Genomic DNA, 57,671 nt, shown 5'->3' on the forward strand with positions numbered 1-57,671 from the left:
ACCTGACTCCATTCCGAACTCAGAAGTGAAACGTATTAGCGCCGATGGTAGTGTGGGGTTTCCCCATGTGAGAGTAGGACACTGCCAGGTCCCAATTCCGAAAAGCCCTTGTCTAACGACAAGGGCTTTTCTTGTGTATGTTCAAAAGTATGAACAAAGTAGCCAACAACTGAGCGTACTGTGCGTCTTCCTTGCGCAAAAGTCACGATATTGCGTATGATGACTTTGCGCAGCATCACTTAATTGCTTTTAAATGCAAAAGTGCTTGTTCATTTATTGCTTTAAGCTTTGGGTTCTTTGCATCGCTTGTCCATAGCAATAACCTGTTAAAAAAGCTTTGGGTATTGTGAAGCGCGGCCAACCCTTCATTGTTACCATAAGCATCCTGCCACGTAGCTGTAGGCGGCTTAGCTGCATCAGTAAGCCATAATTTCCAATACTCTGACGTAAGCGACTCTCTAAGCATGAGATATACAGTAGCTCGCACTAATCTGTCGGGTTCACCGTAATGATAAAAATGTGTTGATGATGGATTAATAGCTTGCTGTATCGCAGTAGACAGTGCTTGAAGAGAATCAGTATCTATAGCATTGTTGAGTGATAGTTGAAGTACTAAATCAGCGGCGTGTGCTATTTGATGAATATACCCAACGCGCTCATCAAATCCAGTGTAATTCTCTACATCGGTTAACGCTTTAATGGCTATGCTGACTAATTTTTCTCGCTCTACTTTACTAAAGAAAGGCGTGACTCTATCAACGCGTGCAACCTCAGCGAGTGCCAAGATGAGAAATGATGTGTGATACGCTTCTTTATTAGGTTTACTCAGTTCGTCTAGTAGTGTCTCGTAACCCCCCCTGACATCTTGTGCTGATAATTCACCACTTCGTAACGTGTTACTGATCTCTGTAAAGGCTATACCATCCCTTACTTTTGGTAGCTCAGAAGCTAAACAACTAATTTTTTCATTTAATGTTAGCTTTTGAATGGCGTTATCTTTATCGAGAAAATCTTTAGTAATCGGACACGCCGCATATACCCCTTGAGAAAGGTAAATACCAGTAGCCATTGCGAGTATTGTCAATTTCATAATGTTGCGCTTTTAAGATTCTCAGTATATCTACACTACGTAATTTAAAAGCAGACTGCTAGCGCGTATCGGCTCAAAAGGGATTAAATGCGTCTATTGTGAGCGCCATATGTCTTCATTATCTATTTTTTGTATCCGCTTGTTTTCTTCAATCACGTCTTGCGTACTGGCAATATGGTATTGCTGCTTTATCTCCTCGATAAGCGTTTTATGTGTACTCAAAAAGGTGTTGAACTCTTCGATTAGCGCTGGATGTTTTAAAGATGACAAGCAAAACGCTACAGAATTGTGAGGCAAGGTCAAATCAGCGGTAAAAGGACCTAGTTGCGCAAACCGTTCTTCGTAGCGCTTTGCTACGTTGTATTCAACGTCCATTGCGTCAACAGTATCTGACTGAAGATATCGAAGTCCTTGATACACGTTTTCTACTTCGTTTACATTTACTTGTTTAGTGGCGATCAAATCCGTCCATTTAGCAGGTGTAAAGCCTTGTGGTATAGCGAGGCGTTTAATGTGCGACAGTGGACGATTTATATTCTCTGTTTTAACAAGCGTAACGGCAAAACTATCTATCAACGCATTCGAATAAATTTTTCCCATAACGCTGTCAATATGTTTGTTCCAGCGCTGGTTGTCTGGAAAAACAAAATCAAGATTACCTTTGTTTAATTCAATTTGAAGTCTGTTGACGGGCATAACTACATACTCAAAAGTATGTCCGCTTTCCTTAGCAAATGCTTCTAGGATCGCCCAGCCAACTCCCTTATCGTGTGTAGAGGGGAAGTTGTAATAGGGGAGATATGCAATGTCTTGTGTACCTACAACAAAGTTATCTGCATGAGTTGTAGGAGGAGTAATTAAAAGAATTACAAGGAGAAATAAGCCAACAGTGAATCGATTGCTATTTCCAAACCTCGTCATGGTTTAACCCTTGTTCCTTTAATAGCTGTTTTGATAATTCAGAGTACGGTGTAATGCCGTATTTGCGTTTTATACTATCAATTAATTCAGGGTTTGAGGCAATAAATGCATTGAGTTCTTGTATGACTGCGCTTTGTGAAAGCGTAGATAGTGAAAATGGAATTTCATTATGTGGCAATGTTAAATCAAGGGTAAAAGCATTTGTCGGATAGGCATTGATGCTGGCGTACTGTGTAACAAAGTATTCTAAGTCTAATGCATCCACACGTCCTTGGTAGAGTAAAGCAAATCCTTGTTTTAAATCTTTTACCCATGTGATTTTAGTTTGTTCATTGTCGATGCGTTGCTGCCAGTTAACAGGTGTAAAGCCCAGCGGCATCGCTAAATGTTTTACCCCATCAATGCCTTTCCCTGCATTGTTAGTAGAAACAATGGTACCTGTTAATGCATAAGTTAGCGGTAGGGAAAAATATTTCTGCTTAGAAGATGTAATGCTGTTGTACCAGCCTTGATTATCGGGATAAACAAAGTCTACATTTCCTTTTAGGAGCTCCATTTGAAGACGGCGAATAGGCATACTGAGATAGATAAACTCGTGCCCTGAAGCTTCAGAAAAAGCTTCCAATATTGCCCATCCTACGCCTTTATCAATTTCCGAGCTAAAGTCGTAGTGAGGAAAGTAGTCCAAATTTTGAGCGCCAACAATAAATTTATCTGCAAGTGCATTCGTGCCTAGCGTGTAACAAAATAGCAGTGTGATAAATCGCTTCAAGAAATTTGTCAAAATACTCCTCAATGCCCCTACTGATTGTTGCGTCCGTTTATTCTTACAAGGTATGCCAGCTCTGTAACGGTGTAAACACTAATGAAAGTCTCGAGAAGGCAAAGTAATGTTTTCAAGCCAAGGTGTTCTATCTATTAGCTTTCCAGCGATAACGTGAATAACACCTTCTTTAGAGCACTCTATTATACCATTCACTTGAAGTAATTTGGCTTTCAAAAACGTTTGCTGTTGTGCTCGCGCAGTCGCTTGCCACACTACAACATTAATGTTGCCCCTATCATCTTCTAACGTAAGAAAAGTAACGCCAGCTGCGGTTCCTGGCGCCTGTCTGCCGGTTACGGCACCTAATACTTTTACCACCGACTTGTTTTTCTTGTGGGTAAGCGTGTCTGACCAACTGATATCGTGCAGTTTGTGCTTTTGCTTAAGCAGTGCAATAGGGTGACTATTTACTGAAAGTCCGGTAGCGGCGTAGTCCTCTAGCAAGTTTTCAGCTTCCGAGGGCGGTGCAGTAAGTGTGCTTGATGCTTCTTGATCATCAAAAAGGGGCAGGCTGGTTTGCGTATCCATCATTCGCCAACGTGTTTGGTAGCGATCGCCTGATAATGTGCGTAGTGCATCAGCACTGGCAAGTGCTTCTAATTCGTTGCGTTTTAGGCCAAGTTGTTGAACTTGATTAATACTATTATAGCCCTTGGCTGGACGTAACTTTACCAGTTCTTGCGCGGCTTCTTCGCTTAACCCTTTTATAAGGGTTAATCCTAGTTGAAGTTGTTTTTCTTGCCCTTTGATAACCAAAGTGTGTTCAACATCTGACTGGTTTACACAAGGTGCAAATACAGTAATGCCGTGCCGTTTAGCGTCCTGAACAAGTTGTGAGGGCGAGTAAAAGCCCATGGGCCAGCTGTTAAGTAATGCCACGTAAAACTCCACAGGAAAATAGAACTTTAACCAGCACGATACATAGGCTAATACGGCAAACGAGGCTGAATGAGACTCGGGAAAGCCATACCCTGCAAACCCTTTAATTTGTTCAAACAAATTATGTGCAAAGGTGCTTTCATAACCGCGATCTGTCATGCCCTTAATCAGCTTTTCTTTGAATTCAAAAATGCGGCCATCTTTTTTCCAACTGGCCATGGCACGACGCAGTTGATCAGCTTCACCCCCACTAAAACCTGCAGCGACCATGGCAAGTTGAATAACTTGCTCTTGAAATATGGGAACGCCCATAGTGCGAGAAAGCACGCCTTCTACCGCTTTAGATGGGTAGGTGATCACTTCATTGCCATGACGCCGAATAAGATAAGGATGCACCATATCACCTTGAATAGGTCCCGGACGAACAATGGCGATTTGCACCACCAAGTCATAGTAACGTCGTGGTTTTAAGCGGGGAAGCATAGACATCTGCGCGCGAGATTCAATTTGAAACACGCCAACAGTGTCGGCCCTGCAAATCATGTCGAACACTTGTTTGTCATCACCAAGTTTAGTGATAAATGGAATACTCACATCACGCGGATACTGCTTATTAATAAGCTGAAAAGCACGGCGAATTGCGCTTAGCATGCCGAGTGCGAGTACATCGACTTTGAGTAACCCCAAGGTTTCGATATCGTCTTTGTCCCATTGAATAATGGTTCGCGCTTCCATCGCGGCGTTTTCTACCGGTACAAGGTCATATAAAGGCCCGGCACTGATAACAAAGCCTCCCACATGTTGTGATAAATGCCGAGGTGTACCTAATAGCGCTTCGGTTAGCGTGATAAGTTGATGTACTTTGTTGTCTTCTGGGTTTAACCCAAGGTTTGCAAGCTGCGATTTCCATGGGATAACGCTGTCTCTGCGATTTATTTGTTTGATGACAAAGTCTAGCTGTGACTCGCTAAAACCTAGTGCTTTACCGACATCTTTGAACGCTGATTTAAAGCGATAGCAAATAACGGTTGCAGCTATTGCGGTACGCTCTCTGCCATACTTTTGGTAAATGTATTGAATAATTTCTTCACGCCGCTGATGCTCAAAGTCGACATCTATGTCGGGCGGTTCATTGCGCTCTTTGGAAATGAAGCGTTCGAAGAGTACGCTAATTTGTCTTGGATCGACGGCAGTAATTTCTAAGCAATAACACACGACAGAATTAGCCGCCGAGCCCCTTCCTTGATACAAAATACCTTGGCGCTTGGCAAACTGCACAATGTCATAAATGGTTAGGAAGAAGTACTCGTATTCCTGCTCTGCAATAAGCGTTAACTCTTTTTCTATAATAGCCCGTATGTCGGGTTTGAGCCCTTCGGGAAAGCGCACTTTTATGCCCGCCTCTACTCGCTCTCGCAAATAAGAGGTTGGCGTGTATCCATCAGGAACTAACTCAGCAGGGTATTGGTAACGTAGTTCACTTAAACAAAAGGTAAATAAGCTTGCCAAAGCATTGGTATTAGCTATCCATTTTTCTGGATAAAGTTTTTTTATTTTGTGAGTAGTGCGCAGACTTCGCTCGGCATTGCTCAGCGCCTTGCGACCAATTTTATGCACGCTGGTGTGTGCGTGCGTTGCGTGCAAAACATGTTGTAGTGGCAGTCTATCTGCATGATGCATAAGTACACCGGTACAAGCGATAACAGGGAACGGATAAGTTGCCTGCAGTGTGTTGTAGTGCGCAAATCTATGGTGATCGTGCCCATCAAGTAAACGCTGTGCGCCAATATAGGCGTCTATCGCGGAATGCTTTTGTAACCATTTTGCCCAGTATGTGTCATGGGTGTTGTTACCTCGAGGAAGCCATATAAATTTACAGTGCCTGATAGTACGCAGGTCCCATTCGGCCAGCTGATATTCCCCTTTTTCTGAACGGCGCCTTGCGTTAGTAATAATACGGCATAGCTCACTGTAGGCGGCTTTATTGGGGCACAATAATATAAAAGATAAGGAATCATCAAAAACAAAATAACTTCCCACAATAAGCTTGATAGGCAAACGCTGATGTGTAATTTCATCGTACGCGCGCACTACGCCTGCAACTGAGCATTCGTCAGTAATGGCAATAGCGTCATAGCCTAAAAATGAGGCTGTAGTAACCAGTTCACCCGGTGATGAAGCGCCACATAAAAAGCTGTAGTGGCTTTGACAAAAAAGCTCGCTGTATTTCATCGTTCTACTTCATTGCAATACGCACAAGCACTAACAAAAAAGCCCTTGTGCCCACCATTGACTAGCTTCATCTTTAAAAATGAGCATGCGTATGCCTTGTGTTGTTTGAGCAATAAAGTAATCACGTTTATGAGGCGTGTCGTGCCACCATTCACTGTGTAGCCTAATAGGGCCAAAACACACGTGAGTACGCTGGGTAAGGGGCTTGGGCTTTTTAAAGGTTAACGTGGGTGCAATATCACTGCTGTAGGTATTAAGTGGGGCAGAGGCCTCATTGACTGTCATATACTCAAATTGATGACTATCTGCCGCTTTAGGCTGAAAAGTACTGTCTTCTCCAAGCTTGGCGTTTAAACGCCCAATTAATTGCTTTTGCGCAACTTCGTTAAAGCGATTGCTAAAAAAGTCGCTGTTGTCCGTGTCGATATCTTCAAATTGATCGCACTTAAGCGAAAGCGCTGTTGCGGGCTCTGGCAATACTATATTTTCTATTTTTAATGTGAGTAAGCTAAGCCAACTATTTACCGATGATTGTGGCATGGCGGCGCGAATGTCTATAACGGTAATCGGCGCTTCTCGAAAATGGATATGCACGTGAATAGATGCCGTGTGTAAATTACGCGCGCGCAAATAATGCGACAAGTGTTCAAGTTGCTGTGTAATAAAAGGCACCAGATGCTGCGTGTTTTCAATATCAAAAGGCAGCAGTACCACATCATCAAAATACGCCTGTGGTCTAAATAGTATGACTTTGGGAAAGGTTTCGCCTCGAAGTGCGGTTAAATAAGTGATGGTGCGATTATCAAAACGTCTGCCGAGTTCGTGTACGGGCATGGCCAGCAACTGATGGACATGTTTAATACCAACTCTGGTTAATGACTCGACCACCTTAGGGGCTAACTCAGTCAGTAGCAGTGAGCACGATGACAATGCATTTTTGATATCATCGTGTGCGTCTAAATATGTGTTTACCTTGTGCTTTGCCAGTACTTTGGCTGCTTCTATAGTCCAGGCGGTGGCAAAGTGGTAGGTGGTACCAGATAACGACAATTCCCGAGAAAGTGTCGACCACAGTGCCTTATGCCCCCCGTAATAATGCGTAAGGTTATCTAGCCGTATAGCCAAACCACAGTGTGCATCAAGCGCAATATCAGAAGCAAAAGGGTAAAGCCGGTGGGCAAGCTGCGACAGCATAACTCGCTCGTTTTCAGCATCAAAAGGCAGTATATGAATGTGGGGGCATAGGGCTGCGGCTTGTGCAAGCCCATGGTTTACTTCAATGCCCATATTATGCGCAGTCTTATTAACCTGCGTAATACGGTTTGATTTACTGCAATATACCGCAACAGGGTTATCGTTCTCGTTAGGCAGTCTGCCTTTTGCAGGCGTCGCATGTGGCTTGTCGCCATGACCAATAGTCTGCAAGTACGCATCTAACGTCAGTTGATAGCAATGAATATACATCCACAGCATAATTAGCTTACCGAGTGGAGTGCTTGGCCTGTCAGTTTGTTATGTTCCATGGCCCATTTAATAGCGTGATTATCCGGTGTCCAGCGATGATCAATGGCAATACTGTTAACTGGCCAACCATGGCGCTGTTTGCGAACATCCACAGACAGTTGCTGTGCACGGTGGTGTAATGCAATATCCAGTGATATAGGAAGTGGCTGAGCGAGGACATTTTTATTTAATGCAGTATAAAGCAAGCATAGGGCGTCATTGTGCGTAGCCGCTACTTGTAAACGCCTTGCGGCTTTGGCATCAACAGCATTACTCCATAGTACAACACAGTGACACGCGGTGCTTTTTAAACATTGCTCTGCTGCCCATAGAGAGTCTTGTTCGTTTTGTGTGTTAACTACCAACACCTGCTGAAGATCTAGCCCTAACTCTGCCAACCAAGGTGTTTGTAATACACCCGGTGGGTTAATAAATACCACCATTTTATGCGTACGCTGATGGCATAAAACCTGTTTAAATAATGTGAGCTCTCCTACACCAGTGCATGAGGCAATGCGTATAAGACCTGTAGATGCAACACCACCATTGAGGGCTTTATCAAGACGAGCATACCCAAGCGAAAACTTAGTTTCGCCTTTATGTTGCTCTCGGGCCCGCCATATATGCGGATGCTTGTTAAGCTCTGATAAAGATTCCAGCATAGCACTCAAAATGAACTGTATTTATATACAGTATTATAGTGCAGCAAATACCCTTTTCAAGAAAAACTCGCAGTACCTGTCGTAGTGCTTTTCTAAGTTATTAAAAAGTATGGAAAACAGAAAAATTAAATGTAAGAGAGTTAAGTATTGTGAGTGCAGTATCGAGATTGAGCTATCGATGGATGCTGCCCGCAAAAATTGCAGACAGCATTTATAAAAACGCTGTAAAGGGGGGCGATTACGCTTGTGGTGCGTCGCTTTTCTCTGACTTTGTTGTGCCAGAGATAGCAGAGGTGACGGCATGACAAAAAGCGATAAAACCATCTGACGTATTCTTTGACCATGTCATACGTACATTGCTTGGCAAGCCCTTAACCACTTCTTTCACATCTTCAAGTGTTAATTCTTCGTAGCTTAACGCCTTGTTTAAGGACTCTTCAAACGACAGCCCTTTTTCACAGCAACCCATAACAATGTTAGAGAAGTTTCTCATGAGCATGTGCAGTACATTGTACTGGTTTTGGTCAATAAGACGGCTCTTAAAAGCACTTTCAATGCGAAGCACTAAGTTCTTTTCCAGCAGATCATTAACCAGCACCAGGTTTCGATAGGCATAGTTAACTTTGTTGTTTGTCTGCTTGTTAGAATGGCGCAATAGCGCGAGTTCTTTTTGTTGGTTCTGCGCGCGAAGCACAAAGTAAATTAACAGCAGGATGAGTAATCCTATAACACTAAATGCAACGATCATGCTTAGTTAGCCTTTTGTTCTTCTATAAAGGTATTGATGTGCTGTTCTAAAATAAACAAAGGAACAGAACCATTCTCTAGCACTGCACGGTGAAACTTACGCACGTCAAAATTCTCACCAAGCGCGGTTTCCGCTTTCTTGCGAAGTGCTTTAATCTTAATTTCACCAATTTTGTATGACAGCGCTTGTGCAGGCCATGAAATATAGCGGTCTATTTCCGTATTCACATTGTGTTCTGATAATGCAGTATTTTCCATCATATAATCAACAGCTTGTTGACGCGTCCAGCCCATCGTGTGCATGCCCGTATCGACAACCAAACGGCATGCTCGCCACATTTCATAACTTAGGCGGCCAAAGTTATCATAAGGGTCTTCATAAATGCCGGCTTCAATACCCAAAAACTCAGAATACAGCCCCCAGCCTTCACCAAACGCTGAAATATATGTATTGCGACGCACCATAGGTAAATCTTCAAGTTCTGCCGCCAGTGAGATTTGCAAATGATGGCCCGGCACGGCTTCGTGCAACGTTAGCGCTGGTAAAGCATAAAGCGGACGTTTATCAAGCGCGTACGTATTTACCCAATAATAACCCGGCTGATCATCGCGACTAGGGTGGATATAGCGCCCCGTAGTGTATTTAGGTGCAATACTATCTGGAACAGGCGCAACGCCGTATGGCGTTCTGGGTAAGTATTCAAAAAGAGAAGGAAGCTTAGCGTCCATTTTCTTAGCAATAAACGACGCTTCTTTTAATAATTCTTCTGCGCTGGTAGCGTAAAATTGAGGGTCTTCACGCAAAAACGCGATAAAGTCGTTAATGTCCCCCTCAAAAGCAAGTTCGTCCACTATTTGCTGCATCTCGTTGCGTATGCGTTTCACCTCAGCAAGACCTAAATTGTGAATTTCCTGCGGGCTCATATCCGTCGTGGTGTAATGTTTGGCTCTATTAGCGTAATACGCGACACCGTCAGGCCAAGTATTGGCAGCAATGTCATCTCTTGCGTTAGGAATATAGTCCTCAACCATAAAGTCGTAAAAGGCTTGGTAGGCGGGTAAAACACGTTCTTTAATGGCGCGTTGACCTTGATTAGTTAAGTTTGTTTTCTCTTCTTCTGAAAAGTACTTAGGGAAGCGTGTGAAAGGCGCGTAAAAACCACTGTCTTCTACCTTGTCTACTAAATAGGAAGAGATTGAATCCTCAAACCCAGTAAGTACCACTTTAGGTTGGGTATACCCCTCTTTTAAGGCTTGCTTCATATAAGCCATTTGCTGCTCAAAATAGGGGAGAAGGGCGTTTAAGCGGCTAATATACGCATTGTAGTCTTCTACTCGCTTAAACGTAGATAGGTTAGGCAGCGATGCCATTGCACCATGAAAACCATATTCTGAATTGATGGGAACCAGATATGCACGGTAAGTATACTCATCTACATAGTTGGCAAGGCGATATTGCTGCATTAAAAGTGCAATATAGGCGTCTTTAGAAATGGTATCTTGGTCATATTGCGCTAGAGACTTCTGAAACGCTTGCCACTGCTTATGCTGCGTAGCTAGTGCGCTTGGCGAGATATCTGGCAGCGAGTGTGCTTGTTCGCTATGACCCTGTCGCGACGCTAGTAAGGGAGAAACAGAAAGCTCGTATTGCCATATTTCATCTAATAGCTGGTACAAGCTTTCATCATTGTTAGGCTTAGCCGACAGATTGATACTGCTTACTAGCAGTATTGCTGCTAACACATAGCGATACATAAGGGTCTCCGGTAACCTTTACCGGCTAGACCCGGCGGTTACTCTTTCGTTGGTGTATAAATTGGACTAGGGAATGAGGTTACTTTATCAGATTTATTTTCTAATTTAGTAATTTTGGCTGAACCTTTTTTCTTTACCGCGTCAATGCGAAGTACATTATGCATTGGCACATAGGTTTGGGTGACATCAGCAAACTCTGATTTCAAGCGCTCGTGGCTAGGATCTACCACAACACTGGTATGGGTATCCCAAACAAAATCGCCAATTTCAATAAAACCAAACAGTGCCCCTTGTATAAGGGTTTTTACATACAATTCGTAACGTTCGCCATTACTCACAAATTGAACGCGATAAAGCGTATCGTCTTTAGACATGTGCTGCTCTTAAATCCTAAAAATGCTGCGCGTAATAACGCATAATTTTACAACGACGCTAAAATACGAGCAATGGTAGGAAACACATGGTGAAGTTAGGTGCAATGTATGCTCGCTTAAAATAGCATTACCACTATGAACTGCGATACCATGCCATGCAGTCTACTTAGGCAAAGTAATCACGAAATTAATTGGTAAAACTACAATGATAAGAAAACTCCTTATTGGTGGTGCAATGACGGCAATGACATTTGCCGCGACAGCACATAACCATGAATCGACAGAAAGCGCCTTTAACCCTAATACGCAGCGCATCAAATCTCACTTGTTCTTTTTAGCAGATGATTTGCTAGAAGGTCGTGACACAGGTTCACGCGGTCACGAAATTGCCGCACTATACATTGCCACAGAGTTTGCAAAATATGGTCTAAAGCCAGCGGGCACTGACGGCTATATTCAAAATGTGTCATTCAGAAAGGCAAACCTTATTCAAGAGTCGCCGTCGTTTACGCTGACTCAAAATGGCGAAACCATTAGCTTTGACTACCCCAAGGAATACTTGGCTGGCCCAAGCCTATTGAGCACTGATGCACAAGTTAACGGTGAGATGGTATTCGTTGGCTACGGTATCGTTGCTGATGAACTGTCACATAACGACTACGAAGGCCTAGATGTAGAAGGTAAGATTGTGGTTGCGCTTGCCGGTAAGCCAAGTGATTTCCCATCTGAGGAAGGGGCACACTTTGCATCTGGCTACCAAAAGTCAAAATACGCAGTAGACAATGGTGCTATCGGTATGATCACTATTACTACGCCTAAGAACGAAAAAGTACGTCCATACCAGAGTCGACTGAACTACATTCATACGCCGCGCATGGCATGGCTAGACAAAGACGGTAATCCAGCTAATAGTTTTGCGCAGCTAAAAGGCGGCGCTTACATGAGTGAAGGCGCAGCACGTAAGCTATTTAACGGTGCTGAGAAAAGCCTAGACGATGTGTATGCATTACTTGAAGCAGATAAAGTACCAACAGGCTTTGCACTTAAAGGTTCTGTAGATATCAGCAAAAAAAGCACTCACGATACTATCACCAGCCCTAACGTTGTGGGCATTTTAGAAGGTTCTGATCCAAAACTAAAAGACGAATATGTTGTGTTCTCTGCGCACTCAGACCACATTGGTTTTGCGAAAACGGTGAAGAAAGACAACATTAATAACGGTGCTATGGATAATGCGTCAGGCACGTCAGTTATGCTTGAAACAGCGCGCTTGTTCAGCGAAATGAAAGAAAAACCAAAGCGCTCAATCTTGTTTGTGTCGGTAACCGGTGAAGAAAAAGGCCTACTAGGGGCCGATTATTTCGCTCGTAACCCTACGGTACCTGTAACGTCAATGGTGGCTAACGTAAACTTGGATATGCCTATTTTGACTTACGAATTTGCTGACGTAATTGCTTTTGGCGCTAACCATAGCGACCTTCAAGCGTCAGTAGAAAAAGCCGCAGCAAATGCAGACATTGAGTTAAGTCCAGATCCATGGCCGGAACAAGCGTTGTTTACTCGTTCAGATCACTACGCGTTTGTTAAACAAGGTGTACCTGCGGTATTCATGGTACCAGGCCTTAAATCGAAAGATCCTAACGTAGATGGCAGCAAAGTGTTTGGCCAGTTCTTGTCGACTCATTACCATAAGCCTAGCGATGATATTCACCAGCCGTTTAACTGGAAAGCGGCAGAGACCTTTACCAAGGTAAATGCGCAAATTGGTTGGACATTGGCAAACCAAGAAGACAAGCCTCAGTGGAATAAAGGCGACTTCTTTGGGAATACATTCAGCAAGTAAATTGTAATAGATCCCAAAGCAGTCGATATGTTGAATTTCTTAAGTATTGATAGGTCAGTGAGTTGGATACAATAAAATGGTTAATAATGTGAATAGCAGTTACAAGATTTATCTTATTAATTTAGACGAAAGTACAGACAGACTTCAGTCATGTACTCAAAGACTCACAAGCCAAGGACTGTCTTTCGAGCGAATCTCGGCTGTTTTGGGTAGAGCGCTAGTGGGCGCTGAAAAGTACAAGCATTACTCGTTGAGTGATAATGAAAAAAAATATTTCAGAGCGCTTACAGACGGTGAAATAGGCTGTTATTTAAGCCATAGAAAAGCATGGGAAATGATAGCTTCAGGGGATGAAAAGTTCGGTGTTGTATTGGAAGACGATATAGAATTAAAAGGTCGGTTAGATTTAGCGCTAGACGCTCTTGATACTGTTCCATTCGATTGGCAGATTATGAAACTATCTGCTTATAGAAATAGAACAAGACGATCTTTGTTAAGCAAACCTGTTACTCATCAATTTAGAGTGGTAGTACAAAGTAAACCTATGTCGGGTTGTGCTGCAACTGCGATATCTAAAAGTGCAGCAAAAAAGCTGTTACTATCGACGTCTACTTTTGGGCGGCCGGTAGATGTAGATATTCAACACTTTTGGGAAACAGGAGTAAATGTGTTTTCATTGCTACCTTACCCTGTTGCGCAGGATATAAGTATGGAAAGCACTATAGTAGGACGGCATGGCACGGCAAGTAAAAGTTTCTGGAAAAGAAAAAGGCAGCAATTATCATCGCTGCTCTTGAATCGCTCTTCGGTAAGAAAGCAATTAATGGATACAAAAAAAAATTGGGATTAATTGCCTTTTTGCAAATAAAGCTAAAAGTGTTCGTCTAACTCATCAGAGTTACTTACAACTTTGCTGATATCGCCAGATATCTTTTTTCTTTCCAAGTACATTTTAATACGGAATTTAAGATTACGGAAAAATGTACTTCTGTTAGAATGACGGCCTTCATTAACGGCTTCAATATCACTATCAAAGCAAGTGTTCTGGCTTATACGATAAGGTTTTATGCCGAAAATACTAATGCCAACTTCGCTATGTATTTGAATATCCACATCCACGGCTCTAAAAAAATTTTTTCTTTTAAGTAACTTTTTAGCACCCTCAAGACTGAGCGCGTATCCAAGCGCACAATTAGGGACTTTAGTAAAATTACCCAGAGTATAAGTATCGTCTAACTTAATTTCCTCTTGAAAAGGTACGTCTCTATTATCGAAGATTTTAATCATATCCCATTTTGATAGACCTTCGATATGTGATAAAACCTCAATTAGCTTGTCGTCGATAGTAAGGTCATCTTCAAGTATTAGGCAACGAGCTATGTTTTCATCAATCATTTTTTGCCACACATTTCGGTGGCTGATGTAACAACCTATCTCGCCAGCGGTAAGATTACGGTGATGATATTTCCTATTTGCCTCTGCATCGTAAAAGCTTTCAACCTCTTCGGAGGTAAGTGCTTTTCCAAGAACAGCATCGAATCTTTCTGCTTTTAAATTTAATGCCTTAAGACGCGACGAAGCTGATTCCCAACGTTCAGGGCTGGTCGCTAAATTAATAACAAATATAGGGAACATAGTTATCCCGCGACAAACATGTGTTTAAACGTAGCCCACTGCTCGTTGAATTGTTCAGTGGGTTTGCGAGTAAAGCCACTGCGAATAAACGCATTAATGCGTCCATCTGTGTAGCTGATAAGCATATTGGCAATAATCGCTTCGTCGGCAGATAATGTCTTACCTTCGCGAAGTTTTCGTTCACGCAATACTTGTTTTAACTGAGTCTCAAGTCGCTCAAAAAGCTTAGCAATACGCGCACGTAATCGCTCTTGCTCGCCCATTAATGCATCACCGTTCAAAATACGTGTAATACCAGGGTTCTTTTCAGCAAAACCTAAAATAAGATGCAAAATAAGCTGACAGCGTGTTAGTGAGTCTTTCTCTTCGTTTACAATCTTATTGATTCGCGTAAACAACGTATCTTCAATAAACTCAATAAGACCCTCAAACATTCGCGCCTTACTAGGGAAGTGACGGTAAAGTGCGGCCTCTGAAACCCCAACTTTTTCCGCTAGTTTTGCAGTAGTTATTCGTTGACCTGGGCTGGTTTCTAACATTCCAGCAAGTGCTTGCAGAATTTGCGCTCTGCGATTTGTTTTTTTGACAGCAGGCATGACGACTGTATTTCCTCCGCAACCGCACGTAATACGCACGGGCTCCATGTTAAGTTGGCTTATGCCAATTTGTTGTATTTATTATTGTTATTATCGACACTTAGAAAGTATCTGTTAGTTTTTCTGAACGGCCGAATATTGTTGTGCAATTAGCGATAATAACTGCATAGCCAAGTTGTCCTTGCTGGTGGCGGGTAGCTTTTTGTCACCCTCAGGCCAAATAACATGTAATGCGTTTTTATCGCTATTAAACCCTAAACCTTCTGCTGTTATATCATTGGCCGCAATCATGTTAAGTTGCTTTTTAACAAGCTTAGCACGCGCATAGGTTTCCACATCTTGGCTTTCAGCGGCAAAGCCAACACAAAATGGTCTATCTTTTCGCTCAGAAACTGTAGCTAGAATATCAGGGTTTTTAACAAAAGTAAGTGTTAACTTATCACCTGTTTTCTTAATTTTGTTATCTGCTACATTTGCTGCCCTGTAATCCGCTACTGCGGCAGTGCTAATAAATATATCAGTTGTCGGTACGAGTGACAGACAAGCATCTAACATCTCTTGTGCACTTGTAACATCCACACGCTCACACCCGTTTGGTGTCGGCAGGGACACTGGCCCCGCGACTAAAGTAACGTTTGCACCTGCTTGTGCAGCAGCCTGTGCAATAGCAAATCCCATTTTTCCAGAACTGTGGTTAGAAATGTAGCGAACGGGGTCTAGCGATTCACGTGTAGGGCCTGCGGTGATAGTGATATGTTTATCACTAAGTGTATCGAGTAAAACAGTGAGTTCGTTTGCCACTTGAAAAGCCTGCGCGATTTCATTGGCAATATCAATAGGCTCAACCATTCTACCTGCACCTATATCACCACATGCCTGTTCACCGCTGGCAGGACCAATAAAATAGGTATCTCGACTTGCTAGTAAATTCAAATTTGACTGCGTTGCGGGTGCTTTCCACATTTGTTGGTTCATAGCTGGCGCAATGAAGACGCGCGCAGCCGTTGCAAGATACAGTGTGGTCAGTAGATCATCAGCCATACCATGAGCCAGTTTGGCCAACGTATTCGCAGTGGCAGGCGCAATAACCAATATATCGGCCCATTTTGCCAATTCAATATGGCCCATCGCTGCTTCCGCTGCAGGGTCTAATAAATGCTGATGAACAGGGTTGCCCGAAACGGCCTGCAGTGACAACGGACTGACAAACTCTGCAGCTGAGTCGGTTAATACAACGCGTACATTAGCACCAAGCGCTGTTAATTTTCTCACAAGATCAGGGGCCTTATAGGCAGCAATACCGCCTGTAACACCAAGTAGGATATTTTTATTGGCAATTGACATAGTAAATGGACATTTCACAAGTTAGCTTTAGCCTACCATGCTCGACAAAAATCGGATAGCTGAACCAAAGTCGCAAAGACGACTTTGTTGCGAAACCCGCCTTTCATACAGTCGTTATAGCTGCGTATTTCTTTTATAACACTCATCACGTTAAATACTGTGGTATTACACATAATGTCAATAAAGGTATGGCCCAAAAGTGAGCGGCCCAGAGAAAAGCTACTTGAACAAGGCGTACACAGCCTAAGCGATGCTGAGCTTATCGCTGTACTTTTAGGGAAAGGAATAAAAGGTAAATCTGCGTTGGCAGTTGCACATGACTTGTTGCACAAACTCAAAGATCTGCGCGGTGTGGTTACCGCGTCACTCACACAGTTTTCAGATATAGCAGGGTTAGGGCCATGCAAATATGCGCAGTTTCAAGCGGGTTTTGAGCTTTTTAGAAGAAACCTGGAAATTCAATTAAAACGGCAGGATGTCTTTAATAATGTGGATGATACAAAGCGCTATTTACAAGCAAAATTAAGAGATTGTGAACAAGAGAAGTTCGCTTTACTGATGTTAGACAGTCAGCATCAACTTATCGCATTTCGCACTATGTTTAATGGCACGATCAATAGTGCCGCGGTTTACCCCAGAGAATTGATCAAACAAGTAATGATCGACAATGCAGCAGCTGTGATCTTAGTGCACAATCACCCCTCAGGCATTGCAGAACCTAGCCATGCAGATATTCGGTTGACAGGTGAGATCAAAGACGCAATGAAAGCGATCGACGTGCCAGTGCTCGATCATTTTGTGGTTGGAGATAAAGAAACTGTTTCATTCGCACAACGAGGCTTGCTAAGATAAGAAACTTGAATCATTTTTCGCTTAGAATCTAGTCAAATAGGTGAAAATGATTTAGCATAGGATATTAGTGGGTTATTTTTTTAAAGGACTGTTATGAAGAAGTCAATTATTGCATTATTTGCAGCCGCAACTATGGCGGCAGGTGTAAACGCACAAGAAGGTGAAGGCGGCTCTGGTGCTGGTGGTGTTGGTGCAGGTGCAGTATCTGGCGGCACAATTGCTACAGCAGTAGTGGCAGCGGGCATCGTTGCTGGTATCGCTAACAACAACTCTGCAAATGCACGTGTTGTTGACGAAGATGAAGACACGCTAGTGTGTGAAGGCGATGACCAACTAGCTGGTGACGTTTGTGTTGGCACAACTAACACAGTAACGGTTACTGGTACTGGTACTATGACAAGCACAATCACTGTGCCTGTTACATTTACTTACGCTCCGACCGTACAGTAAAAAATAGCGTATTCGAAAAAGCCGCTTTTATTAGCGGCTTTTTTATTTTCGTAGAAAATTTATCTTTTAGTCGGCACATTTCAATGAAATCACATTTTTTACTGGCTATGGCTGGGTCAGTTTTGATTCTTCTTTCTGGCTGTTCCACGACGACATCTGCATACTACAACACTCTCAAATTAGCGCTTAAAGACAGATCGGTAACCTACACCATAGATGAGATCGCTGCGAGCAAAGCAGATCTTATGCAAATAAAAGCAGGTGAGAGAGATACTGCATCGTTGGCACTTGCGTACATTGATGGCGATAAATATCGCTGGGTATCCGGAGATAACGTTATTTTCACTATGCACCACGGTATTATAGTGAAAACGGAAGGCCTAGATAGCGACCTTTTTTACACAGGAAACCTTCAACATAATCCGCTTGGTAAAAGCGATGTTTTATCGTATAGCTGGCAGCGCAAAGTCGATGTTTCTGGGGTCGGCTACGGCCTACCTGTGAATTCATCATGGCGAATTGAAGGCGAAGTCACCCGAGAATATTTAGGTTTCTTTATTCCATTGCTAAAAATTGTAGAGACCGTCTCTTTTCCTGAATACACGCCTTTTATCGATATCGGTCTTGAATGGGAAAACACCTACTATCTTCATAAATCGACCAAGCAGTTGTTGGCATCTACGCAACAATTTAGCCCTGTAGGAGACACTTACGACATGGTGTATCTGAGCCGTATTGTTCGTGAAATGACAGAGCAAGGAGCAGTGAAGTGATTAGACGACTTGTTTTTGCATGTACTGTATTAATAGCATTGCTACCCACTAGCAGTGTTGCTCAAGAAAGCACACTTAGCGTAATGTTAAACAAACAAACGTACCAGTTTGAACGCCCACTTAGATTGTCGAGTGTGTTGTCTTTGATTGCAGAAAATGGCGACTGGTATTGGCCAACCGCTGCGGTGTTTAATTTAACTGATACGCACGCAGAAGACGAAAAAACGGCCATCTTGATTGAAATTCGCGACTTAATGACGCGTTTTGACCGTGATTCAGACACCTTTATGGCGCTTGAAAATTTATACGAGCAGGTGGCGACATGGACAGTGTCAACGCGTATCGACATGCCGGTTTCGTACAATCGAGCTCGCTTGTTTTTCGAAGAAAATCCAATGTTTCAACCAGGTAAATATTGGATCCGTTTAAATGGCCGACCCAATGTAGTGCATTTTTCAGGGGCTGTTATTAAGCCGGGTGCTTATCAGCATCAAAGTGATACGTCAGTGTATACCGCAGTCGATACAGTTAAAAAAGCGGTAGATGCTGATAGAAGTTATGTCTATATCATCACGCCGCAAGGCGATGTAGAAGAGCGAGGTATCGCCTACTGGAATCTCGATTTTTCTCAGCTTATGCCTGGCAGTCAGGTTTATGTGCCGATTTCTCCAGAACTTTTCAGTAATAAGCTTAAAGTACTGAACAAACGCGTTGCTGCGTTAGCCGTACACAGGGTTCTTCCTCAATGAATGTGTCATTAATTTCAAAGAAAACAGCGCTGGCTATATTGGTAGGCAGCGTATTGTCCTCTGCTGCTCATGCCGATTCGCAAATTCGCGTTAAGCCTTCTCAAATGGTACAAGGCGGCAATGGGCTTATCCAAACTCCAACGGCGCGAATGCGTGACGAAGGCGGTATGGCTATTAACTATACCGACAATGGTGAATATCGCTTTTGGTCTGTGAACATTCAGCTGTACGACTGGATGGAGGCTACTGCCCGCTATACTGACGTGCGTACGCAGTTATACAGTCAAGTTGATTCATTTAGCGGTGATCAAACCCTTAAGGACAAAGGCTTAGACGTTAAGTTTAGACTGTGGAAAGAAAGTTACTACTTGCCTGACATCAGCGTGGGATTTCGAGACTTTGGCGGAACGGGCTTTTTTGAAAGCGAGTATGTGAATGCCAGTAAATCGGTAGGTCCATTTGACTTTCACCTTGGTGTAGGCTGGGGTTATATGGGTACATCAGATGACATTACTAACCCATTTTGTAAGCTAAAAGATAGCTTCTGTGAGCGCCCAGAAGGCTTTTCTGGTCGCGGTGGCAAAGTTGACTACGACCAGTTTTTTAAGGGTACGATGGCGTTTTTTGGGGGGATTGAGTATCAAACTCCGTGGGAGCCACTTACGCTTAAACTCGAGCTTGAAGGTAATGACTACTCGCGCGACAGAGCGGGACGTCTGGAGCAAGACTCGCGTTGGAATATTGGTGCGGTATATCGCTATAAAGATCTTGATTTCAGCCTGAATTATCAGCGTGGTAATACAGTTGGATTTGGTGTTACATATCGTTTCAATATGAATACGGCGTCGCAAATTAAGTTTGATGAGAAGCCTAGAAACTTGCGCGTGCGTAACACGCCAAAAAGTATTGATGATGTAAACAAAGCACGCCTTTACAGCGATTTGCTTAGAGAAAGTGGCTTTGTATTATCTGACGCCAAAATAGAAGAAGACAGCGCAACATTTTACGGTACACAGCTTTCTTATCGCGATCAGGACGAGGCTATCGAACGAACTGGACGTATAATTGCGTCAGAACTACCAGACAGCGTCGAGAAATACCATATTATTGATAACAGTGGCGGCATGCCAATGGTGGATACACAGGTTGATGCCGAGGCTTTTATTGCGGCTGCGCGCTATGAATCTGTTGATGCAGATATCACTGATACCTACTTTCGTGTAGCACCTAATAAAGAGCAACTTGAAGAGTACAATCCGAGGAATACGACAGGCGCGTTTTATAGTGCGGACTTTTTCTTTACGCAATCTTTCGGTAACCCAGAAGATTTTTATCTGTATCAAACGGGTTTGTTGCTAACAGGTGGATATGCAGTTGATGAAAACTTAGCATTTATTAGCAGCGCGCGTGTTACGTTGCTCGATAACTTCGATAAATTCAACTATCTGGTAGACAACGAAGAGGTCGCGTTGCCTCGTGTAAGAACACGTGTGCGTGAATATGTGTCTGAAAACGACGTGTGGCTAGACACTGCATTTTTACAGTACAAAGACAATATAAGCGAGAACGTTTTTGGGCAAGTATACGCAGGTTATTTAGAAACTATGTTTGCGGGTGCTGGTGGTGAAATACTGTATCGCCCAGTAGACAGCCGTATAGCTTACGGCTTAGATCTTAACTATGTAAAACAGCGCGATCCTTACAGCCAACTTGGTACTGAAGAGTACGAAGCCTTTACAGGGCATGCAAGCGTATACTGGAAACCCGAATTCTTGCACGATACGCAAATTAGTGTGAGTGCAGGGCAATTTCTTGCTAAAGACAAGGGCGTAAATATTGATTTCGCCAAACGCTTCGACAGCGGGATCATTGTAGGGGCATTTGCCGCGTTTACCGATGTCTCGTCAGAAGAGTATGGTGAAGGGAGCTTTACCAAAGGTTTCTATATTTCGATACCCACAGACCTGTTCTTGCTAGAGCCTACCAAAGGGCGTGGACTGTTCCCTTGGGTACCGATTTCACGTGACGGTGGTCAGATGTTACGTCGACCAATTCGACTTATAGATGCTACGGAAGTTAGGTCGCCGTTCTTCGATTAATAAGCACTATGCAAATAGGCTATGCTAAAACGTGTAGCCTTTTTTGCGCTTGTACTGACCTTGTGTAGCGGCACCTAATATTTTTTAAAATGTCGCTAAAATAAAAACGCAGTTACGTATATAATGTCGCCATCGCGACGAGGGTGGCAGTTTTTTAAGCATAAAACAGCTAAAAAGTAACCTTTTTGTAGTTTCTTATTGAAATGATCCTGCCTTTGCTGTATAAAATGCGCCCTCTAATTTATAGTAATACGTCATTTGACCCAACGACTGTTTGAGTGGTGGGATTGACTGACGCGACAGTTATCGTTGTTCTGGAGACAAATACAATGTCAAGAGTATGTCAAGTAACAGGTAAGCGTCCAACGGTTGGTAATAACCGTTCACACGCACGAAATGCGACTCGTCGTCGCTTTTTACCAAACCTTCAAACACACCGTTTTTGGGTTGAGAGCGAAAGCCGTTTTGTTAAACTACGTTTGTCTGCGAAAGGCATGCGTATCATCGATAAGAAAGGTATTGATTCAGTACTAACTGACATCCGTGCCCGTGGTGAGAAAATCTAAGGAAGCCGACAATGCGTGATAAAATTAAACTAGTTTCTTCAGCAGGTACAGGTTTCTTCTACACTACTGATAAGAACAAGCGTAACATGCCTGGCAAAATGGAGATCAAAAAGTTTGATCCTGTTGTGCGTAAGCACGTTATGTTCAAAGAGGCAAAAATCAAGTAAAGCCCTTTTAGAAAGAGCACTTGCTTTTGTCTCCACGAAAACCCGGCCTTTGCCGGGTTTTTTGCGTTATGAGATCGCAATTTTACGGCAGGATCCAGTGGATTAGATCTTAGCGTTTAGTTGTGTAAGAGTTGCGTTAAAAAGGTAAACAACTCTTCATGGCATCTGTGCGACTATGGCTTTACTATAGCGTGATATGATAATTGCTTAAGGAGCATCGGTGGCAAGAATATCTCAACGCGCAATGAACAATGTTGTGATCATAGCTATGCTTTTAATGATCGCGTTGTTCAATATAGATAGCTTTTTACCAAAGCAAGATGTGCCGCAATATCAAAGCTTGCTGCCCCAAGACGCTTACGTGTTAAAAATAGAGCACGATGAAAATACGCTTGAGCGCAGCGGACAACTGTGGCGCCAGCGAACACGAGCTGAAAGAGTAGCCATCGCGCCAAATAAACAATTTTCTGCGTGGCAGCAAGCGGCCTTAGAGCCTATTTCGGGCGTACCTACTCAAATATCTTCGTCACAGCCATTGGTTGTGGTGGTTTGGATTGCAGGCCAAACTAACGGGCTTGTGTACGGCTTTTATCCTCAAACGAGCCCCACTGTTGTCAAATTTGATAACAATTGGTACACCCTTACCAATGCGCAATTAAATACACTTCTTCCATGGATACAATAGATGCCTGAATTACCAGAAGTCGAAGTAAGCCGATTAGGCGTTTCTCCTCATTTGCTTGGCAATAAGATTAGCCGCGTTATTGTGCGAGAGCGCAGGATGCGCTGGCCAATTCCAGAAGAGGTTTCATGTGTTGAAGGCCATATTGTCAAGGCCGTTAAACGAAGAGCGAAGTACCTGCTTATTGAAACCGATGTCGGCACCTTGATCCTTCATCTCGGCATGTCAGGCAAATTGCGTGTTATTGATGCGCAAACTCCCGTAATTAAACACGACCATGTAGATATTGTACTTGAGACTGGCAAGTGCTTGCGTTTTAACGATCCAAGGCGCTTCGGCGCACTACTTTGGCAAGCGCCCAATACATCGCTCAGTATGCTTGAAAATCTGGGTCCAGAGCCTCTTACTGATGAGTTTGATGATAAACGCTTATTTACCCTTTCAAGAAATCGAAAGGGACCAGTGAAAAACTTCATTATGGACAACGCTATTGTGGTTGGAGTTGGCAACATCTACGCAAATGAAGCCTTATTTTTGGCTGGTATCGACCCTAGGCGTCCTGCAGGCAAAATCAGTGCAGAGCGTTATAAGCGCCTTACGCAAACTATTAAGCAAGTATTGGCAAAAGCTATTGAACAAGGTGGTACTACGCTAAAAGATTTTGCTCAAACCGACGGTAAACCTGGCTATTTTGCACAGCATTTAAATGTTTATGGCCGCAAAGGTGAAGCGTGTGAAGTGTGCGGAAAAGCCATAGAGAGTAAGGTAATTGGACAGCGTAATACCTTTTTCTGCACCCAGTGCCAGCGCTGATAAGTAGCATCTGGCAAGTCTTTATTGCTTAAGATGCTACTTTCAATCACGTATCTACGTTTTTTTGTGCAATCTATCTTTCAGAGCTTGCTCCACCACTGGGTGGCAAAAACCGTCAACTGCACCGCGGTGAAGGGCGACTTCTTTTACTAATGTCGACGAGATAAAAGAATTTTCTTCAGCCGGAGTAAGAAATACGCTTTCAAGTTTGGGGTTTAGCCTGCGGTTCATATTGGCAAGTTGAAACTCGTATTCAAAGTCTGAGACCGCGCGTAACCCGCGAATAAGAATGGTCGCATTTTGCTGGTCAGCAAAATCCGCTAATAAGCCCGTGAAGCCAACGACTTCAACATTCGGTAGGTCAGCGGTAACCTTTTTTATCATCTCGACACGCTCTTCTAGCGTGAACAGTGGTTTTTTACTGGGGTTAGAGGCGATTGCCACGATAACATGTGAAAATAGCTGAGACGCACGTTCAATTAAATCTGCGTGACCGTTAGTTATAGGGTCAAAAGTGCCGGGATAAAGTGCTCTGGTATGCATAGGGTTGAGTCTTTTTGTTAGTACAATACGGTGAAGGCCAACGAGTTTTTACTGTAACACATTGACAGAATATACCAATTACACCGCGGCTTTGCTTACCGCGTTGTAACCATCAATACAGCTTTGCCATTGCTCAGTTTGCCAATGAAACACAGGGTTTTTGGCTTTCTCTTTATGCAATGAGCGAAGTAGGCGAGCCAAGTTTTCTTTTTTCCACTTGTCGCCGGACCGATAATGGCAGCGATCAAAGTCGATAAGCCAAATATCACGCTTATCATCCATCATAATATTGCGAATATTAGCGTCGTGATGATAAACCTGACAGTTATGCATTTCAGCTAAGGCTTTTCCAACATTTTGCCAGTCACTTTCGTTAAGCGGCTTTTCGCATAGCATTCTATGCAAATCATGACTGTTTGGAATGGTTTGCGTAATCAAGTCGCCGCGGTAAATAACCCCTCGACGATGAATACGGGCAGCAACAGGTACTGGTACGCGAAGCCCTTTGTCGCGCATATGCGCAAGTAGCCTGAACTCTTCAAACGGACGAGAACGTTCAACACCCAAAAAGGCATATTGGTCACTGAGCAACTTACCTACAAGGCCGCCGCGTATGTAATGACGCAGCACCCAATGCTGGTGCTCGTGTTCAATGAAAATGGTCGTACCACGGCCCTTTGCTTGCCCTGTTACTTTGTTTTCTAGGTGCCAAAAGTGTGGCGTGAACATATCTTCGTTTGGTTGACTCACCAAGCTATCGTCGAAAATAAAATGGTGTCCTGCACCTATGTCTCGTCGTATTGTCGCCATGTTGCCCACAACTTATGGTAAATTTCACATTCTAATGATTTATTTTGGTTTTTCAGCAACGAGAGAGCTTCTGTGGGAAAAAAGATTTGTTTAATGCGTTTATCGGCAATAGGTGATGTTTGTCACGCAGCTGCCATGGTAACTCGAATTCAAACTCAGTGGCCCGATGCTGAAATTACGTGGGTTATTGGCAAGATTGAGTATCAACTGCTTAAGCTCATGCCAAATATCCGCTTTATTGTGTTTGATAAGTCACAGGGCAAAGTCGCTGTTGAAGCATTGAAACAGGCCGTGGCGGGCGAAACATTTGATGCGCTACTCATGATGCAAGTTGCACTACGCGCCAACTTGGCGTCGCGGGTAATAAAAGCGAAACAACGAATTGGCTTTGATTGGGCGCGCAGTAAAGAGCTGCATTGGTTATTCGCTAATAAACGCATAGCAGCTAATCGTCATGCCCATGTGCTTGATGGCTTTATGGACTTTGCTGACGCCTTAGGTGTGCCTAAAGTTTTAACGCCATCTTGGGCCATTCCCGTATCTGAAGACGATCACCTATGGGGAGAAAAACAAGCGAACTCACTAGGAAAATATGTCGTTATTTCACCAGCGGCCAGTAAAGCAGAAAGAAATTGGTTACCAGAACGATACGCAAGTATAGCCGATTATATCCAATCAAAAGACGTGACTGTGATACTGTGCGGCGGCCCCGGAAAGCTAGATAGAGAAACAGCAGATGCCATAAAAGCGCATGCTAGCACCGAGCTTCTCGATTACACTGGGCAAACCTCTTTGCACCAGTTACTCATGTTATTACAGCACGCTATGCTAGTAATTGCGCCTGACACTGGCCCAGCACATATGGCAACTACAGTGGGTACACCGGTAATTGGGCTATACGCACATTCGAACCCCCGTCGAACTGGACCATACAACAACTTAGACAATGTGGTCTCGGTGTATGACGAGTGCGTAGAAAAGCAAAAGGGTAAACCTTGGACAGAGTTAGCATGGGGAACCCGAGCCAAGGGAAGCGATTTGATGGAAAAAATTTCCGTTGAGATGGTAAAACAAAAAATCGTGCCATTTGTAGGTTAATTTACGTAATTGTAAGGTAAAAGTATCAACTACTATCTACACTTAGCATTGCGAAGTGTTCCTTTGAAATAACAGGGAGTCGTTACCAAATGAAAAAGCCCGCTTTGCGATGGCTGTCTGTGGTTTTTGACTATAAACGCATACCAAAAGCAATACTTGTCAGTATTGTCTTTTTTGCCTGCGCGTCACGGGCTGATGCCGCAGAGCTTTATGTCATGGTGAATGAGAGTGTTTCAGTGACTGAGCTAAATCGCACTGATCTTCGTCAGATATTCACCGGCCATCGACAGTACTGGAGCGACGGCACTAAAATCACAGTATTCGTACTGCACGACAATAACGAACTACATAAACAATTCTGTCGAGACGTTCTACAAATGTTCCCTTATCAGTTGTCCCGCCTTTGGGACCAAATTACGTACTCAGGCCAAGGCGTGACCCCTGTACGTGTATCTTCTTATCAAGCACTCATTGAAGCGCTTGAGAGTACAAAAGGCGCAATAGGCTACTTAGAGACTTCTGAGGTAGTCAATCTACGACGCGTTGAGGTGGAAGAATCATGAAACTAAAATGGTTATTCGCGTTGTGTTTTGTCAGTGCGACAGCAAAAGCAAATCATACAAACTTTTCTTGGCATGGTTACTTGTCACAAGGTATTACTCAGTCGAAAGACAGTACTTTCATTACTGATGATAATGATATTACCAGTGAGCTCACCGAAATAGGCTTTAATGGTTATTATCAACTGGCAGAGAACATTTCCATAGCTGGCCAAGTAAATTACCTCGATGGTGGCAATCGTTTCGAGCAGGGCACGCGTTTAGATTACTTATTTGTGGACTGGAAGTTGCCCAACCTCATTGGCGGGTGGCAAGCGAATATTCATGCGGGTCGCTTTAAAAATCGCCACTGGCTTTACTCAGTAACGCGCGATGTACCGCAGACCCGGTATACATCTGTATTGCCGCAGTCAGTCTATTTCGATGGTTTTCGCGATGTTGCACTTGGCAGCAATGGGCTGCTTGCTAGCTTTGCCCATTATGGTAAGCATAATATTTGGGAAATTAACTGGAGTTACGGCCGCTCTTCTATCAATGACTCTCAGCGTGACTTTTTATTAGGTGATGAAGCAAAAGGCACTATCAAGCAAGATTTTGTGCACCAAGCAAGTGTGTTCTGGCAGCCTGCAACCATGGCGTGGAAAGTGGGCGCGAGTTTATTAGACTCTGACTTCACCTATTCTCCAGCAGATATGGACAATCGTTTAGCGGGTAGCGCAAATATTCGTAGAATGATGATATCGGCCCAATATTTTGCGGAAAACTGGGAGGTGTCGTCTGAACTTGTAAGAGAAATACAAGATAGCGAAGGCTTATTTGCACCTGACTTTGTTGACAGAAGACGTGGAGAAGGTGGCTTTATACAGGTTCGCTACTTATTCAACAGTCAGTTCAGCGGTCTTTTGGGTTACGACACTTATGTGAATGATGAATCAGACCCGAACGGCGAAAGACTAGAGGCACTGTCTGGCGGCACAATTCCCGCCTATTTTGGCTATCAAGATACCATTACATTGGGTTTTCGTTATGACATCGCACCTAAATGGCGTCTTCAAGGAGAATACCACTGGGTAGATGGCGCCACGCGCGTGGTCAGTTTACTCAATCGAGACGTTGCATCTCATGCGCAAAAAGGGTGGGAAATGTGGTCTGTGCAATTGATGTATTGGTTCTAAGGTAGGACTATGACCGTTCGCGTCTCTTTTACCACCAAGACCATTGTCATCCTTTTAGCCATGGTACTTACCGTTACTGTGGTTATTTCTACTGTGCTTATCAAAGAGTCAGATGCGCGTGTATTACGGGAGCAACGTGAAAATCAAATTAGCCATCAACGACGGGTGCAATTGTTCGAGGAAATTCTACACAACCGTATGATTACGCTGATTGACATCATTAGCCACCGTAGCGATCCAACCAATGTCAATTTAGATGAACTGCACACAACGCTTAACAGCTTAAGTGAATATCTCATTCTTAACTTTCAAGTAGAGCAGCTGCTTCTGTTTGACCAAGCTGGTGCAATTAACAAAGACAATATTAAGGTTAGCGATGCAGTGTCTCAACTTGTGAGTACTACTCGCGCGTCATTCGAAAGCCGCTCAATACTCTCTTGTACCAGAGTGTGCACGCACTACATCTCTATTCCCGTTATGGCCAGTACAGATAATATTCCTGTTATTGTGGTGTCTACTTCTATGCGAGAGCTACTGTATCTTTTCAGTCGCGCTACAGATGTACACAAAGTGGCCATAGTGCAACAAAAAAATACACCTCTAGGCAATCCTCAATTAGTGGTTGCTAGTCAATTGTCTGCGGCAAACAGGCAGTATTTGAACAATCTTCTATTAGCTTTTCCCGCCGGTTGGTCATTGGATGATTTAATCATTCGAGGTATGAACGTACCATTGGGTAGTCAGCAATTGCTGGTCAGCCTATTGCCCTTTAGCCATGCTAGTGGCGATGATCCTTACTTGCTCATTGTGCAAGATATAACAGCAATGGTGCAGCAAAATAAGCAATATCAGGTAATTGTTATCTCAAGTGCTATAGCGCTGTTTTGTGTGTTCTCATTATTGCTGTATATATTTCTAAATCAGTATCGCACGCGTCTTCTGGGCGTAAGTGAGCGTTTGCCCATGCTGGCTGATCACAAATTTAACGAGTTCTACACCTCTGCTGCAAAACGCAGGAAAAAGCCGTTTTTTAACTTAACTGACGAACTGGATGTGGTTGAAGACGCCGCCAATAACTTAGCTAGACAACTAGAAAGCTTCGACGGCCAAATGGCGGTTAACACTGCTAAATTAGAAAAAATGGCAATGTTTGATGTGCTCACTGGGTTGCCTAATCGCAATATGCTTACGTTTCAAATTGAGAAACAACTGGCTGGTTCTTTGCGCGATGACCGCATAGTGGCACTTATGTTTATGGATTTGGACGACTTTAAGAAGGTAAACGACAGTCACGGCCATGACGTTGGAGATAAATTGCTAAAAGCGGCGGCTATGCGTATTTCCAAACCCATACGCGAAACAGACATTGCGTCGCGCTTTGGTGGTGACGAGTTTGTGGTATTGCTGTCTAACATTGAAACCAAAAAGCAGGTGGATATTGTTGCGCAAAAACTTATAGATGAGTTTAATAAGCCCATTGAGGTAGACGGCACCTCTTTTTACGTCTCTATTAGCATAGGTATTGCAATCACCAGTCATGCTCGCGCTACGCCAGTAGAGCTTTTGCGTCACGCTGACATTGCAATGTACGAAGCAAAAGCGAAAAAAGGTGCAGGGTATCGGGTGTACGATGCCACCATGAATTTAAAGGTAATGCAAAAGGTAGAACTAGAATCGGAGGCGCGCGAGGCCCTACGCGACAATCAGTTCTCTTTGGCGCTACAGCCTCAAGTCGAAATGCATACCGGTAAGTTAGTGGGTTTTGAAGCATTGCTGCGCTGGGCACATCCTACCAAGGGTGATATATCACCTGCTGAATTCATTCCGCTGCTTGAAAACACTTCTTTTATGTTAGAGCTCGATTATTGGGTTGTTACACGGTCAACCAACATCATTCGAGAGCTTAAAAACAACGGATACCGCGATCTTAAATTAGCCATCAACTTGTCGGCTGGGCAATTTCTTGACCCTAGTTTGCCTGAGTTTCTACAACAGCAAATTATTCAGAACGAAATTGCACCAGAGCAAGTGTGCCTAGAGCTCACAGAAACCGTACTGGTGTCTGACATAGACAGAGCAACAGGCATTATGCGCACTATTCGCGACATGGGTTGTATGATTGCTATTGATGACTTCGGAACGGGCTATTCTTCGCTGAGCTACTTAAAAGCGCTACCAGCGGATTTCATTAAAATTGACCGCTCTTTTGTTGCCAATATTGCCAACAGTGCCGACGACAGAAATATTGTGCATTCCACTATCGCGATGGTGAGTAACATGGGGATGGAAGTCGTTGCTGAAGGGATCGAGTCTGGTGAGCAATACGAGCTCTTGTGTCATTTCGATTGCCATATTGGGCAAGGCTACTTAATCAGTAAACCTATTCCTGAATCTGCTATTTGGGACGTACTTCACGACAAAGTGTCACTGGGTTTTTGGAAAGAGTCAGCCTAGGTACCCAATAAAAAGCACACCATTCCCTTAAAAGAGCCAATGGTGTGCTAAATAATTTACAAAGTTTGTCGTTTAAGGCGTTAAATACAGCGCAAGAGTGTGTACCCATAAGGCTGCTTTCATTAAACTAGCGGTTTTATATATACCTACACTCGGAGAATGGCATGTCTGCGGCATTTATTTCTCATTTGCAATCGCAAATTGAAGCCACCAAACAAGATGGTTTGTACAAAAAAGAACGTGTAATTACGTCTCAGCAACAAGCTGACATCGGCGTAGCTAATGGCGAACACGTAATTAACTTTTGTGCCAACAACTACCTTGGATTAGCAAACAACGACAGCTTAATCGACGCCGCAAAACAAGGCTTAGATAGCCATGGCTTTGGTGTAGCATCGGTACGCTTTATCTGCGGCACTCAAGACATTCACAAGCAACTAGAAAGTGCTATTAGTGACTTTCTAGGCACAGAAGATACCATTCTTTACCCATCGTGCTTCGACGCAAACGGCGGTTTGTTTGAAACGTTACTTGGCCCAGAAGATGCCATTATTTCTGACGCGCTAAATCACGCCAGCATTATCGATGGTGTGCGTTTGTGTAAAGCAAAACGTTATCGCTATGCCAATAACGACATGGCCGCATTAGAAGAGCAGCTTAAACAAGCTGATGCCGATGGCGCTCGCTTTAAACTTATCGCAACAGACGGTGTTTTCTCAATGGACGGCGTTATTGCCGACCTAGCGTCAATTTGTGATTTAGCGGACAAATACGATGCCATGGTAATGGTAGACGATTGTCACGCTACGGGTTTCTTGGGTGAAAATGGTCGTGGTAGCCATGAGTACTGCGGTGTAATGGGCCGTGTTGACATCATTACCGGTACATTAGGTAAAGCCCTAGGCGGTGCGTCTGGTGGTTATACTTCGGGCAAAAAAGAAGTCGTTGAATGGCTACGTCAGCGTTCGCGCCCTTACTTGTTCTCAAACTCTGTTGCGCCACCCATTGTATCTGCATCAATTAAAGTGTTCGAAATGATGAAAGAGGGCGACGCGCTTCGTGCTCAACTATGGCGTAATGCAAACCATTTCCGCACGCGTATGGAAGAAGCCGGCTTTACACTTGCAGGTAAAGATCACGCTATTATTCCTGTTATGTTAGGTGACGCTCGCTTAGCCAGTGACATGGCTGACAAACTGCTTGAGAAAGGTATTTACGTTATTGGCTTCTCGTACCCAGTTGTACCGAAAGGTCAGGCGCGTATTCGTACTCAAATGTCAGCAGGTCACAGCCTAGAACACGTTGATAAAGCAGTCGACGCGTTTATTGAAGTAGGTCGTGAAATGGGAGTAATTTCATGAAGTCGTTAGTTAAAGCGAAAGCAGAGAAAGGCATTTGGCTTCAAGACACGCCAAAGCCTGAAGTGGGCCACAACGACCTACTCATCAAAATTCGCAAAACGGCAATTTGCGGTACTGACATGCACATTTATAACTGGGATGAGTGGTCACAAAACACAATCCCCGTGCCTATGGTAGTAGGGCATGAGTACGTAGGTGAAGTGGTTGGCATGGGTGAAGAAGTAAAAGGCTTCAACGTGGGTGACCGTGTGTCGGGCGAAGGACACATTACATGTGGACATTGCCGAAACTGTCGCGCTGGGCGCCGTCATTTGTGCCGTAATACTGAAGGAGTCGGGGTAAATCGTCCGGGCGCCTTTGCAGAATACCTGGTTATACCCGCGTTTAACGCGTTTAAAATACCAGACAATATTAGCGACGACCTTGCTTCTATCTTCGACCCGTTTGGTAACGCTGTGCATACTGCATTGAGCTTCGACTTAGTCGGCGAAGACGTTCTTATTACTGGCGCAGGCCCTATCGGTATTATGGCTGCGGCGGTAGCAAAACACGTAGGTGCTCGCCATGTTGTCGTGACCGATATCAACCCCTATCGTCTAGAATTGGCGAAGAAAATGGGGGCAACTCGCGCCGTAGATGTGAGCAAAGAAGACTTAAAAGACGTGATGAACGAATTAGGCATGACGGAAGGCTTCGATGTCGGCTTAGAAATGTCAGGCGTGCCAGTGGCATTTCGCGACATGCTAAACAAGATGAACCACGGCGGTAAGATTGCTATGTTGGGTATTCCCCCGCAGGACGTAGCGGTAGATTGGAACCAAGTTATTTTTAAAGGGCTGGTAATTAAAGGTATCTACGGTCGCGAAATGTTTGAAACCTGGTACAAAATGGCAAGTTTGCTACAAAGTGGTCTTGATTTGTCGCCTATTATCACTCACACCTTTTCCATTGATGACTTTCAGAAAGGGTTTGATACCATGGGCTCAGGACAATCAGGCAAAGTTATTTTGGACTGGCAATAATGACAACATTTTCACACATTAGCGTACAAGACGTAGCGAATTTCCAAGGCGATGTAGCCATTGTTGATATTCGCGACCCCCAATCATTTGCTAATGGGCACATGCCGAACGCAGCACCGTTAAACAATGACAATTTCGCAGCGTTTATCGATCAAACCCCGAAAGATACGCCTGTGGTTGTGGTGTGCTATCACGGAGTGAGCAGTCAGCAGGCTGCACAGGTTATCGCACAGCAAGGCTTTGAAACCGTGTACAGCATGGATGGTGGCTTTGAAGCGTGGCGCTCAGCCAACCCGGTAGTGACGGAATAAAAAGTAAATAAAGGTGCATTACGCACCTTTATTTTTTTGTTTTGAACACAATCCATAAGGTATATTCATTTCAATCAACGACCGTCTAGGGATTTCACGTATTCATGGGTCAGCCATTAATCGCCTTCAATCAACAAAGTCCGGCGCATCTTCTTGCAAACTATTTAACAAGCCAGCAAATTCCCGCCAATGTAGTGCAGCACACTAACGCAACCGACAACAACGAGTTTGTTGTTGTACTCGCTAACGACGAGCACACTGAAAGAGCGCAGGCAATAGCGCAAGACTTTGTAAATAATCCCACCGATCCCAAGTATCAGCAGGCCGCCTGGGATAACGGCAAAAACGTGCGCTTGGCACGTACTCCAAGTGGATTTTCAGCAGCTACTATTATCAGCGATGCCAAAAGTGCTCCCTTCACAACAGTAGTCTTCCTGCTGTGTGCGGTCATTTATGGGCTCTCGCTGCTGGGATTGTTTGCTCCTATAGCCAAGCATTTACTTATGCAGCCATTTTCAGTGCTGGCCGAAAATCATGAATGGTGGCGACTGCTAGGCCCGGCTTTTATTCATTTTTCCATACTGCATATTGTATTTAATTTGCTGTGGTGGGCGATGCTGGGGGCTAAAATAGAGCGCACCTTTGGGCTAAGCATGTTGTTGATAGTGTTTGTGGTGTCAGCGGTTGTGTCAAATGGTGCCCAGGCATTATTTAGCGAGCCAATGAGCAATAATATGTTCCTGTTTGGTGGCCTGTCTGGGGTTGTGTATGCCGTTATGGGTTTTGTGTGGTGGCTTGGTTGGCTACGCCCGAATTGGGGCTTGTCGCTACCTAACTCGATAGTGGGCTTTATGTTGGTATGGCTGGTATTAGGCTATGCCGATATCTTGTGGGTGAGCATGGCAAACGCTGCTCATACTGCGGGGCTTATCTCAGGCTGTTTACTTGCAGCGTTACTGAGCCTAGGGTCAAAAAAAGCGAGCTAATGCTCGCTTTTCTGCGTACTTCAAAATAGCGTTATAGCGACTTTAGCTTAAGCGCCTTGATACAAGTATTTCGTAAAAATTACGTTTTTAATCACTTCGCCGCCAGTTTCTTGTTTCATATGATCTTGCAGCGCCTTCAAAATAGCGCGGCGAATATCTTCGCGGCCCGTGAGCGACTTAACTTTCTCAGAGGGCTGTTGACCAAAAATTTCTATTGCGGTGGCGCGCAGCAATGGCAAATGGTGCTCAGCAATTTCAAGCTGGCTTACATCGTGGATCATAAGCTCTACCGACACGCGTACATAACCGAGCTTGGCCGAACTATCACTGATATAGTTAGTCACAATTTCAGGCTCTAGACCCAAATAAGCGTAGCTTGCTTTATCCTGTGCTAATGCAGGTGCACTAGCGCCTAAAACAAAACAACTCAATAAAAAACAACGTACGAATAAAGACTTAAGCATGGTAAAAGCCAAAAGACCAAAGAAAAAAATAAAATCACTGGTAGTGTAGCAAAACTGCACTTAAACGCACTACTGCAAAAGTAGTAGCACTACAAAAAATGTGAGCGTTAACGAGAATAGGCTACATAATTATGCTTTAGCGTCATTGTCGCTGACACATACATTATACGTGGTATCATACTAACAGATTAATAATACGAGCTTTTCACGTGAGTTTTAACGCCTCTTATCCCGTAGGCTTAGCGGTTAACTGGCAGCGCCCAGAGGGGATCAGTCTATCTGATGCCAACTTAAAAAACTGGTTACTTGATACTGGCTCGTTAACCGAGCGAGTGCAGTCGTCGTGCCAGCATTTTTCACTTGAATTATTAGGGCAAGACTCTCGTATACCACACCCAAACGAGCTATCGATGCTGGTCAGTAATGGCAATACGTCGTATCAAGTGCGTGAAATCTTGTTGTGTGGTGACGAACAGCCTTGGGTATTTGCTCGCTCTATTATTCCTCAGGCCATTATTGATGCAGAACTATCAAACCTAGGCCGTGAACCTCTAGGCAAGCGGTTGTTTAACGATGCACGTTTCATTCGCTCTGCCTTTGAAGTGTGTACGCTTGATGCAACCGCGCTTGGTTATAGAAAAACGCAAGCATTATGGGGGCGCCGTTCAATGTTCACCTTAGAGGGGCAAAGCATGATAGTGGCGGAAGTTTTCTTGCCGGAATCACCGGCCTATACACATGCTTTCAGCAACGAGTTATCACTATGAGCAAAGCAACCCTTGGTGCATACGCACGCTTAATGCGACTAGATAAACCGGTAGGTATTTACCTTTTGCTGTGGCCTACGATGTGGGCGCTACTTATGGCGGCGCAAGGGCTACCGCCTTTAAGCATTTTAGTCATTTTTGTTGCGGGTGTTGTTGTAATGCGTTCGGCAGGTTGCGTAATAAATGACTACGCCGATAGAAAAGTCGACGGTAGCGTAAAGCGCACAGCAGCGCGCCCTTTGGCTACAGGTGAAGTTACACCAAAACAGGCACTTACCTTGTTTGGCGGTCTTATTGCGTTGGCGTTTGTGTTGGTGCTGTTTCTTAATTGGCAAACCATTGCGCTATCTGTGGTGGCGTTGTTGCTTGCCTCGTCTTACCCTTTTATGAAGCGCTACACTCATTTGCCACAAGTGGTGCTTGGCGCAGCGTTTGGTTGGGCCATCCCCATGGCATTTATGGCTGTGCTAGAAACGGTGCCTGCTTACGCGTGGTGGTTATTTGTTGCGAACCTTTTATGGACGGTCGCTTATGATACTATGTACGCCATGGTAGACCGTGACGACGACCTTCAAATAGGTGTTAAATCAACGGCGATACTGTTTGGCAAAAACGATGTGCGCATCGTTATGCTACTACAAGCAATTGCCTTAATTATTCTGTGGTGTATTGGTTACGCCATCGACGCCACTTGGCCCTATTACGGCGCTATTCTATTTTCTGCGTTGCTATGCGTACGTCAGTACCAGCTGATAAAACGCAGGCAACGAGAAGGCTGCTTCAAAGCCTTCCTTGAAAATCACTATATTGGCTTAGCCATCACCCTTGGTACGGCACTGCATTTTTATTTGGCGTAGCGGTTTAACGCGAAATAGTTGTTTATAGAATGTACGTAGTCTTCTAAAACTGTACTCATGTCCCCTTGGTAGCAAAAGCGAGCTGCTCTAGCATAAATAAAGGCTTGTGAACTAGCACAAGCCTTCTGATCATAATTCTGATGTTTCAAAAACAGAGTGCTTCACCAAATGAAAGGTGTATCACTAAGTGTTATACTTTCCATGGGATGGATCCTGTGCGCATATTCAAATCAAAATGGTTCTCAAGGTGGGCGAATAAATACGGGTTAAAGGACGAAGCGTTAAAAGTCGCGATAGAAGAGATTAACGCGGGGCTGGTTGACGCAGACTTAGGTGGCCATGTTTTTAAAAAACGCATTGCACAACGCCAAGGTAAACGTGGTGGCTTTAGAACTATTGTGGTTTTCCAAACGGGAGATAAGGTATTTTTTATATACGGTTTTGCCAAACGTGTACGTTCGAACGTCAATGCTAACGAGCTAAAGGCACTAAAGCATTTAGCGAAAGAATTGCTGAGTTACAACGATGTGCAGCTAAGGCAAGCAATTGAGGCTGGCGGTATTGAAGAGGTGGAGTGATATGAAAGACAGTATTTTAGATGTGGTGCACAACACGGCGAAAGACTTGAATGATGCAGGCGTAATGGATATCCAAACTATGCAACAGTTTGACGCATTATGTTTGCCTAAAATAGAACAGTATGATGGTAGTAAAATAAAAGCAATTAGAGAGAAAGAGCGTGTGAGCCAAGCCGTTTTTGCAGCTTATTTAAATACTACGCCATCTACGGTGAGGCAATGGGAGCAAGGCACTAAAAGACCTAGGGGAACCTCTCTGAAACTGCTTAACTTAGTTGCTCAAAAAGGCTTAGAAATTCTTGTCTAGTGAGAGTGTGAAGCACACTATTTGAAAGACGAGAGCGTTAAAACAGTTCATTTCAGATAAATTTTATGCAAAAAAGCGCCTTTTAGGCGCTTTTATCATCCAAAATGTGTTATTACTTTTCGGCTAGTTTTGCTTCAAGTTCTGCCATTCTTGCTTCCATGGCATCGAGTTTTTCGCGGGTGCGAATAAGTACTTGGCTTTGAATATCAAACTCTTCGCGAGTGACTAGGTCTAGCTTCGACAGCTGAGACTGCAATACTGTCTTTACTCTGCCTTCGGCTTCTTCAGCCATGTTTTTAACGCCAGGTGGAATGGCATCAGCAATTTGTTTCGCTAAATCTTCGAGTTTCTTCGGATCCAACATGGAATTCCCTTATAATGCGCAGCTCAAATTATGAAAGCTATTCTATCGGTATCGGCACGACATGCAATGAAAAGTGTGCCCATGCCATTTTGTACGTTGTTGTAGGACTCGAATGAAACTAAATGAAGCCCAAGAATCTGCAGTAACCTTTGTGTCAGGCCCATGCTTGGTGCTTGCGGGTGCAGGTAGTGGTAAAACTCGTGTAATTACCAACAAAATTGCCCATTTAGTACGAAACTGCGACATGCCAGCACGTTATATTGCCGCGGTAACTTTTACCAATAAAGCCGCGCGTGAAATGAAAGAACGTGTAGCGCAAACGTTAGGCAAGCCTGAAGCGCGGGGCTTAAAGGTTTCTACCTTTCACACCTTAGGCTTAAACATTATTAAAGCCCATGTGAAAGACTTGGGTTTAAAACCCGGCTTTTCTTTATTTGATGATAAAGACTCGACAGCACTTTTGAATGACCTTACAACCGACACCATCGACGGCGATAAAGACCAGCTTCAGCTATTGCAAAGCTGTATTTCAAACTGGAAAAATGACCTTATCTTGCCCGATGCACTATTAAAGACTGCAACTAGCACCGGTGAGCGGGAGTTTGCCGAGGCTTACAAGCGCTATCAAGACAACTTAAAGGCATACAATGCGCTAGACTTTGACGACCTGATTTTATTGCCTACGTTGCTGCTTAAGCACAACGAAGAGGTACGGGCGAAATGGCAAGGCAAAATACGTTACCTGCTGGTGGACGAATATCAAGACACAAACACCAGCCAGTACGAGCTAGTAAAGCTGCTGGTAGGCGAGCGCGCGCGTTTTACTGTGGTAGGTGACGACGACCAGTCAATTTATTCGTGGCGTGGCGCAAAACCTCAGAACCTGCATTTGCTGCAACAAGACTTTCCCCGCTTAAACGTAATAAAGCTTCAGCAAAACTATCGTTCCTCAGGACGTATTCTGCATTGCGCTAACATTCTTATTCAAAACAACCCACACTTGTTCGACAAAACCCTGTTTTCTGAATTGCAGTACGGCGAGCCGCTTAAAGTTATTGAAGCAAAAAATGAAGAGCACGAAGGCGAACGTGTTGTCGCTGAATTGTTGGCACATAAGTTTATGAACCGCACGCAGTTTAAAGACTACGCCATTTTGTACCGCGGTAATCACCAAAGCCGTATTTTTGAAAAACTGCTAATGAGTAACCGCATTCCTTATAAAATAAGTGGCGGTATGTCGTTTTTTGGCCGAGCTGAAGTTAAAGACATCATGGCGTACTTACGCTTGTTGGTGAACCAAGACGACGACAACGCATTGCTTCGCATTATTAACACGCCGGGGCGCGGAATAGGGCGAGCAACGCTAGAAAAATTGGGTAATTTTGCCAATAGCTTAGGCGTGTCGATGTTTGAAGCGGCGACACACCCTAATTTGAACAGTGTATTACCAGACAAAGCTTTTCATTCGGTGTCAGGCTTTGCACGTTGGGTAGTTGAGCTGTCTGACAACGCCGAGCGCGGTAATACAGTAGATGCAGTACGCGCCATGATCCGCACCATGGGCTACGAAGAATGGCTTTACGAAACCAGCGCCAGCCCTAAAGCAGCTGAAATGGCTATGGCTAATGTTAGTACCCTATTTGGTTGGGTAAACGACATGCTAGAGGGTAACGACCTTGACCAGCCAATGACTCTTACCGAAGTGGTTAACCGCCTTATTCTGCGCGATATGATGGAGCGCGGTGAAGACGATGGGGAAGGGGACCAAGTACAGTTAATGACCCTTCACGCGTCTAAAGGCTTGGAGTTCCCTATTGTATTTCTTGTGGGCATGGAAGAAGGCCTATTGCCACACCAAAGCAGCATAGACGAAGACAACGTAGAAGAAGAGCGTCGCTTGGCCTATGTGGGGATCACGCGTGCCCAGCGAGAACTTATCTTTAGCCTTGCCAAAGAGCGCCGCCAGTTTGGTGAGGTTATACAGCCAGAACCAAGCCGTTTCTTGTTCGAACTACCGCCTGATGACGTGCAGTGGGAAAATCAAAAGCCAAAGGCCACCAAAGAAGAGCGCCAGCAAAAAGCGCAGGTAGGCATTGCGAACTTGCGTGATATTTTGGGCAAAAAATAAGTCGATTTACAGGTCGGTGTAAGTGTTCACTTACTTCTGGTTGATAAATCTAATCAGCTTGCGAGAAGCGCCATATCAAGCACCTTGGCGTGCTTGATCACCTTGCCCTGACCATAGCGACACTCAATCTCATTGAGCGCGTCAAGTTGAGCCTGTGCGTCGATGCCCTCGGCAATAACCTGAAACTTTAGATGCTCTGAAATTAGCATAACCGACTGAATCAATTTAAGGTTACGTTGCGAGCGGGGGAGTGATTTCACAAAGCGATGATCAATTTTAATGAAATCGAACGGGTAAGCGAACAAATAGCTCAACGAGGCCAAGCCGCTACCAAAATTATCTAGCACCAATGTAACGCCTGCACGTTTAAGCTTTTTAATAGCGGGTAGAATAAACTGTGAGCGACGGTTCAAGTCGTTCTCATCAAACTCAAACACCAACTGGCTAGGCACAACCCCAGATTCTGAAATAACGTCAATCATCTTGTTAACCATCGACGCTTGCAGCAAATGATTTATCGACACATTCACCGCAATTTTATTTATGCTTTCGTCGGTGTCTTTGTAGTAATTTAATAGTTCGCACGCTTTAGTTAGCTGGAACAAATCTAAGTCTAAGGTCAGCCCGCTGTGCTCAGCGACTTGTCTAAACTGTTCACGTGCAATTTTGCCATAGGCAGGATGCGACCAGCGAATATACATTTCTTTATACAGTGTCGAATTATCTTTCAAATCAATAACAGGCTGTAAAAAGTAGTCGAACTCTTCTTCACGTAGCGCACGCCTAAACTCGTTTTCAAGTTCAAGCTCTTCAATCAGGCGATCGCGCATGCTCTTGTCAAACATCACAAATCTGCCGCGCCCTAAGGTTTTTGCTTGATACATAGCGGCATCAGCGTCGCGCAAGACTTCATCGGCACTGCGGTAGTAGCTTTCTAAATGTGCAATGCCAACGCTGGCCCCTGAATACATTTCGCGGCCATCTAATAAAAACGGCTCAGAGATAGAAGCAATAATACGGCTTGCCACTTCCTCAACGTCTGACGCATCTTCAAAATTATCGAGCAACACCACAAATTCGTCGCCACCCAAGCGAGCCAATAAGTCGTGCCCGCGCACACACAAAGCAATACGGCGCGCAACTTCAATTAAAAATTCATCGCCAGCGTGGTGACCTAAGGTGTCGTTAATCACTTTAAAGCGGTCTAGGTCGATAAACAGTACCGCAAACATGTTCTCGTTATAGCGCTGCTTACTGGCAATAGCCAATTCTAAGCGGCTTGTAAACATGGCGCGGTTAGGTAAGTCGGTTAGGGCGTCGTGGTGAGCGTCGTGAATAAGCTTAAGCTCAATCTCTTTACGCTCTTCAATTTGCTGCTTAAGAAATTTATTGGCACGGTTTAGTTCGCCAGTGCGTTCTTTAACGCGCTCTTCCAGTTCTATGTTGTAGCGCTGCATCGACTCGGTGTTGCGCTTACGCTCCATGGCCACCGCAATATGATGCGATACAAAGCGCAATAGCTCTTGATCGCGCGACGTATATTTGGCGTGCTTACCATAGGTTTGTACGGCAATGACACCAGCAATTTCACCCTCGACAATAAGCGGCGAACCCAACCACGAGTTAGCGCTATTAAGCATAGTTTGCGCAACCGATACATCAATCTCGCCCGCTTCGGCTAATTGCAACACGCGCGGCGGGTTTATAAGCTCAGCTTGGCCTGAGCGCAGTACCAGTTCAGTAAGACCCAATCCCAATGGGCGGGTTTCTACCTTTTCTTGCATCACATCGCTGAAATACGGGAACGACAGCAGCTCTTGTTCCTTATCTAAAATAGCAATGTAGCAGTTAGGCGCACTAATCAGGCGTTCTAGAATTTGATGTAAGCTAGAGTAAAAGGCATTCATGTCGCCTTCTAGGTTGGCGGCAAGTTCTGATATTTCAAACAGCGCTTGTTGTAACGACTCAACTTTTTGGCGCTCAAGAATTTCTTCTTGAAGCTCGTCGTTAATTTTACGAAGCTGACGCGTACGTTCGCGAATAGTACGCTCGGTAAGCTCGCGGTTTTTCACGCGGTCAACCGTGGTCACAATGTGCTGTGACACGAACAACAGAACTTCTAAGTCTTCTTGGGTGTAGTGCACACCTTCATCATAAGTTTGCACAACCATGGCCCCAATTACCTGACTACCACGCTTAAGCGGTACGCCCAATAACTCAAAAGGCTGTGAGCCAACAAGCTCAATTTCGTGCTGTTCGGCAAAGGTTTCTTCGTCGTCACGTTTATAAAATAGATGGTCACCGGTTTTTAAAATGTAACCGGTCATGCCGTTCATTAACGACTCGGCGGGCATTTGCTTAACGACCTGTTCGTCAAACTCGTCTACAAAGTAGGCAAAGTCGACAACATTACTTTCGGGTTCGTAGAAGGCAACAAAGAAGTTATCTGCATTCATGAAATCAGCAATAATTTCATGAATAGCAGTGTAAAGGCGATTTAGGTGACTTACAGAACTGGCTAATTCAGAAATGTCAAAAAGCGCTTTCTGAACACGTTCAGCGCGCTTATACTTTTCTGTAAGTTGTTGAAGCTGCGGAATTAACTCTCGCAGTTCTTCTTCTGTCAACTCATATTGCGTTGAATCTGATGACATTCCTATCGCCAATATAAAAAGAACGTTTCCCCGAGCGGTTAAATTAACCGATTAGTCGAGAAAACGCTACTTTTTCAAGCAATTTGAAGAATTATTAAAGGTTTAGATACCTTCGATCATATACTCAATTGCAGCTTTAATTTCGTCGTCTGAACAGTTGCCGCATGTACCACGAGGAGGCATTGCGTTAATACCGTTCAACGCGTTTTGCCACACGCCGTCAAGGCCACGCTCGTCTAGGCGAGGCTGCCAATCAGCTGCAGTGTGTAGTTTAGGCGCACCTAGTACACCCGCAGAGTGACATGCAACACAGGCAGAGTTGTACACTTCTTCACCTGACTTAGCACCGCCTGCCGCACCAGCGTTACCCGCTGCCGCTGCGCCTGCTACGTGAACCTGACCTGCTGGCTTAATGCGCTCAGCAATTTCATCGTTACTCATTTCTTGTGCTTGTGCTGCAAAAACGGTTAGCGCAGTAGCAGCAACAGTTAACCAAGTCTTTAATTTCACATCTGTCTCCAGGCAATGATGAATTTGTTTAAAATATAACTGGCCAGATTATAACGGTAAATTAGGGCTGAACAACTATTTGCGCTCAATTACCCATAAAAAGTAAGGATTTTTAACAAACTGATAAGCGCCGCGAAAAGACTTTTGCATAAATCAGTTGATGACAGCCCATGGCCTAAGTATTATTACGCCCCGTTTGCAGGATACGTTTATTAGCGTATTTTCATCTTTGTAAACGTCAACTACGCACCCGTAGCTCAGCTGGATAGAGCGTTGCCCTCCGGAGGTAACGGACATCCGGAAAAAGGGAAACGAGAGCAACGGACATTGTGGTAAGAACACGACGCAACATCGTGTATTATAAAAATTGAAGTAAGAAGTTTATCCGCCCCTAGCTCAGCTGGATAGAGCGCAGCCCTCCGGAGGCTGAGGTCAGAGGTTCGAATCCTCTGGGGCGGGCCATTCCTCTCTTTTATGTCCTTTGCTTTTCTTAGTCACAAGTAATTCAAAAGTGGTCTGTGACCAGATTGTGACCAAACTTCCAGACCGATTTAAATACTCGAATTCTAGTTTAACTAATTGACTCAATACTTTTGGTGGTCATAGCGTAATCTTTATCTAAAGTGCTATATCCCATACCAGTACGCTTCTGCACGTGGATTTGAATCGGGATGCGCTCTTTCATCGATTCAATGTGACTGATGACTCCAACCATTTTGCCACTGGCATTAAGGCTGTCTAAGGTATCTAACGCTTCATCCAGTGACCTTTGGTCCAGCGTGCCAAAACCTTCATCAAGGAAAAGGGATTCAATATTGGTTTTATGGCTAACAATATCAGATAACGCGAGTGCTAGAGCAAGGCTAACTAAGAAGCTTTCTCCACCAGAAAGCGTTGTCGTATCTCTTTTAACATCACCTTGCCATGTATCAATCACGTTAAGGCCGAGCCCTTGTACATCTTTTCTTTGCAACAGGTATCTTCCATGCAGTTTATCAAGTCGTATGTTTGCTAAGTGAACTAAGTTATCCAGTGTTAGGCCTTGTGCAAACTTACGAAACTTCTTACCGTCCGCAGAGCCAATCAAACCCGATAACGTTTGTGCGTCATCGTACTCTTGTTGCTGTAGCTCGATTTCTTTAAGTAGTGAACCATGACGTTCACGCTGCTGTTGATCGTTTCGGAGTCTTTCATCAATAACACGTATGTCTCCTACGAGAGACTTTTTGTCTTCTTGCAAAGAGGCTATCTCACTCTTAACCTCCTCTATAGGGATCTGATTCCACGTGTTGGCATTCTCGTTCAATAGTAACGCCTGTTTCTCCTTTTTCGCTTTATCCAATAGTGCTTTCGCTTTGGCCAAACGCTCATCGAGAGACTGTTTCAATGCTTTCAGCTCCCCATATTTAACCTCATCAAGCAACGATTGATGGAATTCATCAGACGTTGAGAAAGAGCTCTTTGCTAACTTCTCTTCAAACTCATCTCGTGCTTTTGCCAAGGTCTCTTGAAGTGCAGCGTGTTGATTAGATAACGTTTCTATTTCAGTTTGGCAGTTATTGAATGCATAGGTTGCTTTATGATGAGTCTCTTGAGTTTGCTCTCGCTTTGAGTGAGCCTCAGATAGCAACTCGTTCGCTTCCCTGCGCACAATTGCAACTACTTTGTCTCCAAACAGCTCTTGACGTCTGGTTACTAAGTCGCTGTGCTCACGTGATAAATCACTCACCGCTACTTTGAGTGCACTGACCTTGTCTTGAAGATGGGCTACTTCAGTGGTTAAAGACTCGATCTGAGATGACTTTACGGTCCATTGAGAGTGTAGTTCCCGATAACGAGTTTCTTTTTGCTTAAAGTTTACTGCGTCAGAGTGCTTTTGACATAGCCACGACTCCACCTTCTCCCATTCAACTTCAAAACCACTCTCACGGATATGAATGAGCAATTCTTCTTTTAATTGATCTAGTTGAGCTTCGAGCATCTGAATATACCCTTCCTTATCAGAAAGCTGAGATTGCTCATTCGATAGCGCTTGATTGTTCAAGGCAGTATCATTCGATAACAGTGTTTGTGCTTGTAACTCCTTATCTAAGGTCTCTTTGGCTATATTTCTTTGGTCTGTCGCGTTTCGAATAGCACGCAACGCATTCGTATTTCTCTCGCCCTCTGTTTGTAATGTCTTACTTAGTGTTTCAATCGCGCTTATGTCTTCAATAGCACCAGAAAACTCAAGTCGTTTCGCCTGTCTTACAAACTCATTGTATTTATCTTGCAACGAAGCGTTGTTGGCATCTAATGCTTTTTTCTGAGTATGGATCAAGTGCTCCAATGAGTTGATTTCATTGCGTTTCTCTTGCCCTTTTTCTTCCCATTCGACCATCCCACTTTGCGCTTCATTCAAACGTTGAATCGTTTCAGAGAGGTTCAGTTCACCATTTGATAGGATGGGATGATCTAAAGAACCGCACAGTGGGCAGGGTTCATCCGTCGACAGATCTTTTCGGTATTTCGAGATTTCTTCTTCTCGCGTTGAAATCTGTTTGTAGTACTCAAAGTCTCTTTTATACGCTGTATATTTGCTCGCACACTCGTCTCGCTGCTCTTTGGCTTTAAGTAATTGACCTTCATTTTCTATGAGTGACGTTCCCGCCGAATCAACGGAGCTTTTTAATGCCAGATACTGCTGAGCAGAGTTTTCAAGTGCATGAAAATACTGCCACCTCCGATTTAATGATTCTTGTCGCTGCTGAAGTGAGTTTTCGTCTCCTTGAGATAAAAGGAACTTCAGCGCTTCCGTTTTTGTGTCAAAGATAGCTTTTGCTTCGATCACCTTTTCAGCAGCATCAACCTCGTCACTGCTTAATTGTTGAGATTTTGCGGTTAACTCATCTATCTTTTTTGCAATGCTGAGATGTGCTTCTTGTTGCTGCTGTAACGTAATCCTGTCTCTTTTCCATTGACTGAAACGCTCTTGCCAACCTGAGAGCACATCAGATAGAGTGGCATCATTGGGGTGCTGCTCAATATAGCTTTTTAATTCCGCTAACTGACCAACAATTTCCGCAAGGGCTTTATTCTTGGTAGCTAATAAAGTTTGTTTGTCTGTGAGTTCGTTTTCTTTGTTTTGACGCTCGGCGTCTTTTTCAGACTGCTGCCGATGCACCGAGGCAATTTGGTGGTCAAGAGGAATCACCTGATCAGTAATCAGTGCCTCCTGTGAGTGAAGTCGTTCTTGGACTCTTCTTAGCTCATCAATCTCATTCAACTCGTCGGCCTTAGCTTTCTGCACATTGGCCTCTAAGTTGGGTAACTCCGCTCTTTTTACCTTCAGCTGATTGTTTAAGTCTTGCTCTGCTTGTTTGGCCTGTTGATATACTATCCAGGGAGATCTTAATCTTTCAGCCGGCTCTGCAGCAGAGAGCATATCCAGCTCTTGCGAAAACGCTGCAATATCTTTTTCAACAGCTTCACGATCCGTCTTGGCTTGTTCTAATTGCGCTTGGTTTTCAGATGATTTCTTGCACCAATCAAGATGGGCTTGTTTTGCCAATATCTGCTTTTCGGTAGCTTCTAAGGCCGTTTGATGTTCTTTTTTCTCATCAGTGTAATGTTGCTTGTCTTCCTCACTCAACAATTGAAAGGCAGAGGATTGTCCTTTTAGGATTTCAAGAGCCGCTTTTTCATCATTGGCTTTTTCAAACACGAGCTTAGATACTTGGCTGTAGACTTCTGTGCCGGTGAGCTCCTCTAACAATCCGGCCCTATCATTATCATTGGCATTCAAAAAGGCAGCAAAGTTTCCCTGAGATAACAGCATTGAACGGGTGAAACGATCAAAGTCTAAACCGGTAATTGATGCTACCTTAGCTATTTTTCGATTTAGGTGGGTTTCAAGAACCGTACCAGAGGAAACCTCAACCAATTCACACTGAGCTGGTTGTAAATTACCGTCGGGTTGTTTACGGGCTCGTTTTTGGTGCCAATAAGCGCGGTATTGCTTATCCTTAACTTCGAACTCGACTTCAGCTAGACATTCTCCCGTTCCTCGCGTCATGACCTCATTGGTGGACTGCGTAATAGAATCCTGCCTTGGCGTTTTGTGATAAAGCGCCAAACAAATCGCATCCAGCAATGTCGTTTTTCCTGCTCCTGTATCTCCGGTAATCGCGAAAAGCCCATTTTCAGCAAACTTAGGTGCAGTGAAGTCTATCTTCCAATCACCTTTGAGACTGTTAAGATTCATTAAGCGCAACGAAAGGATTTTCACGATTCTGCCTCCCCTGTGATGACCTCAGAAAGCGCTGCGGTAAACCGTTTTTTGATACGCTCAAGCAATGCTTGGGATGCATCGCCTTCAAACACCTCCATTGCTAAGCGTTTCTCGAACACTTCCTCTGGGGATAAATCAGAAAGGGTTTCATTCTTTTCTTGTTTCAAGGCTGGTGACTGCGCCTGTCTTGCACGGCGTAATTGCAATATATCAACCGGATATTCCGCAACAATCTCCTGCACCCTCGATTGCAAATCACTGAGATAGTCTTGAGTTTGTATTTCAATGCTCAGCCATGTAGGAATGTTATCCTTCACGGAAGGGATTGCTTTAATCTGTTCTTCCAGCTCATCCAAACTACAGCGTAGTGTGGCCATGGCCTGAAAAACAGGAATATCAATGGGGGTAATTTGCTGGCGTGTAGCACCTTCAAACTCCACCAACACCACTTGCTTTTGCGTATTCACCTCGTCAAAAGCTAAAGGAATTGGGGAGCCACAGTATCGAATATGCTCTTTACCAGCCACTTTCTGCGGACGGTGAATATGACCAAGTGCAATATAATCAACATCCGGGAAACCGTCTGCATGAAACGCCTCTAATGTACCAATGTAGATATCTCTTACGCTATCACTCAGCGTTGCACCAACCGCAGTAAGATGTCCGGTAGCGATGATCGGCACATCAACATTCAGTTGATTTCGCCTTTTCTTCGCTTCTTGGTGAATCAGGTGGTAGTGATCAGAAATGGCTTTGCTCATAGCCCGACTTTTTTCATCGGGGGTTTGCCCGGCCTGACTTTCAATGACATCTTTTGGACGAATAAAGGGCACTGCACATACAATCGCAGCAATATTGCCCTCTTTGTTCTTAATATTCACAATTTGCTTATCTAAGGCGATTCCTGTGCTGGCGATCACCTGGGTGTTTAAATACTCAAGTACAGGTTGTGACTCATTGAGCATCGACACTGAATCGTGATTACCGCCAAGCACCACCAATTGACAGTCCTTCTCTTGCAGACGGGCAACAAAGCGAGCATACATCTCCCTTGCATAACTTGGGGGCGACCCGGTATCGAAGATGTCGCCGGCAATAATCACGGCATCTACCTTTTCGGCTTCTACGGTAAAGAGCAACCAATCGATAAACTGCTCGTGTTCAACTTGACGTGTCTGAGTAAAAAAACTCTGACCTAAGTGCCAGTCAGAGGTATGAAGAATGCGCAGAGTACTCATAGTCGAAACTCACCCTGTTTTAGCACCGAAACTTCTGAAGGAACATCATCCAATGGGTAACAAGCCAAATAGGCTATTTTAGTTTTCATGGAATCACCGGTTTTAAATTTCATGGTAACTTTTTGCGTCGCACTAGCTAGGGTCATGCCGAGATCAGCGAGCTCATCTAACAGTGCTTGCACTTCGTCATAAACAGGGAATTTCATAGAGTGGGTATAATCGCGATGTGCATCTCTATAATCACGAAAATAATCAATCACTTTAGCAAATACCTCATCCGTTTCCCGACTCAGATCACATCCAGAGTCTGGCATATCCAACATGCAATCTTCTGCTAATTGCGTAAGGGCTTTTCCCGTTTTGATGACAGTGATTTTTAGAGTAGTACGCTCTTTTTCATACTGTTTTTGCTCAGCTTTGAGCTTTTCAATATCAGGCATTAGCTGAGGCTTATTGAAAAAATCGAGATCTTCTAGTTCAAAGGCAGCGGCAATAGCTCGCTTGGTGTCTCCGCTCACATTGACACCACTTTCAATACGCTGGATCCCCCGAACATTGATCCTGGCAAGATCAGCAAGAGTTTCCTGAGACCACTGTCGTATCCCACGCATCTCCTTCACTACTGCTGCAACTTCACGCGGAGTCATAACTCGCTCTATGGTATTCGTCTGATCCCAACTCATTTCGATTCTCCGTTTGTTAAGGTCTAAGTTCCATTTTGCCAATGCGAGGAATAAAGCCCACGACTGTCACCCGACAGCCTCACGACAGTGATTAACTGGATGTGACTATTATGCATTAAATGAGCGTGTGGCGTTTTCCATCATTTGTGCAAGGCGCCCCCATGATTCATCCGGTAATTGACGTACAATATCTACAAGCTTCGAGTCACCACTGGTTAATAGCTTGCCTCGCAGACCTTCAGCAATTTCTGCGCCCTTTACCGCATCCTCTTCGTTTATATCCATGCCTCTGACAATCACACCTGATCTCATTGCCTCTTTCAGGCTGAGAACAAATTCCGCACTTAGGTTTTCGCCGCAATGGGTACAATTTCGTTTGTTCTTTGGCGTTTTTTCTCCGCATGCGGGGCATGAAACTGTCGCGGGAGGTTCAGGTTTTCTGCCCTCAAATGGCTCAGCACATTCACAACAGTGAGATGCAGATAACGCATTTTCTGTATGGCAAACGGAGCACTTTTTGGTTTTCGGCTTTGACTCGTTTTTGAACCTAGGGGGGAGCTCGTCCTCTACGCGGCGTGCATATTCATCAAACAGGTTTAAATTTGGCATTACCACGTATGCTCTGGTGTCATCGTCACTGTCTTTAGTGCGGATAACTCTCCCCATTGCTTGGCGGAAATACAGCTCGGTTGATGCATTGGGTAAATAAACCAGTACTCTTAACCTAGTGATATCAGTCCCCTCGCTAACCATAGAAACTGACACCAACCACTTTTGCTTGCCTCTTCTGAAGGCCGCTATTTTCTTGTCAGCATTTGGGAGCTTGCTATTTACAATGACGGGCTTTTCGCCTTCTAGCTTTTCGAGGATCTTGGCCATGTAGTCAGCCATTTCAATAGTATTAGCAATAACCAAACCTCCAGCATTTGGCATACGGAATCTGGTCTTTTCTAACTGTGCTATCCCTTCACGGAGCATCGAAGCTTGGTAGCCATTCATATCGGGTTGATCTGATCCATGCGGAAAGAAAGCTGGTTGTTTGATCAGCTTGGCGAATTCCAGCGCATTTTTAAGCCCTGGTATACGTTCGTATTCCTTAGGAATTTTTGTTTCCTGCTCACTTCCCACTTCAACACGGGTTTTATTATCGAGCTGCACAGAAAACTTCCCAACATGTCGATGGAAAGTGATGGGGCGACAGTAACCTGCATCCACAGCCTGACCATAGGTAAGAGAAAACGTTCCTTCGTATGGGTGAGCAACACTCCCGTTTTCGTCTAAAGCCAACCAAACTGTTTCCGCGCCATCTGAGCGTACGGGGGTTCCGGTAAGGATGAGTACAAACTTTGCTTCATCTCCCCCTTCTTGCGCACCCATACCCCAGGATGCTTCCATGGCAGCGTGGTGCTGTTCGTCGGCAATTAAAAGTACTTTCTTGGTCCGGCATATCTCGCGCATTTCGTCAGAAAGATTTTGAATGCTAGACCATGTCGTACAGAAATGAGTACCCCAGCTAAGCACGTCTTTGTCGATACCCGTGATCTTGGTCATGGTCTGACCGGTTCGGCTCTGGAAGTCGGTCGCCCAGTCATTCACAACGTCTGTTTTGGGCGCGATGACGATGACGGTTTCGATCTCACCACGCTCCATTAATGGAACGGCGATCTCTATGGCGGCTGTGGTTTTCCCTGACGCAGGAGCCGCACTTATCAAGAACTCGCGGCCATCTTGCAAGAGTAAGTAATCAAGCGCTTTCGCCACACAGGATTGTTGCCATTGTCTTAGTTTTCTCGCCTTTGACATTATTGTGCTCCTTTTGTCGTGTGGTTGATCTGTTGCACTAACTCGCTCATTGCATTGCCATGGGAGTTCTTGAGCCTTGATACGAGGTTGCCAGCTCGCTTAACGTTGGGGGTAAAGCCGGCAAGGTGATTGCTTTTGAACAGGTTGCATCGCTTGCAGAGCGCCTGACCATTGCGAATAACGGTTCTTCCCCCTTTTGAAAAAGGAACCCTGTGGTCAGCATGCCAATCACTCCCTAGATGGCAGTCACAGATGGCGCACTTGCCGCCACTTCGATCAAAAATCACACTTCGCTGATAGCTGTCAAAGTTGCGTTTCATCGTTCCAGCCTCCACTGGGTTATGCCGACTTCTTTGGTTGGTAAGTCTTTGGGCGGCTCTATCGGCATATATTGCTTTAACCGGGCATACGCTCTAGCAAGGGGAATACGCTCTGCGGTAATAACAAATCCATCCTTGCGAAGCCTTCCAGTCGCCGCATAGCCATTGCTGACACCGTAGAGCACCACGGCCTCAAGCATAGATAGTGGCTTGCCTGACAGGATGTGCTCCTTGAAAGCAACTTCCGGATTGTATTTAGACGTTGAACTCATTTAACTAATCCTCTTAATAAAACGCTTGGGTTAATTCGCGGCAAGTGGCAGATTGTTGTGGGTAAATCTCTAGCAACTGGTGCAAACATAACTGAGATTCGTACTGCTCTTCGCCAAACTCAATGGCATGAAAATACGAACTATCGCGCCAGGCTAGTTTGCTATTCATGTATTCGCTGACCTCATAGTCCATGTAGGGTACTGGGCCGCGACGATCACAATGTGAAGCATGTTCCTGCTCACCAAACATACAGTCAGCAATTGCGGATATTTTTTCTGCGTATAACAGCGCTTCTACATCTGAATCACATAATTCTGTGGACAAGATGTCTTGGAAAAGAGAAGTGATAATTTTCTTTTTGCTAGCCATTTCTCGCCCTCAGGTAAATACTTAACCTGTACTTAGCGAGAGTCGTGCCAACTTTTAAACTCAGTAAAATCAGTACCTAGGGACAGGTACCGATCTATGATTAATAAATATTTTTATTTATATGTAAATTTATTTATTTTTTGACATTGTTATCTTGTCGACTGGGGTCCCGGAGATTTTAGCGCGTTCTTCCTTAAAGGTTGTATGGTCAAGAGCAACTACTAACGCCTTTTCAGCATTGTTATCCGTGTGATTATCAAGACCATGGCCAATATTGATTGCGCCAATATCGGTCAAAAAGAATCGATCGTGCATTTTTCCGTGAGGCCACTGATAAATATTGACCTTAATACAGTCAGGTAACAGTGGAAGAAGCTTTATTTCTGCGGTTGCAGAAATGTCGCCGTAATTATCTGAGGTATGAATGTTTAGCGTTGAAATACCTCTTTGGTAGTTTAGTGTGCCCATTACTGCTAATAGTTCAGTAATAAGCTCAGCGTATCTTCCCCAAGTTGGCTCTGTGAATTTCAGCATTCTATCAATTAGGTGGATTTCTTTAGAGATGCTCAATAAAGGCAATGCGGCATGAACTAAGTGCTTCGCTTCTCTTTTTACATGTGCCTGTGCCCGGGTATACCAAGTTGGCGGTGATTCAATATCTAACTCATTAAAGCTGTAGCTCTTGACTGGTTCTCTTATCGGAGTCGGGGTATAAACAGCAGCAAAAGGGTAACGTTGATGTTCGTTGGCTACTAACTGAAACCAGGTTGGTTTGTTCTCTTTAATAGAGCGATTTCGAATTAAGTTTTGTTTTACAATTTTAGCTAGTCGCTCTTTCAATGCTTTCTTTTTCTGGGGGCCGCAGATTTCGTGAGGAATCGCAGTAATTTGTTGCAATACATGACGCGACCAATTTTTAGGAGTGTCCGATATTAAACGTTGGGTATTAACTGAGAAGGCTTCTAAGAAGGTACGCCGACTCATTTCATCCTTAAAGATATCCGGGTCTATTGCATACTCATAAAACATTAGAAGAATAACTCCTCATCACGTTCGTCAAAGAATCCGGAAGGCCATTCATCAATAAAGTCACCGTCATCAGATACTCGCAGGTGCTTAAACTCTGTTAAGCCGTCATTGGATTGTACGTATTGAACCGATAAGTCTTCTGTTGTAAGAGCTTCTGAATAATCAGTTCCCTGTTCTTCATTTGCTTCACGAATACGCCTTAAAAGCCTTAGCATCAAATGCTCGCTATGGGTTTCCAGCAAAAACATCATATTTTTGTTTTTGATGGCGCTTACAAACATATCAGCCAGTTCAACCTGTAGTTTTGGGTGAATATGAAGTTCAGGCTGTTCGATAGCGGCGAGCCCGTTTTTTTGAAACACACTCAAAGCAATGACAGGAAATAGCTGAGAAATGCCCACACCAATGTCTTGAGGCATCACTTCAAGCCCGGTTAATTCCTCAGTCAGTCCTACGCGAACCTTTTTGGGAATACTCTCCAACATTTGGGTTAGTCGGACTTGATCATCTAAGTCAATTTCTCCGTTGAGCATTGAGAATAATTGAAAGGAAACCGATTCATCTAATTCGCGATAATGTTTGATTGATACCTGATACCCCGAGTTCAGGCAACCTTCGCCCAGCCAAAAATTAATCTCATCAATAAGCTTTTTAGATGCGTCGGGCAGCATTTCCCACGCGGCCAAACCTTTTGCCCAGCGTGATTTATTTACACTCGTTCGAGCCTGAATATTACGCGGTGGAAGATCTCTTAACGGGCCAATGTAGTTTAAGTTCTCTAGCCAGCTGGCCAAACACGAAAGAGGGCCGCAAACGGCTGAGTTTAATACGCCGCATGCAAATGTGCGCAGAAGCTTTTCATTAACGTCCGGCAGCTCTTCTTCGCTTTCTTCCCAAGCATCAGCATCAAGTCGTAACCCAAACTCGTACTCGGGCAGCGCATGTTTTTGCTGGGGCAAGCCTATGGTTTTCGCTGCAGAGGTATCAGAATTTAATTCAAGGGCTTTTTCTATTTCCGTCTTTAATGAGGCGGCGGTGCGTGTTGTTCTCAGCGAAAGTGCATTTTTAGCTTCTAGCAACCACTCTTTTGAAACTGAGCCGGAATTTTTTAGCTTTTCAAACTGCACACTTATCTCGGCCACATCTTTGTCGTCTAAATTAATGGCATGATCTAAAACAGCGCCGTCGCTACCAAGTACTGTGGTATCTAGTCGCTGGGCCAACACATAGGCTAAAGACTCTTCTTCGCCCAATGATGGAATCGGTGTTTGTAAAAAATCTACAGCTAGTGGCAATGCAGTTATTTCAATTTGCTTTCCATCGAGGCTCGATTTTATTTGGGCCACAGGTGCGCCATTTAATTTGCAAGAATACTCCTGCACTACAACCTTTTGTTGTAGTTGGCTCCATTTTAAGCTTAAGAAAATCGTGACATCATTTAGCGATTCAAAGATGTCAGCAACGGCAGGGTATTTCTCACTTTCTAGTTGCTCAGCTTCATAATCGGTAAGGTAGGACGGAAGCTCATCGTTTTCTACCGCGAGCGTTACCTCAAATTCCATGGCATTAGCTAGATCATGGTTATGAACGATATTTTTAAATCCCCCCAAGTCGAGCCATTCTCCACCCAGTTCACTGTAGTCGGGATTAAAGTTTCGCTTGCTAACAACCTCTTTTAAATAGATTAATGCCTGCAGCACGGTACTTTTACCCGCACTGTTTGGGCCAAATAAGAGGGTAATTGGCGCTAGCGTGATGACTTGTTGCTTGTTGCCAATGGACTTAAAGTTTCTTAAACCCAGTGATTTTAACGCGGCCATGTTCTATTACATTCCTTTTGTAAAATAACCGTCGAGGACTGGCGTTGACTTAATATCTCCCGCAGTGACATTGGCAGTTCCTTTTTGCTCGATAATGCGTTTGCGGGCCCCCCCTAATGACACTGCAATCCGAGGATAGTCATATTCAAGATCTTCATACTCATCTTCTAACCAGGTAGGGAACTCTTTGGTTTGCACGAGTTTCAGCGTATGTCCCTGTACCTTTATTTCACCTTTCGCCAAGTCCTTCACCATGGGCAGCGAAGCACCACCGCCGGTAAGCGCTAATGCGAGTGTTCCGTTGGGCGCGCCCTGAATAAAACTTGAATTAACTCGCTGTAATATTTCATCTCGACAATCTACCAGCGACTGGGCAAATCGTTTAACCTGAGGTAGTTCAAGAAACTCGTTTAACTCTATCGTGACTATTTCATCATTAAATAATTTAACGTGCACTTCAGAATCGGTAAACAGCCTCTCCTTATTCTCGCGCAGGTCTAGTTCAATGCTGCTTAAATAATTAATGTAATTATCATCATTAGGCTTTAACCCGGCTTTACTCAGTACCAGAGATTTCAGCAGGTTATCCAAATAGTTTCCTGCCTCTGTTATTCCTTTGGTGGAATTGGCTACCTGTAATGCAGTACTTTTTCCGCTTTTTGGGTCGTAAGCCATTCGGTACAAACTGAAATCACTGGTACCTGCACCCACGTCAACCACCATAACCAGAGAATTAACATTGCCTTCCCAGCTAATAATGGAGCCAGCGACTCCCAAAGGCTCAGTCAGACCTTCTTTCACAAATGAGTAATCGCGATTTTGCTGCCGTAACAAATTTACCGCTTCAATAAAATCGGTAAGTGGGATCCCATCCTGCAGCGTGGTAAAAAAAGTATCCGCTAAAACCTGGGCTTCACCGAGCATAGAAGCTAGCTTTTCGTATGCTTCTCGCGATTTCTCATTATCAAGGCAGGGCATTGCAAATCGACGATTTAGATTACGCGGCTCTCCCATATTTTCTAGGCTATGATTTACTGCCCAGGTCAGGAAGGTTAAATAGGCCAATACAAGGTCGGCATAAGTAATGTTTATATCTGTGGGGTTAAATTTTCCTAAAACAGCCTCGCGCAAGCCTTCCTCTGAAAGAAAACGCTTGATGTTGTCTAAACGCGAGATATCACTAGTAAGCTTGGATAGGTCCTGTGCTCGCTTACCAAACCACAATTTGCCACTCTCATCGATAAATACCGACGAAATAAGCATAGTTTCTGATATTTCTTCCTGGTCCCCTGCCACGCCAAGTTCTAACACGTGTATTTCTTCAAGCAAACGCTGGTCAGTCTTATCTCTAACCAAAGTCACTTTAGACATGGCTGTCCCAAAGTCGAGGCACAATCGCGTATCGTCGGCAGGTGGGGGCAGATCGAATACACTGGTATCCAGCTCAACTTTTTTTATAACTGGAGGTTTGGTAACCAGAGCCGGTTGCTCAGTTACTTGAGGGGTGTCAACAATCTCTGGTTCTGGCTCAAACTTGGGTACCGGACTAAGGGAGACCGGCTTTGGCGTGACTTGCGTGGTAACAGGCGGTGTGGCCGGCGCCGGCGCTACTGCGGCATTACCATCAAACAATGCTAGCCCCATGTTTAGGGCTGTCATTTCTTCTTCAGTAAGAGTGCCGCTGAGCTCGTAATGATCTTCTTCTACCTTACGAATACGCTTTAAAAGGTTTCTGAGCAGAATTTTTGCTTCTAACTGTTCCATGGCTTGTTTCCTATTTGTCTGCTGGCGTTACCCTTGGTTTGACCAGAATTTTAATTTTGCCGTTAAAGTCTTTTTGTATGCCGTCTCTCTCAACGCGTACCTTACGCACTCCTAGCTGATGCCCACCGAGCATTTCATGTTGTAACGGGTTGTATTCCAGTACTTCACCTTTAATACCCATGTGGTTTAACTTACGCATACGGGCTAACTGGCGCGCCGACTGAGCCACCTCGGCATAGTTTTGGGCAGCCTTTTTCACCGTTGCCGCCAGCACCGGATCCTGAATTTCTAACATAGGCACAACAGCACGTTCGAGCTTTTCCATGACGGTCTTACTGGTTTCAACATTAATCAGCAGCGAGCCAATTTGCTGATCTTCACCATTGCCAATTTTGTGCTCCACATTGCGCACACGCTTCTTAACGTTTCCAAGGTTTTCCCACCATTCTTTTACATCAGGATTAAGTTCATGAGAGTCAGCGAGATGAGCGCTAACCGCGCTGGTGGCTTGTGCTTTGGAATAGAAGGCGGATGCAATAACACTGGCAAGGTCGCTATCCATTTTGTCCTGGCTGGCAAGTACGAGTGCAGCCTCCTTCATGCACAAGCGAATGCGCTCAAGGTTGTTAGAGTGACGGGTTACTTCTGACCAATGCTGCTTGTCAATAACCGTGCGGGCCTTATCTAACAACTTATAGGTAGGTGCCACTAGGGCGTTAGAAAAGCGTAGTTCTATCACCCTAAGCACCATACCAATAGCATCATCGAAAATATTGGTCACGACACTCAAGTCTGCGTCCTTGGTACCGCTGCGCATCAGATTGTAAAACCAATCACCCAAGGCAATGCCTGCATGAGCACCGACCTCTCCCTGCCATTCACGTATAGCCTCCGACATAGCGCTAGTAATGCGGCGGATACGTTTATGGCGAGCATCGACACCTTTAATGTCCTTTAAATAGTCAAAACCTTCACTACTTAGCTGCACAAAATCTGAGATGGTTTTGCTTTTCTCTAGGGCGGTGGCAAACAAGACCTTCCGCGCTTTTTCTGCATTATCTGTTGTATAGGCTTGTTGAATACAATAACGGCCCAGCCATTTGCTGTTGTATTGTGAAAAGGTGAGGGCGGCATAGTACTTTTCATCGCCATCGACGAGCACCTCAATGCCGGGCGGCTCTTTACTCAATAATTCATTTACGCGGGAAAAAACTTCGTCGCCACGGCCTCGGGCGACGGCCGATAGCCGGCCGAGGATCGCAGAGGCGATTAATCGGTTCTCGTCTTCTTTACCTTCGCCAATCAGTGCGAGATCGGCCACCATGTCAGCGATATAAGATAAGTTGTCGTCTTTAATGAGAAGCTGGATTTTTTGTTGAGCCATGACCCGCGTCAGCAGGTCATTTACATCGCGCAGGTCTGTGGCCTTTTCGATCCATTCTATTTGTTCTTTTACCGAGCCGATGTCAAACAAATCGTTTTGCGTTGTCACGTCCTTTTCCACCTTATTTTTTGTCTTTTCTTGGTCAACCCATGTTATTGCTGACACTATCCCCCAATTACCTTCGGTATTCACTCGTCGCCATTTGGCGACC

At 44.3% G+C, this 57,671-nt stretch carries 53 protein-coding genes, 1 tRNA gene and 1 rRNA gene (1 of these 55 running past the window's edge); 26 read left to right on the forward strand and 29 right to left on the reverse strand.

What is annotated here, in order from left to right; translation table 11 throughout:
- Window positions 1-90: ribosomal RNA gene (gene rrf, locus LHL20_RS04505) — 5S ribosomal RNA — on the forward strand; the annotation flags it as partial.
- Between the two features lie 145 nt (window positions 91-235).
- Here rrf and LHL20_RS04510 read toward each other — a convergent pair.
- The 9 genes from LHL20_RS04510 to LHL20_RS04550 form a co-directional block, all read right to left on the reverse strand.
- Window positions 236-1,090 carry a DUF2785 domain-containing protein gene (locus LHL20_RS04510; RefSeq protein ID WP_226432411.1) on the reverse strand — a complete coding sequence of 285 codons (855 nt, stop codon included), beginning with the start codon at window positions 1,088-1,090 and terminating at the stop codon, window positions 236-238.
- Window positions 1,091-1,183: 93 nt separating this feature from the next.
- A complete protein-coding gene (locus LHL20_RS04515; RefSeq protein ID WP_226432412.1) occupies window positions 1,184-2,011 on the reverse strand; it encodes a transporter substrate-binding domain-containing protein in 828 nt (275 codons plus the stop codon).
- Complete coding sequence (locus LHL20_RS04520) at window positions 1,992-2,795, reverse strand: transporter substrate-binding domain-containing protein (RefSeq protein ID WP_226432413.1); 804 nt, start codon at window positions 2,793-2,795, stop codon at window positions 1,992-1,994. Before LHL20_RS04520 ends, LHL20_RS04515 begins: the two co-directional genes overlap by 20 nt.
- Window positions 2,796-2,873: 78 nt before the next feature.
- On the reverse strand, window positions 2,874-5,948 hold the full coding sequence (locus LHL20_RS04525) for an error-prone DNA polymerase (RefSeq protein ID WP_226432414.1): 3,075 nt from the start codon (window positions 5,946-5,948) through the stop codon (window positions 2,874-2,876).
- Window positions 5,949-5,978: 30 nt separating this feature from the next.
- Window positions 5,979-7,421 (reverse strand): Y-family DNA polymerase, encoded by a 1,443-nt coding sequence (locus tag LHL20_RS04530; protein ID WP_226432415.1) that lies wholly within the window; start codon window positions 7,419-7,421, stop codon window positions 5,979-5,981.
- Between the two features lie 2 nt (window positions 7,422-7,423).
- Window positions 7,424-8,113 carry a translesion DNA synthesis-associated protein ImuA gene (imuA, locus tag LHL20_RS04535; protein ID WP_202263058.1) on the reverse strand — a complete coding sequence of 230 codons (690 nt, stop codon included), beginning with the start codon at window positions 8,111-8,113 and terminating at the stop codon, window positions 7,424-7,426.
- A gap of 238 nt (window positions 8,114-8,351) precedes the next feature.
- The gene (locus LHL20_RS04540; protein ID WP_226432416.1) at window positions 8,352-8,861 is read right to left on the reverse strand and encodes a hypothetical protein; all 510 of its coding nucleotides are present in this window, start codon (window positions 8,859-8,861) and stop codon (window positions 8,352-8,354) included.
- A 2-nt stretch (window positions 8,862-8,863) separates the two neighbouring features.
- Entirely contained in the window at window positions 8,864-10,615 is a 1,752-nt protein-coding gene (locus LHL20_RS04545; RefSeq protein ID WP_226432417.1) for a DUF885 domain-containing protein, read from the reverse strand.
- A gap of 38 nt (window positions 10,616-10,653) precedes the next feature.
- On the reverse strand, window positions 10,654-10,989 hold the full coding sequence (locus LHL20_RS04550; protein WP_202263061.1) for a DUF1820 family protein: 336 nt from the start codon (window positions 10,987-10,989) through the stop codon (window positions 10,654-10,656).
- A 205-nt stretch (window positions 10,990-11,194) separates the two neighbouring features.
- Between LHL20_RS04550 and LHL20_RS04555 the strand changes: the two genes are divergently transcribed.
- Together LHL20_RS04555 and LHL20_RS04560 are read left to right on the forward strand one after the other, a co-directional pair.
- Window positions 11,195-12,832, forward strand: coding sequence for a M28 family metallopeptidase (locus tag LHL20_RS04555; protein ID WP_226432418.1), 1,638 nt, complete (start codon window positions 11,195-11,197; stop codon window positions 12,830-12,832).
- Window positions 12,833-12,908: 76 nt separating this feature from the next.
- A complete protein-coding gene (locus tag LHL20_RS04560; protein ID WP_226432419.1) occupies window positions 12,909-13,682 on the forward strand; it encodes a glycosyltransferase family 25 protein in 774 nt (257 codons plus the stop codon).
- A 20-nt stretch (window positions 13,683-13,702) separates the two neighbouring features.
- On the opposite strand, the gene LHL20_RS04565 is transcribed toward LHL20_RS04560, so the two are convergent.
- The 3 genes from LHL20_RS04565 to coaBC all read right to left on the reverse strand — a co-directional run bounded on the left by LHL20_RS04565 (window position 13,703) and on the right by coaBC (window position 16,407).
- Window positions 13,703-14,467: a glycosyltransferase family 25 protein gene (locus LHL20_RS04565; protein WP_226432420.1), complete on the reverse strand. Its 765-nt coding sequence runs from the start codon at window positions 14,465-14,467 to the stop codon at window positions 13,703-13,705.
- Window positions 14,468-14,469: 2 nt separating this feature from the next.
- On the reverse strand, window positions 14,470-15,063 hold the full coding sequence (gene slmA / locus LHL20_RS04570) for a nucleoid occlusion factor SlmA (protein ID WP_226432421.1): 594 nt from the start codon (window positions 15,061-15,063) through the stop codon (window positions 14,470-14,472).
- Window positions 15,064-15,177: 114 nt separating this feature from the next.
- Window positions 15,178-16,407 (reverse strand): bifunctional phosphopantothenoylcysteine decarboxylase/phosphopantothenate--cysteine ligase CoaBC, encoded by a 1,230-nt coding sequence (gene coaBC / locus LHL20_RS04575; RefSeq protein WP_226432422.1) that lies wholly within the window; start codon window positions 16,405-16,407, stop codon window positions 15,178-15,180.
- Between the two features lie 174 nt (window positions 16,408-16,581).
- Between coaBC and radC the strand changes: the two genes are divergently transcribed.
- The 9 genes from radC (at window position 16,582) to mutM (ending at window position 23,558) form a co-directional block, all read left to right on the forward strand.
- The gene (radC, locus tag LHL20_RS04580; protein WP_226432423.1) at window positions 16,582-17,259 is read left to right on the forward strand and encodes a RadC family protein; all 678 of its coding nucleotides are present in this window, start codon (window positions 16,582-16,584) and stop codon (window positions 17,257-17,259) included.
- A gap of 93 nt (window positions 17,260-17,352) precedes the next feature.
- Window positions 17,353-17,709: a hypothetical protein gene (locus LHL20_RS04585; protein WP_226432424.1), complete on the forward strand. Its 357-nt coding sequence runs from the start codon at window positions 17,353-17,355 to the stop codon at window positions 17,707-17,709.
- Between the two features lie 83 nt (window positions 17,710-17,792).
- Window positions 17,793-18,482 carry a YjbF family lipoprotein gene (locus LHL20_RS04590; protein WP_226432425.1) on the forward strand — a complete coding sequence of 230 codons (690 nt, stop codon included), beginning with the start codon at window positions 17,793-17,795 and terminating at the stop codon, window positions 18,480-18,482.
- Window positions 18,479-19,231 (forward strand): capsule biosynthesis GfcC family protein, encoded by a 753-nt coding sequence (locus tag LHL20_RS04595; protein ID WP_226432426.1) that lies wholly within the window; start codon window positions 18,479-18,481, stop codon window positions 19,229-19,231. The genes LHL20_RS04590 and LHL20_RS04595 overlap by 4 nt, the downstream gene beginning before the upstream one ends.
- The gene (locus LHL20_RS04600; RefSeq protein ID WP_226432427.1) at window positions 19,228-21,330 is read left to right on the forward strand and encodes a YjbH domain-containing protein; all 2,103 of its coding nucleotides are present in this window, start codon (window positions 19,228-19,230) and stop codon (window positions 21,328-21,330) included. Before LHL20_RS04595 ends, LHL20_RS04600 begins: the two co-directional genes overlap by 4 nt.
- Window positions 21,331-21,659: 329 nt before the next feature.
- The gene (gene rpmB / locus LHL20_RS04605; protein WP_012516576.1) at window positions 21,660-21,896 is read left to right on the forward strand and encodes a 50S ribosomal protein L28; all 237 of its coding nucleotides are present in this window, start codon (window positions 21,660-21,662) and stop codon (window positions 21,894-21,896) included.
- Between the two features lie 11 nt (window positions 21,897-21,907).
- On the forward strand, window positions 21,908-22,063 hold the full coding sequence (gene rpmG / locus LHL20_RS04610; RefSeq protein WP_013786148.1) for a 50S ribosomal protein L33: 156 nt from the start codon (window positions 21,908-21,910) through the stop codon (window positions 22,061-22,063).
- 220 nt (window positions 22,064-22,283) lie between these two features.
- Window positions 22,284-22,748, forward strand: coding sequence for a hypothetical protein (locus LHL20_RS04615; RefSeq protein ID WP_226432428.1), 465 nt, complete (start codon window positions 22,284-22,286; stop codon window positions 22,746-22,748).
- A complete protein-coding gene (mutM, locus tag LHL20_RS04620; RefSeq protein ID WP_226432429.1) occupies window positions 22,749-23,558 on the forward strand; it encodes a bifunctional DNA-formamidopyrimidine glycosylase/DNA-(apurinic or apyrimidinic site) lyase in 810 nt (269 codons plus the stop codon).
- A 54-nt stretch (window positions 23,559-23,612) separates the two neighbouring features.
- On the opposite strand, the gene coaD is transcribed toward mutM, so the two are convergent.
- Window positions 23,613-24,101 carry a pantetheine-phosphate adenylyltransferase gene (gene coaD / locus LHL20_RS04625; RefSeq protein ID WP_202263071.1) on the reverse strand — a complete coding sequence of 163 codons (489 nt, stop codon included), beginning with the start codon at window positions 24,099-24,101 and terminating at the stop codon, window positions 23,613-23,615.
- Window positions 24,102-24,179: 78 nt separating this feature from the next.
- Window positions 24,180-24,911, reverse strand: coding sequence for a 3-deoxy-D-manno-octulosonic acid kinase (locus LHL20_RS04630; protein WP_226432430.1), 732 nt, complete (start codon window positions 24,909-24,911; stop codon window positions 24,180-24,182).
- 72 nt (window positions 24,912-24,983) lie between these two features.
- Here LHL20_RS04630 and LHL20_RS04635 point away from each other — a divergent pair, with 72 nt between their 5' ends.
- From LHL20_RS04635 to glpG, 8 genes are all read left to right on the forward strand, one after another.
- Window positions 24,984-26,009, forward strand: coding sequence for a glycosyltransferase family 9 protein (locus LHL20_RS04635; protein WP_319003210.1), 1,026 nt, complete (start codon window positions 24,984-24,986; stop codon window positions 26,007-26,009).
- A gap of 89 nt (window positions 26,010-26,098) precedes the next feature.
- Window positions 26,099-26,572, forward strand: a complete 474-nt coding sequence (locus LHL20_RS04640; protein WP_226432431.1) for a substrate-binding domain-containing protein — start codon at window positions 26,099-26,101, stop codon at window positions 26,570-26,572.
- A complete protein-coding gene (locus LHL20_RS04645) occupies window positions 26,569-27,744 on the forward strand; it encodes a hypothetical protein (RefSeq protein WP_226432432.1) in 1,176 nt (391 codons plus the stop codon). The genes LHL20_RS04640 and LHL20_RS04645 overlap by 4 nt, the downstream gene beginning before the upstream one ends.
- 9 nt (window positions 27,745-27,753) lie before the next feature.
- Window positions 27,754-30,198 (forward strand): putative bifunctional diguanylate cyclase/phosphodiesterase, encoded by a 2,445-nt coding sequence (locus LHL20_RS04650; RefSeq protein ID WP_226432433.1) that lies wholly within the window; start codon window positions 27,754-27,756, stop codon window positions 30,196-30,198.
- 164 nt (window positions 30,199-30,362) lie between these two features.
- Complete coding sequence (kbl, locus tag LHL20_RS04655) at window positions 30,363-31,559, forward strand: glycine C-acetyltransferase (protein ID WP_202263076.1); 1,197 nt, start codon at window positions 30,363-30,365, stop codon at window positions 31,557-31,559.
- Window positions 31,556-32,581, forward strand: a complete 1,026-nt coding sequence (gene tdh / locus LHL20_RS04660; protein ID WP_202263077.1) for an L-threonine 3-dehydrogenase — start codon at window positions 31,556-31,558, stop codon at window positions 32,579-32,581. Before kbl ends, tdh begins: the two co-directional genes overlap by 4 nt.
- Window positions 32,581-32,892, forward strand: a complete 312-nt coding sequence (gene glpE, locus LHL20_RS04665; protein WP_226432434.1) for a thiosulfate sulfurtransferase GlpE — start codon at window positions 32,581-32,583, stop codon at window positions 32,890-32,892. Before tdh ends, glpE begins: the two co-directional genes overlap by 1 nt.
- A 104-nt stretch (window positions 32,893-32,996) precedes the next feature.
- A complete protein-coding gene (gene glpG, locus LHL20_RS04670; RefSeq protein ID WP_226432435.1) occupies window positions 32,997-33,878 on the forward strand; it encodes a rhomboid family intramembrane serine protease GlpG in 882 nt (293 codons plus the stop codon).
- Between the two features lie 47 nt (window positions 33,879-33,925).
- Here glpG and LHL20_RS04675 read toward each other — a convergent pair whose 3' ends face one another.
- A complete protein-coding gene (locus tag LHL20_RS04675; protein ID WP_202263080.1) occupies window positions 33,926-34,342 on the reverse strand; it encodes a flagellar basal body-associated protein FliL in 417 nt (138 codons plus the stop codon).
- A 209-nt stretch (window positions 34,343-34,551) separates the two neighbouring features.
- Here LHL20_RS04675 and LHL20_RS04680 point away from each other — a divergent pair, with 209 nt between their 5' ends.
- The 4 genes from LHL20_RS04680 to LHL20_RS04695 all read left to right on the forward strand — a co-directional run bounded on the left by LHL20_RS04680 (window position 34,552) and on the right by LHL20_RS04695 (window position 36,851).
- Entirely contained in the window at window positions 34,552-35,109 is a 558-nt protein-coding gene (locus tag LHL20_RS04680) for a chorismate--pyruvate lyase family protein (protein WP_226432436.1), read from the forward strand.
- Window positions 35,106-35,966: a 4-hydroxybenzoate octaprenyltransferase gene (gene ubiA, locus LHL20_RS04685; RefSeq protein WP_226432437.1), complete on the forward strand. Its 861-nt coding sequence runs from the start codon at window positions 35,106-35,108 to the stop codon at window positions 35,964-35,966. The genes LHL20_RS04680 and ubiA overlap by 4 nt, the downstream gene beginning before the upstream one ends.
- A 206-nt stretch (window positions 35,967-36,172) precedes the next feature.
- Window positions 36,173-36,544 carry a type II toxin-antitoxin system RelE/ParE family toxin gene (locus LHL20_RS04690; protein WP_226432438.1) on the forward strand — a complete coding sequence of 124 codons (372 nt, stop codon included), beginning with the start codon at window positions 36,173-36,175 and terminating at the stop codon, window positions 36,542-36,544.
- A 1-nt stretch (window position 36,545) separates the two neighbouring features.
- Window positions 36,546-36,851 carry a helix-turn-helix domain-containing protein gene (locus tag LHL20_RS04695; protein WP_226432439.1) on the forward strand — a complete coding sequence of 102 codons (306 nt, stop codon included), beginning with the start codon at window positions 36,546-36,548 and terminating at the stop codon, window positions 36,849-36,851.
- A 112-nt stretch (window positions 36,852-36,963) separates the two neighbouring features.
- On the opposite strand, the gene ubiK is transcribed toward LHL20_RS04695, so the two are convergent.
- Window positions 36,964-37,215, reverse strand: coding sequence for a ubiquinone biosynthesis accessory factor UbiK (gene ubiK / locus LHL20_RS04700; RefSeq protein WP_202263084.1), 252 nt, complete (start codon window positions 37,213-37,215; stop codon window positions 36,964-36,966).
- A 112-nt stretch (window positions 37,216-37,327) separates the two neighbouring features.
- Here ubiK and rep point away from each other — a divergent pair, with 112 nt between their 5' ends.
- Window positions 37,328-39,343, forward strand: coding sequence for a DNA helicase Rep (gene rep / locus LHL20_RS04705; RefSeq protein WP_226432440.1), 2,016 nt, complete (start codon window positions 37,328-37,330; stop codon window positions 39,341-39,343).
- Window positions 39,344-39,396: 53 nt separating this feature from the next.
- Here the strand turns inward: rep and LHL20_RS04710 are convergent, their stop codons facing one another.
- The gene (locus LHL20_RS04710; protein WP_226432441.1) at window positions 39,397-41,997 is read right to left on the reverse strand and encodes a sensor domain-containing phosphodiesterase; all 2,601 of its coding nucleotides are present in this window, start codon (window positions 41,995-41,997) and stop codon (window positions 39,397-39,399) included.
- Window positions 41,998-42,099: 102 nt separating this feature from the next.
- Window positions 42,100-42,507, reverse strand: a complete 408-nt coding sequence (locus LHL20_RS04715; RefSeq protein WP_226432442.1) for a c-type cytochrome — start codon at window positions 42,505-42,507, stop codon at window positions 42,100-42,102.
- A gap of 385 nt (window positions 42,508-42,892) precedes the next feature.
- On the opposite strand from LHL20_RS04715, the gene LHL20_RS04720 reads away from it, so the two are divergent.
- Window positions 42,893-42,969, forward strand: a tRNA-Arg gene (locus LHL20_RS04720).
- Between the two features lie 109 nt (window positions 42,970-43,078).
- On the opposite strand, the gene LHL20_RS04725 is transcribed toward LHL20_RS04720, so the two are convergent.
- From LHL20_RS04725 to LHL20_RS04775, 11 genes are all read right to left on the reverse strand, one after another.
- Window positions 43,079-46,774 carry an SbcC/MukB-like Walker B domain-containing protein gene (locus LHL20_RS04725; RefSeq protein ID WP_226432443.1) on the reverse strand — a complete coding sequence of 1,232 codons (3,696 nt, stop codon included), beginning with the start codon at window positions 46,772-46,774 and terminating at the stop codon, window positions 43,079-43,081.
- On the reverse strand, window positions 46,771-48,015 hold the full coding sequence (gene sbcD, locus LHL20_RS04730) for an exonuclease subunit SbcD (protein WP_226432444.1): 1,245 nt from the start codon (window positions 48,013-48,015) through the stop codon (window positions 46,771-46,773). Before sbcD ends, LHL20_RS04725 begins: the two co-directional genes overlap by 4 nt.
- Window positions 48,012-48,698, reverse strand: coding sequence for a helix-turn-helix domain-containing protein (locus LHL20_RS04735; protein WP_226432445.1), 687 nt, complete (start codon window positions 48,696-48,698; stop codon window positions 48,012-48,014). Before LHL20_RS04735 ends, sbcD begins: the two co-directional genes overlap by 4 nt.
- Before the next feature lie 108 nt (window positions 48,699-48,806).
- Entirely contained in the window at window positions 48,807-50,501 is a 1,695-nt protein-coding gene (locus tag LHL20_RS04740) for a DEAD/DEAH box helicase (RefSeq protein WP_226432446.1), read from the reverse strand.
- Window positions 50,501-50,821, reverse strand: coding sequence for an HNH endonuclease (locus tag LHL20_RS04745; protein ID WP_226432447.1), 321 nt, complete (start codon window positions 50,819-50,821; stop codon window positions 50,501-50,503). Before LHL20_RS04745 ends, LHL20_RS04740 begins: the two co-directional genes overlap by 1 nt.
- Entirely contained in the window at window positions 50,818-51,093 is a 276-nt protein-coding gene (locus LHL20_RS04750) for a hypothetical protein (RefSeq protein WP_226432448.1), read from the reverse strand. Before LHL20_RS04750 ends, LHL20_RS04745 begins: the two co-directional genes overlap by 4 nt.
- A gap of 13 nt (window positions 51,094-51,106) precedes the next feature.
- On the reverse strand, window positions 51,107-51,463 hold the full coding sequence (locus LHL20_RS04755) for a hypothetical protein (RefSeq protein WP_226432449.1): 357 nt from the start codon (window positions 51,461-51,463) through the stop codon (window positions 51,107-51,109).
- A 129-nt stretch (window positions 51,464-51,592) separates the two neighbouring features.
- Complete coding sequence (locus LHL20_RS04760; protein WP_226432450.1) at window positions 51,593-52,492, reverse strand: hypothetical protein; 900 nt, start codon at window positions 52,490-52,492, stop codon at window positions 51,593-51,595.
- Window positions 52,492-54,312, reverse strand: coding sequence for a DUF3696 domain-containing protein (locus LHL20_RS04765; protein WP_226432451.1), 1,821 nt, complete (start codon window positions 54,310-54,312; stop codon window positions 52,492-52,494). The genes LHL20_RS04760 and LHL20_RS04765 overlap by 1 nt, the downstream gene beginning before the upstream one ends.
- Before the next feature lie 6 nt (window positions 54,313-54,318).
- Window positions 54,319-56,076: a hypothetical protein gene (locus LHL20_RS04770; RefSeq protein WP_226432452.1), complete on the reverse strand. Its 1,758-nt coding sequence runs from the start codon at window positions 56,074-56,076 to the stop codon at window positions 54,319-54,321.
- A gap of 10 nt (window positions 56,077-56,086) precedes the next feature.
- Window positions 56,087-57,671: the 3' portion of a hypothetical protein gene (locus tag LHL20_RS04775; RefSeq protein ID WP_226432453.1), read on the reverse strand. It continues 167 nt past the right edge of the window; only the last 1,585 of its 1,752 coding nucleotides appear in the window; the start codon falls outside the window, past its right edge — the gene reads right to left on this strand; its stop codon occupies window positions 56,087-56,089.

This window comes from Alteromonas sp. McT4-15 (genome assembly GCF_020515205.1).
Lineage (GTDB): Bacteria > Pseudomonadota > Gammaproteobacteria > Enterobacterales > Alteromonadaceae > Alteromonas.

What these genes read in the sequence shown, in the direction of transcription:
- LHL20_RS04510 (WP_226432411.1), bottom strand. Translation starts at nt 1,090, where the DNA reads ATGAAATTGACAATACTCGCAATGGCTACTGGTATTTACCTTTCTCAA.
- LHL20_RS04515 (WP_226432412.1), bottom strand. Translation starts at nt 2,011, where the DNA reads ATGACGAGGTTTGGAAATAGCAATCGATTCACTGTTGGCTTATTTCTC.
- LHL20_RS04525 (WP_226432414.1), bottom strand. Translation starts at nt 5,948, where the DNA reads ATGAAATACAGCGAGCTTTTTTGTCAAAGCCACTACAGCTTTTTATGT.
- LHL20_RS04530 (WP_226432415.1), bottom strand. Translation starts at nt 7,421, where the DNA reads ATGCTGTGGATGTATATTCATTGCTATCAACTGACGTTAGATGCGTAC.
- imuA (WP_202263058.1), bottom strand. Translation starts at nt 8,113, where the DNA reads ATGCTGGAATCTTTATCAGAGCTTAACAAGCATCCGCATATATGGCGG.
- LHL20_RS04540 (WP_226432416.1), bottom strand. Translation starts at nt 8,861, where the DNA reads ATGATCGTTGCATTTAGTGTTATAGGATTACTCATCCTGCTGTTAATT.
- LHL20_RS04545 (WP_226432417.1), bottom strand. Translation starts at nt 10,615, where the DNA reads ATGTATCGCTATGTGTTAGCAGCAATACTGCTAGTAAGCAGTATCAAT.
- LHL20_RS04550 (WP_202263061.1), bottom strand. Translation starts at nt 10,989, where the DNA reads ATGTCTAAAGACGATACGCTTTATCGCGTTCAATTTGTGAGTAATGGC.
- LHL20_RS04555 (WP_226432418.1), top strand. Translation starts at nt 11,195, where the DNA reads ATGATAAGAAAACTCCTTATTGGTGGTGCAATGACGGCAATGACATTT.
- LHL20_RS04560 (WP_226432419.1), top strand. Translation starts at nt 12,909, where the DNA reads ATGGTTAATAATGTGAATAGCAGTTACAAGATTTATCTTATTAATTTA.
- LHL20_RS04565 (WP_226432420.1), bottom strand. Translation starts at nt 14,467, where the DNA reads ATGTTCCCTATATTTGTTATTAATTTAGCGACCAGCCCTGAACGTTGG.
- slmA (WP_226432421.1), bottom strand. Translation starts at nt 15,063, where the DNA reads ATGCCTGCTGTCAAAAAAACAAATCGCAGAGCGCAAATTCTGCAAGCA.
- coaBC (WP_226432422.1), bottom strand. Translation starts at nt 16,407, where the DNA reads ATGTCAATTGCCAATAAAAATATCCTACTTGGTGTTACAGGCGGTATT.
- radC (WP_226432423.1), top strand. Translation starts at nt 16,582, where the DNA reads ATGTCAATAAAGGTATGGCCCAAAAGTGAGCGGCCCAGAGAAAAGCTA.
- LHL20_RS04585 (WP_226432424.1), top strand. Translation starts at nt 17,353, where the DNA reads ATGAAGAAGTCAATTATTGCATTATTTGCAGCCGCAACTATGGCGGCA.
- LHL20_RS04590 (WP_226432425.1), top strand. Translation starts at nt 17,793, where the DNA reads ATGAAATCACATTTTTTACTGGCTATGGCTGGGTCAGTTTTGATTCTT.
- LHL20_RS04600 (WP_226432427.1), top strand. Translation starts at nt 19,228, where the DNA reads ATGAATGTGTCATTAATTTCAAAGAAAACAGCGCTGGCTATATTGGTA.
- rpmB (WP_012516576.1), top strand. Translation starts at nt 21,660, where the DNA reads ATGTCAAGAGTATGTCAAGTAACAGGTAAGCGTCCAACGGTTGGTAAT.
- rpmG (WP_013786148.1), top strand. Translation starts at nt 21,908, where the DNA reads ATGCGTGATAAAATTAAACTAGTTTCTTCAGCAGGTACAGGTTTCTTC.
- mutM (WP_226432429.1), top strand. Translation starts at nt 22,749, where the DNA reads ATGCCTGAATTACCAGAAGTCGAAGTAAGCCGATTAGGCGTTTCTCCT.
- coaD (WP_202263071.1), bottom strand. Translation starts at nt 24,101, where the DNA reads ATGCATACCAGAGCACTTTATCCCGGCACTTTTGACCCTATAACTAAC.
- LHL20_RS04630 (WP_226432430.1), bottom strand. Translation starts at nt 24,911, where the DNA reads ATGGCGACAATACGACGAGACATAGGTGCAGGACACCATTTTATTTTC.
- LHL20_RS04640 (WP_226432431.1), top strand. Translation starts at nt 26,099, where the DNA reads ATGAAAAAGCCCGCTTTGCGATGGCTGTCTGTGGTTTTTGACTATAAA.
- LHL20_RS04645 (WP_226432432.1), top strand. Translation starts at nt 26,569, where the DNA reads ATGAAACTAAAATGGTTATTCGCGTTGTGTTTTGTCAGTGCGACAGCA.
- LHL20_RS04650 (WP_226432433.1), top strand. Translation starts at nt 27,754, where the DNA reads ATGACCGTTCGCGTCTCTTTTACCACCAAGACCATTGTCATCCTTTTA.
- kbl (WP_202263076.1), top strand. Translation starts at nt 30,363, where the DNA reads ATGTCTGCGGCATTTATTTCTCATTTGCAATCGCAAATTGAAGCCACC.
- tdh (WP_202263077.1), top strand. Translation starts at nt 31,556, where the DNA reads ATGAAGTCGTTAGTTAAAGCGAAAGCAGAGAAAGGCATTTGGCTTCAA.
- glpE (WP_226432434.1), top strand. Translation starts at nt 32,581, where the DNA reads ATGACAACATTTTCACACATTAGCGTACAAGACGTAGCGAATTTCCAA.
- glpG (WP_226432435.1), top strand. Translation starts at nt 32,997, where the DNA reads ATGGGTCAGCCATTAATCGCCTTCAATCAACAAAGTCCGGCGCATCTT.
- LHL20_RS04675 (WP_202263080.1), bottom strand. Translation starts at nt 34,342, where the DNA reads ATGCTTAAGTCTTTATTCGTACGTTGTTTTTTATTGAGTTGTTTTGTT.
- ubiA (WP_226432437.1), top strand. Translation starts at nt 35,106, where the DNA reads ATGAGCAAAGCAACCCTTGGTGCATACGCACGCTTAATGCGACTAGAT.
- LHL20_RS04690 (WP_226432438.1), top strand. Translation starts at nt 36,173, where the DNA reads ATGGATCCTGTGCGCATATTCAAATCAAAATGGTTCTCAAGGTGGGCG.
- LHL20_RS04695 (WP_226432439.1), top strand. Translation starts at nt 36,546, where the DNA reads ATGAAAGACAGTATTTTAGATGTGGTGCACAACACGGCGAAAGACTTG.
- ubiK (WP_202263084.1), bottom strand. Translation starts at nt 37,215, where the DNA reads ATGTTGGATCCGAAGAAACTCGAAGATTTAGCGAAACAAATTGCTGAT.
- rep (WP_226432440.1), top strand. Translation starts at nt 37,328, where the DNA reads ATGAAACTAAATGAAGCCCAAGAATCTGCAGTAACCTTTGTGTCAGGC.
- LHL20_RS04710 (WP_226432441.1), bottom strand. Translation starts at nt 41,997, where the DNA reads ATGTCATCAGATTCAACGCAATATGAGTTGACAGAAGAAGAACTGCGA.
- sbcD (WP_226432444.1), bottom strand. Translation starts at nt 48,015, where the DNA reads ATGAGTACTCTGCGCATTCTTCATACCTCTGACTGGCACTTAGGTCAG.
- LHL20_RS04735 (WP_226432445.1), bottom strand. Translation starts at nt 48,698, where the DNA reads ATGAGTTGGGATCAGACGAATACCATAGAGCGAGTTATGACTCCGCGT.
- LHL20_RS04740 (WP_226432446.1), bottom strand. Translation starts at nt 50,501, where the DNA reads ATGTCAAAGGCGAGAAAACTAAGACAATGGCAACAATCCTGTGTGGCG.
- LHL20_RS04745 (WP_226432447.1), bottom strand. Translation starts at nt 50,821, where the DNA reads ATGAAACGCAACTTTGACAGCTATCAGCGAAGTGTGATTTTTGATCGA.
- LHL20_RS04750 (WP_226432448.1), bottom strand. Translation starts at nt 51,093, where the DNA reads ATGAGTTCAACGTCTAAATACAATCCGGAAGTTGCTTTCAAGGAGCAC.
- LHL20_RS04755 (WP_226432449.1), bottom strand. Translation starts at nt 51,463, where the DNA reads ATGGCTAGCAAAAAGAAAATTATCACTTCTCTTTTCCAAGACATCTTG.
- LHL20_RS04760 (WP_226432450.1), bottom strand. Translation starts at nt 52,492, where the DNA reads ATGTTTTATGAGTATGCAATAGACCCGGATATCTTTAAGGATGAAATG.
- LHL20_RS04765 (WP_226432451.1), bottom strand. Translation starts at nt 54,312, where the DNA reads ATGGCCGCGTTAAAATCACTGGGTTTAAGAAACTTTAAGTCCATTGGC.
- LHL20_RS04770 (WP_226432452.1), bottom strand. Translation starts at nt 56,076, where the DNA reads ATGGAACAGTTAGAAGCAAAAATTCTGCTCAGAAACCTTTTAAAGCGT.